General features: G+C 45.5%; 50 protein-coding genes and 1 other annotated feature (2 of these 51 running past the window's edge). Of the genes, 4 read left to right on the top strand and 46 right to left on the bottom strand.

Annotation, left to right across the window (positions count from 1 at the left end):
• From AB4Z50_RS24445 to lspA, 14 genes are all read right to left on the bottom strand, one after another.
• Positions 1-2016, bottom strand: the 5' portion of a protein-coding gene (locus AB4Z50_RS24445; protein WP_441883034.1) for an ABC transporter permease. It extends 915 nt beyond the left edge of the window; the window shows 2016 of its 2931 coding nt (coding positions 1-2016); it begins with the start codon at positions 2014-2016; its stop codon lies off the left edge, out of view.
• Positions 2017-2019: 3 nt separating this feature from the next.
• The gene (locus AB4Z50_RS24440; protein WP_339209586.1) at positions 2020-3084 is read right to left on the bottom strand and encodes an efflux RND transporter periplasmic adaptor subunit; all 1065 of its coding nucleotides are present in this window, start codon (positions 3082-3084) and stop codon (positions 2020-2022) included.
• Positions 3056-3787 (bottom strand): ABC transporter ATP-binding protein, encoded by a 732-nt coding sequence (locus tag AB4Z50_RS24435; RefSeq protein ID WP_441883032.1) that lies wholly within the window; start codon positions 3785-3787, stop codon positions 3056-3058. The genes AB4Z50_RS24440 and AB4Z50_RS24435 overlap by 29 nt, the downstream gene beginning before the upstream one ends.
• A gap of 177 nt (positions 3788-3964) precedes the next feature.
• Positions 3965-5692: a methyl-accepting chemotaxis protein gene (locus AB4Z50_RS24430; protein ID WP_441883030.1), complete on the bottom strand. Its 1728-nt coding sequence runs from the start codon at positions 5690-5692 to the stop codon at positions 3965-3967.
• A 175-nt stretch (positions 5693-5867) separates the two neighbouring features.
• Positions 5868-6515, bottom strand: a complete 648-nt coding sequence (pyrE, locus tag AB4Z50_RS24425) for an orotate phosphoribosyltransferase (protein ID WP_076268188.1) — start codon at positions 6513-6515, stop codon at positions 5868-5870.
• Entirely contained in the window at positions 6508-7245 is a 738-nt protein-coding gene (pyrF, locus tag AB4Z50_RS24420; RefSeq protein ID WP_441883028.1) for an orotidine-5'-phosphate decarboxylase, read from the bottom strand. Before pyrF ends, pyrE begins: the two co-directional genes overlap by 8 nt.
• Positions 7246-7382: 137 nt before the next feature.
• A complete protein-coding gene (gene carB / locus AB4Z50_RS24415; protein ID WP_441883026.1) occupies positions 7383-10607 on the bottom strand; it encodes a carbamoyl-phosphate synthase large subunit in 3225 nt (1074 codons plus the stop codon).
• Entirely contained in the window at positions 10594-11739 is a 1146-nt protein-coding gene (gene carA / locus AB4Z50_RS24410; RefSeq protein ID WP_339208742.1) for a glutamine-hydrolyzing carbamoyl-phosphate synthase small subunit, read from the bottom strand. The genes carB and carA overlap by 14 nt, the downstream gene beginning before the upstream one ends.
• Positions 11740-11799: 60 nt before the next feature.
• Positions 11800-13086, bottom strand: a complete 1287-nt coding sequence (locus AB4Z50_RS24405; RefSeq protein WP_076268184.1) for a dihydroorotase — start codon at positions 13084-13086, stop codon at positions 11800-11802.
• A 40-nt stretch (positions 13087-13126) separates the two neighbouring features.
• Positions 13127-14026: an aspartate carbamoyltransferase catalytic subunit gene (locus AB4Z50_RS24400; protein ID WP_441883023.1), complete on the bottom strand. Its 900-nt coding sequence runs from the start codon at positions 14024-14026 to the stop codon at positions 13127-13129.
• A complete protein-coding gene (gene pyrR, locus AB4Z50_RS24395) occupies positions 14023-14598 on the bottom strand; it encodes a bifunctional pyr operon transcriptional regulator/uracil phosphoribosyltransferase PyrR (RefSeq protein ID WP_076268182.1) in 576 nt (191 codons plus the stop codon). The genes AB4Z50_RS24400 and pyrR overlap by 4 nt, the downstream gene beginning before the upstream one ends.
• A gap of 339 nt (positions 14599-14937) precedes the next feature.
• Positions 14938-16173: an LL-diaminopimelate aminotransferase gene (locus tag AB4Z50_RS24390; protein ID WP_441883021.1), complete on the bottom strand. Its 1236-nt coding sequence runs from the start codon at positions 16171-16173 to the stop codon at positions 14938-14940.
• A gap of 112 nt (positions 16174-16285) precedes the next feature.
• Positions 16286-17224, bottom strand: coding sequence for an RluA family pseudouridine synthase (locus AB4Z50_RS24385; protein WP_441883019.1), 939 nt, complete (start codon positions 17222-17224; stop codon positions 16286-16288).
• Positions 17205-17726, bottom strand: a complete 522-nt coding sequence (lspA, locus tag AB4Z50_RS24380; RefSeq protein ID WP_441883017.1) for a signal peptidase II — start codon at positions 17724-17726, stop codon at positions 17205-17207. Before lspA ends, AB4Z50_RS24385 begins: the two co-directional genes overlap by 20 nt.
• A 228-nt stretch (positions 17727-17954) precedes the next feature.
• On the opposite strand from lspA, the gene AB4Z50_RS24375 reads away from it, so the two are divergent.
• Positions 17955-18686, top strand: coding sequence for a TraR/DksA C4-type zinc finger protein (locus AB4Z50_RS24375; protein WP_441883015.1), 732 nt, complete (start codon positions 17955-17957; stop codon positions 18684-18686).
• Here AB4Z50_RS24375 and AB4Z50_RS24370 read toward each other — a convergent pair whose 3' ends face one another.
• The 9 genes from AB4Z50_RS24370 to AB4Z50_RS24330 form a co-directional block, all read right to left on the bottom strand.
• Positions 18687-19025 carry a DUF5665 domain-containing protein gene (locus tag AB4Z50_RS24370; RefSeq protein ID WP_256710892.1) on the bottom strand — a complete coding sequence of 113 codons (339 nt, stop codon included), beginning with the start codon at positions 19023-19025 and terminating at the stop codon, positions 18687-18689.
• A gap of 145 nt (positions 19026-19170) precedes the next feature.
• Positions 19171-22269 carry an isoleucine--tRNA ligase gene (ileS, locus tag AB4Z50_RS24365; RefSeq protein WP_441883013.1) on the bottom strand — a complete coding sequence of 1033 codons (3099 nt, stop codon included), beginning with the start codon at positions 22267-22269 and terminating at the stop codon, positions 19171-19173.
• A 46-nt stretch (positions 22270-22315) separates the two neighbouring features.
• Positions 22316-22617 (bottom strand) — a binding site (T-box leader).
• Positions 22618-22696: 79 nt separating this feature from the next.
• Entirely contained in the window at positions 22697-23194 is a 498-nt protein-coding gene (locus AB4Z50_RS24360; RefSeq protein ID WP_076268175.1) for a DivIVA domain-containing protein, read from the bottom strand.
• Positions 23195-23290: 96 nt separating this feature from the next.
• Positions 23291-24073: an RNA-binding protein gene (locus AB4Z50_RS24355; RefSeq protein ID WP_441883010.1), complete on the bottom strand. Its 783-nt coding sequence runs from the start codon at positions 24071-24073 to the stop codon at positions 23291-23293.
• Positions 24074-24091: 18 nt separating this feature from the next.
• Entirely contained in the window at positions 24092-24358 is a 267-nt protein-coding gene (locus AB4Z50_RS24350; RefSeq protein ID WP_054027981.1) for a YggT family protein, read from the bottom strand.
• A gap of 10 nt (positions 24359-24368) precedes the next feature.
• A complete protein-coding gene (locus AB4Z50_RS24345) occupies positions 24369-24818 on the bottom strand; it encodes a cell division protein SepF (RefSeq protein WP_053375511.1) in 450 nt (149 codons plus the stop codon).
• Between the two features lie 2 nt (positions 24819-24820).
• The gene (locus AB4Z50_RS24340; protein ID WP_441883008.1) at positions 24821-25540 is read right to left on the bottom strand and encodes a YggS family pyridoxal phosphate-dependent enzyme; all 720 of its coding nucleotides are present in this window, start codon (positions 25538-25540) and stop codon (positions 24821-24823) included.
• 3 nt (positions 25541-25543) lie between these two features.
• Entirely contained in the window at positions 25544-26395 is an 852-nt protein-coding gene (gene pgeF, locus AB4Z50_RS24335) for a peptidoglycan editing factor PgeF (RefSeq protein ID WP_441883006.1), read from the bottom strand.
• 256 nt (positions 26396-26651) lie between these two features.
• Positions 26652-26933, bottom strand: coding sequence for a YlmC/YmxH family sporulation protein (locus AB4Z50_RS24330; RefSeq protein ID WP_076268170.1), 282 nt, complete (start codon positions 26931-26933; stop codon positions 26652-26654).
• Between the two features lie 178 nt (positions 26934-27111).
• On the opposite strand from AB4Z50_RS24330, the gene AB4Z50_RS24325 reads away from it, so the two are divergent.
• Positions 27112-27678 (top strand): TetR/AcrR family transcriptional regulator, encoded by a 567-nt coding sequence (locus AB4Z50_RS24325; RefSeq protein WP_441883003.1) that lies wholly within the window; start codon positions 27112-27114, stop codon positions 27676-27678.
• Positions 27679-27693: 15 nt separating this feature from the next.
• Positions 27694-28122: a DUF3995 domain-containing protein gene (locus tag AB4Z50_RS24320; RefSeq protein ID WP_441883001.1), complete on the top strand. Its 429-nt coding sequence runs from the start codon at positions 27694-27696 to the stop codon at positions 28120-28122.
• A 54-nt stretch (positions 28123-28176) separates the two neighbouring features.
• Here AB4Z50_RS24320 and sigG read toward each other — a convergent pair whose 3' ends face one another.
• The 3 genes from sigG to spoIIGA all read right to left on the bottom strand — a co-directional run bounded on the left by sigG (position 28177) and on the right by spoIIGA (position 30808).
• Positions 28177-28959 (bottom strand): RNA polymerase sporulation sigma factor SigG, encoded by a 783-nt coding sequence (gene sigG, locus AB4Z50_RS24315; protein ID WP_054027974.1) that lies wholly within the window; start codon positions 28957-28959, stop codon positions 28177-28179.
• A gap of 104 nt (positions 28960-29063) precedes the next feature.
• Positions 29064-29786 (bottom strand): RNA polymerase sporulation sigma factor SigE, encoded by a 723-nt coding sequence (gene sigE, locus AB4Z50_RS24310; RefSeq protein ID WP_054027973.1) that lies wholly within the window; start codon positions 29784-29786, stop codon positions 29064-29066.
• Between the two features lie 38 nt (positions 29787-29824).
• Entirely contained in the window at positions 29825-30808 is a 984-nt protein-coding gene (gene spoIIGA / locus AB4Z50_RS24305) for a sigma-E processing peptidase SpoIIGA (RefSeq protein WP_339208726.1), read from the bottom strand.
• Positions 30809-31248: 440 nt separating this feature from the next.
• Here spoIIGA and AB4Z50_RS24300 point away from each other — a divergent pair, with 440 nt between their 5' ends.
• Positions 31249-31932, top strand: a complete 684-nt coding sequence (locus AB4Z50_RS24300) for a DNA-binding response regulator (RefSeq protein WP_441882998.1) — start codon at positions 31249-31251, stop codon at positions 31930-31932.
• A 1352-nt stretch (positions 31933-33284) separates the two neighbouring features.
• On the opposite strand, the gene ftsZ is transcribed toward AB4Z50_RS24300, so the two are convergent.
• From ftsZ to AB4Z50_RS24200, 20 genes are all read right to left on the bottom strand, one after another.
• Positions 33285-34400, bottom strand: a complete 1116-nt coding sequence (ftsZ, locus tag AB4Z50_RS24295; RefSeq protein ID WP_441882996.1) for a cell division protein FtsZ — start codon at positions 34398-34400, stop codon at positions 33285-33287.
• A gap of 119 nt (positions 34401-34519) precedes the next feature.
• On the bottom strand, positions 34520-35761 hold the full coding sequence (gene ftsA, locus AB4Z50_RS24290) for a cell division protein FtsA (protein ID WP_441882994.1): 1242 nt from the start codon (positions 35759-35761) through the stop codon (positions 34520-34522).
• 236 nt (positions 35762-35997) lie between these two features.
• Entirely contained in the window at positions 35998-36750 is a 753-nt protein-coding gene (locus AB4Z50_RS24285; protein ID WP_339208722.1) for a cell division protein FtsQ/DivIB, read from the bottom strand.
• A gap of 111 nt (positions 36751-36861) precedes the next feature.
• The gene (gene murA, locus AB4Z50_RS24280; protein WP_076268162.1) at positions 36862-38130 is read right to left on the bottom strand and encodes a UDP-N-acetylglucosamine 1-carboxyvinyltransferase; all 1269 of its coding nucleotides are present in this window, start codon (positions 38128-38130) and stop codon (positions 36862-36864) included.
• Between the two features lie 15 nt (positions 38131-38145).
• On the bottom strand, positions 38146-39051 hold the full coding sequence (gene murB, locus AB4Z50_RS24275; RefSeq protein ID WP_441882991.1) for a UDP-N-acetylmuramate dehydrogenase: 906 nt from the start codon (positions 39049-39051) through the stop codon (positions 38146-38148).
• Between the two features lie 499 nt (positions 39052-39550).
• Positions 39551-40648, bottom strand: a complete 1098-nt coding sequence (gene spoVE / locus AB4Z50_RS24270) for a stage V sporulation protein E (RefSeq protein WP_076268160.1) — start codon at positions 40646-40648, stop codon at positions 39551-39553.
• A 46-nt stretch (positions 40649-40694) separates the two neighbouring features.
• On the bottom strand, positions 40695-42134 hold the full coding sequence (gene murD, locus AB4Z50_RS24265) for a UDP-N-acetylmuramoyl-L-alanine--D-glutamate ligase (protein WP_441882989.1): 1440 nt from the start codon (positions 42132-42134) through the stop codon (positions 40695-40697).
• Between the two features lie 75 nt (positions 42135-42209).
• A complete protein-coding gene (mraY, locus tag AB4Z50_RS24260) occupies positions 42210-43169 on the bottom strand; it encodes a phospho-N-acetylmuramoyl-pentapeptide-transferase (protein ID WP_441883079.1) in 960 nt (319 codons plus the stop codon).
• A 4-nt stretch (positions 43170-43173) separates the two neighbouring features.
• The gene (locus AB4Z50_RS24255) at positions 43174-44589 is read right to left on the bottom strand and encodes a UDP-N-acetylmuramoyl-tripeptide--D-alanyl-D-alanine ligase (protein ID WP_441882987.1); all 1416 of its coding nucleotides are present in this window, start codon (positions 44587-44589) and stop codon (positions 43174-43176) included.
• Positions 44586-46073, bottom strand: a complete 1488-nt coding sequence (locus AB4Z50_RS24250) for a UDP-N-acetylmuramoyl-L-alanyl-D-glutamate--2,6-diaminopimelate ligase (RefSeq protein ID WP_441883077.1) — start codon at positions 46071-46073, stop codon at positions 44586-44588. Before AB4Z50_RS24250 ends, AB4Z50_RS24255 begins: the two co-directional genes overlap by 4 nt.
• Before the next feature lie 74 nt (positions 46074-46147).
• Entirely contained in the window at positions 46148-48088 is a 1941-nt protein-coding gene (locus AB4Z50_RS24245; protein WP_441883075.1) for a stage V sporulation protein D, read from the bottom strand.
• A 136-nt stretch (positions 48089-48224) separates the two neighbouring features.
• Complete coding sequence (locus AB4Z50_RS24240; RefSeq protein ID WP_441882985.1) at positions 48225-50561, bottom strand: penicillin-binding transpeptidase domain-containing protein; 2337 nt, start codon at positions 50559-50561, stop codon at positions 48225-48227.
• 11 nt (positions 50562-50572) lie between these two features.
• Positions 50573-50965 carry a cell division protein FtsL gene (gene ftsL, locus AB4Z50_RS24235; protein WP_256710903.1) on the bottom strand — a complete coding sequence of 131 codons (393 nt, stop codon included), beginning with the start codon at positions 50963-50965 and terminating at the stop codon, positions 50573-50575.
• Between the two features lie 23 nt (positions 50966-50988).
• Complete coding sequence (gene rsmH / locus AB4Z50_RS24230; RefSeq protein WP_179089802.1) at positions 50989-51939, bottom strand: 16S rRNA (cytosine(1402)-N(4))-methyltransferase RsmH; 951 nt, start codon at positions 51937-51939, stop codon at positions 50989-50991.
• 29 nt (positions 51940-51968) lie between these two features.
• On the bottom strand, positions 51969-52406 hold the full coding sequence (mraZ, locus tag AB4Z50_RS24225; RefSeq protein ID WP_076268151.1) for a division/cell wall cluster transcriptional repressor MraZ: 438 nt from the start codon (positions 52404-52406) through the stop codon (positions 51969-51971).
• 142 nt (positions 52407-52548) lie between these two features.
• Positions 52549-53559, bottom strand: coding sequence for a DUF4349 domain-containing protein (locus AB4Z50_RS24220; RefSeq protein WP_441882982.1), 1011 nt, complete (start codon positions 53557-53559; stop codon positions 52549-52551).
• Between the two features lie 176 nt (positions 53560-53735).
• Complete coding sequence (locus AB4Z50_RS24215) at positions 53736-55001, bottom strand: adenosylhomocysteinase (RefSeq protein ID WP_441882980.1); 1266 nt, start codon at positions 54999-55001, stop codon at positions 53736-53738.
• Between the two features lie 20 nt (positions 55002-55021).
• Positions 55022-56662 carry a bacillithiol biosynthesis cysteine-adding enzyme BshC gene (gene bshC, locus AB4Z50_RS24210; protein ID WP_441882978.1) on the bottom strand — a complete coding sequence of 547 codons (1641 nt, stop codon included), beginning with the start codon at positions 56660-56662 and terminating at the stop codon, positions 55022-55024.
• Positions 56663-56810: 148 nt separating this feature from the next.
• Positions 56811-57206, bottom strand: a complete 396-nt coding sequence (locus AB4Z50_RS24205; RefSeq protein WP_441882976.1) for a DUF3397 domain-containing protein — start codon at positions 57204-57206, stop codon at positions 56811-56813.
• A 6-nt stretch (positions 57207-57212) separates the two neighbouring features.
• Positions 57213-57671, bottom strand: partial view of a ketopantoate reductase family protein gene (locus tag AB4Z50_RS24200; protein WP_441882974.1) — the final stretch only. 543 nt of this gene lie beyond the right edge of the window; only the last 459 of its 1002 coding nucleotides appear in the window; the start codon falls outside the window, past its right edge; its stop codon occupies positions 57213-57215.

Raw genomic sequence — 57671 nt, 5'->3', positions numbered from 1 at the left:
GCCCTTCGTCTGTAGTACACGAGCAGCCGCTTCTACGCCTTCAAGGGAACGGAATAGCTCAAATGGAGGTTCACTGAACAACATCTTTGAAGGTATGGTTTGACCGCCACCGCCTCCGCCGCCTGAACCACCGCCGTTGCCTCCTCCACCATTTCCGCCGTTTCCACCGCCGCCAGAACCGCCGCCATTGCCTCCACTGCCGCCGTTACCACCATTTCCGCCGTTGTTGCCAGGCGTCGTGGTAATTTCCGGAGAGCCTTCCCATACCGTTTGAATGGTTACATCTGCTCCGTATTTATACAGCGTACGTTCCGTGGAGTTCAAATCAATCGTTCTAGCTGCCGATGCGTTATAAACACCAAGCCCCAACGTCAGCACCAATAGAATCATCAATGGGTAATATCCCTTGGATGAACGTGAAAGCTGAGTCAGCGTCAAATATAGCGGAACCGGTAAAAATTTGCGTCCTAACCATGTAAACACCTTCAAAAGCCATGGGAATAATCTTAAGAAAAACAACCCAAATGCAAAGATTGATAAGGCAGGAACAAAAAATAAAAATGGCTGTACGTTTAATTGATCCGTTGTCATGCCTGTTTTGAATGTCAACATTTGGCGCTCATTGAACATATACCAGCCATAACCAGCAGCGGCAATTAACAAGACATCAAGATACCAACGCTGCCAAACTGGCTTGCGATCAGAACGCGCCAGATCCTGCTTATAACTTACGATTGAAGATCTTGCATAAATAACAGCTGGAATAATGGTCGCCATAAGCGCTAGAAAGACTGCAGCTCCACCAGCAATAATGGCCTCTGTAGAGAAGCCAACCGGTATGGACTTCCGATTAACGAAAGAAAGGAAGCCATTGGCTGATCCGATACTCTTCGCCATGAACCAACCGATAAACGGACCGCTTCCAAGCGCGATCCCTCCAAGCAGTAGTCCTTCGAGCAAATAAATCCATATGATTTGCCGTGTGCCGGCCCCCCTGCTTCGAAGCACTGCAATGTCGCTTCGCTGCTTATCCAGTGACTGCCTTGCATTCATGGCAATAAAGAAAAACACCATCGCAAGCATTGGAGCAGCTAGCGTAAACAGCAATGTTTGCAGCTGCAGGCTTTGTTTCTTAAATTCGGTAAGCGTGGATGCAAAAGAAATTTCTACTCTTGTGTCCTTAAGACGCTGATAAAGCTCAATATTCAAGCGTTCTAGCGTTTTGCTTAAGGGTGTTAATTGACTCGTTTTTATTTCCGATAAATCAAATGCGTAGTACCAGCTTGCATTATGCAGCGGTATTTTTTTATTCGCTAACAGCGTCTTTTCGAATGCTGCTTTGCTTATTTGGAACGTGTTCAGCAAGCTTTCCATCCCTTGATACCAGTATGAACTCGTATCAGTAAGCGGTTTGACTGCTCCGACAATTTTCACTCGCAATGTCAGATCCAGTCCACCGTATATCGGATATTCAAAAACATCGCCGATATGTACATCATTTCTATACATTGCTTCCTCGAACATGACTGCTTCGAGTATATCTCCATCCCCTTCGGTATTTGAAAACCATTTACCTTGGGTCAGCTCTGTATTTTTTTCAAGTTCTGACAGATTCATAATCGTCAGTTGACGGTTTCGTCCTGCGTCTACTTTGCTTGAATCCTCAGGAACGACCTCTGCACCGCGAATGGAATAGCTGTTTACATACGTACCAAATGGAAATCCAATTTCCTTCGGTATTCCATCTTTAATATACTTTTCAAGCTCCGACAGCGCTGCTAAATCCGTTTTCCCGCCAGCAGGTGATTGATATCTCATGAGAAGCGAGCCCGCAGGTAATCCGGTACTCTTCTGCTGCAGTGATTCGGCTACTACTCTCTTGAGTGCGCCATCTGCATACATAGGGATACTCGTTGCAAATGCAACCGCCAGAGTTAGCCCAGCCAGCGTGCTTAAGGTTAGCCAGCGCGTGTTCCACATTTTGCGGAACAAAAAACGAAACAGCGGAATTCCCATTGGCTATCGACCTACAACTTTCTGCCCCGGTTTCAACCCTTTGAGGATCTCAATATTCGTCGAGGTTTGTTGGCCGACCTCTACGTCAACTTCGCGCTTAACTTCGCCTTCAATGACCTGCACGTACGTACGAGATCCAATAGAACGAAGCGTAGAAGGAGGAATAACAATAGCATTTTCAGTGCGCTTCGTAATGACTTTAATCGAAAGCGGCATACCGCGGTTCAAGTTTTTAGGCAAATCCTTAAGATCAACGATTAAGAAGTCTTCGGGTTTTTCTGGTTTCTCTACTCCAGAACCACCACCGCCGCCGCCGTTGTTCTGTTCCTCCGTTTTGTAAGGGAGCTGCTTGATCTTGCCTTTAAATTTACCAACGCTCGTAATATCAGCCGTTACTTCCATGCCAACGCCTAATTTTTCTAGCTCTGACTTAGAAATTTTGGCTGCAGCTGTAATCTTGCTCGTATCGGCTACAATTGCAATTGGAGCATAGGCTTTAATCAAATCGCCCTTCTGCACGTTAAGCGATACAATCGTTCCAGCAAATGGAGCTTTTAATGTCGCTTTCCCGATTTCCTCTTCCATATCGACTAGCTTCTGCTTCTGTTCTTCAAAAGCAATCAGCTTACCTTCGAATTCAATCGGATCCATTTCATCACGCTGGCGAAGCGTGTCTTTCATCTCATTTTCGATTTTCCTAAATGAAAGCCGCTCTTGCCGCAAGCTTTTGACCAGTACATCAACGTCCAGCTGACCAATCACTTGACCGGCTTTTACAGTTGTTCCTACTTTCACATTCAACTCCTTCAAATTCTTGCCGTCCAATGTGAAAAACATCGTCTCTTCTTCCAAAGAGATAAGCTTGCCGATCAGCGGTATCGACGTTTCTAATGTCGTCGTCGTTACCTCATACTCGGGTTTCTTGGATATTTGTGCAGGGGCAATCTCAGGTATAACCTCTTCTTCATCTTCTGCGGGAAGCAATGAGCACCCGCTTGAGAGCACCAATGAAGCACTTAATACAACAACCATTGAACGCTTAAATAAATTTTCCGTCCACCATTTCATAGACAATGTCAGCAACCTCCAAAATCGTAGGATCATGTGTAGTCATACAAATAGAAACTTGTTCAGTGCGAATAATATTTTGGAAAACCGCCATAATTTGAGCTGACATGCCAGTATCAAGCTCTGCCGTCGGTTCGTCAGCAAGCAGCAGCATTGGCTTATGGGCGATCGCCTTAGCAATTGCGACCCGCTGCTGCTCACCGCCGGAAAGCTCGAAGGGACGATGATTCATTCGGCGCTCCAAACCAACCAGTTCAAGACATTGCGTAACTCTATCCTTCCATTCCGCTCGTGGTACACCAGCCATCCGAAGAGACAGCTCCACATTCTCACGTGCGGACAATAGCGGCATAAGTGCGAAGGCTTGAAATATAAAGCCCATGTGCTTTCGCCTAACTAAAGTGCGTTGGTCATCGCTCATGCTGTGAAACTTCAAGCCGTTAAACAAAATCTCTCCTTTGCTCGGCGTATCAAGCCCGCCCAAGCAATTCAGCAGCGTCGTCTTGCCAGAGCCTGATCTGCCTCTGAGCATAACTAATTGACGCTCCTTAAGCTCCATATTGATGCCTTTCAGTACAGGCAGCGGAGTTCCTCCAACTTGGAACGTTCGCTCTACATCAATAACTTTAAGCAGATCGCGTCTTTCCTCAGTCGTTTCTAACTGCTCTTCTACCTTCTGTTCTTCTTCCTGCGGAATGGCCATTAGCGCTTCCGATCCCTCCTCAACCAACTTTCATAATTCTCATCTTACATGATAGACGTAGGACATGCTCAAAAAGTTACGTCAAATTTAAACAACTTTTTAAAACCTTTTTCGAACAAAAAAAGCTGCTTTTAGCGAAGGCTTAAACTCCGCATAAAAAACAGCTTTTACATTATCTTACTTCATCTTGAAATGAGAAATAGCAAGGTCCAAATCGCGTACAATTTCCTCTAAATGAACAGCTGCTGAAGAAATGTTATCCATCAAAGCAAGCTGCTCTTCCGTTGCGGCAGCAACATTTTCTGTCTTCTCCAGATTAACGGCAGCTGTAGCAGCCGTTTGCTGCATTGAGGCGCTTACTTGCTCCGAGCTGGCTGACATTTGCTGAGTAATTGCAGAATTTTCATGAATCTGCTCACTCATCTGTGTAATAGAAGCAACAATGACATCCAAGTTCTGACGAACCTCGCCTACCCGCGCGCTGCCTCGCTCCATTTCCAGAACCGTTTGCGACATATATGCCGAAGCTCCTGCAATTTCACTTCGGGTAATATCCACGAGTTGATGTATCCCGTCAGCAGATGCAAGGGATCCCGCTGCCAGCTTCCGAATCTCTCCTGCAACGACCGCAAAACCTCTGCCGTGTTCGCCTGCACGAGCTGCTTCTATTGATGCGTTCAGCGACAAAATATTCGTTTGGTTTGAAAAACTTGTTATATTCTCGGCAATTGCACCTATCTCCTTGGAACGATGCTCAAGCGTTTCAATTGTATTCGATAGTTTGCCAGTTACTGAGGTTACCTCGCTCATTTGATCAATTAACCGGAGCAGCGCTTCATGACCAAGTTCAGCCTGCTTAGAGGTTGAAGATGATTTATCGGCAATTGAGGCTGTGTTTTCTGCGATTCGTTGAATGCCTATCGTCATCTCTTCGATCGCTCTAGATGTTTCCTCCGCACCTCTAGCTTGTACTTCTGAGCCACTCGCTACTTCCTGAATATTTTGAGCGACATGCTCTGCTGCGTCTGCAGATTCCTTAGATGCAGTCGTTAACTGATCAGTTGAATTGGTCACTTCAGCTGCGTTGCTAGCAATACCGCTAATCAGCTGCTTTGTAGCTTCAATCATATGATCCACCGATTGCGAAATACGGCCAAGCTCATCCTTGCTGTATTTCTGATCCGGAAGAACCGTTAAATCCCCTTCTGCTACTCGCTGTGTCTTAAATACAACACTCCTGATTGTCTTCATTATATGACGCACTGTAAAGTACATAGCAATTAATATAACTAATGTAACTGCAATGATGCAGATTAAGAGAGTAAGCTGCGTTTTTCTAAGCTCATTTGTAATATCAGTAATCGTGGTTTGTGCATAAATTTTAATATTTTGACCGATTTCATCAATCCCTGTACGGCTTGTTAAGAAGCTATTATCGATCTGTTTATTTTGAAAATTGTTCTTTCCATCCGCTGCTGCTTTTACCGCTGCAACTGACCAGAAATTAAAATTAGCCTTAAACTCAATTAAAATTTGGTTTATGCTGCGCTCAGTTTCCCCTTCTGCTAAGTTCTGAAGTCCTTTCTCATATAAAATGGCTTGCGCTTCTCCTACCCTGTCTTCAACTTGTTTTATATTTTCGGCTAACTCCGCTCGAGCAGCGTCTGCATTTACTTGATCCAAAGTACCGGATTCCACTCTCAAGTAAGCTTGATAGGCCTGATACATATCCCTATCCGCGTTTAATACTAATGTGTCTACTTGATTAGAAGTTTCATAAATACGATCTGTCATGTCATTCAACACACGCCATTGCTCATTGAGCAAATAAAGCCCAGTAAATGCATAAAACATAAGTGGAACCAAAGACAACAAGACTAGCCTAACACGTAAAGACAATTTCATTAAAACCCCGCCCCTCAATTCATGACTATACTCTATAATTATTTATCGGAGACAAATAGCTATTAAGAAGAGTCCCTTTCAAAAAAAATTAAATTTTAGTGTCGAATTATGAACAATTTTGTCACAAAAAAAGCGAGCTCTCATGGAAAGAGCACGCTTTTTTTAATTTAAGCAATTATTTTCCAAACGATTGAGGATCTTGTCTCCAAGCTTGCAAAGCAGCTACATCTTCAGGAGCAACTTTTCCAAGCTCTACAGCTGTTTGAATAAGTGCGCTATAGCTAGACAATGTAACAAGAGGCATTTGCTCTGATGCAAAGGCTTGAATCGCTGAATCAAATTCGTAAGTGAATATAGCAAGCACCGCCAACACTTCTGCGCCTGCTTCTCTGACTGCAAGACCAGCTTTAAGCGAGCTGCCGCCAGTCGAGATCAAATCCTCGATCACAACGACCTTTTGTCCAGGTAGAACACGGCCCTCGATTTGATTCTGCTTGCCATGACCTTTCGCTTTATCGCGAATATAAGCCATCGGTAGATTAAGCTTCTGTGCTACCCAAGCTGCATGTGGAATACCGGCAGTTGAAGTGCCCGCAATAACCTCAGCATCAGGATAACGCTCACGAATGATCGTTGCGAAACCTTCTGCAACAAGATCGCGAATCGCTGGGTATGTCATCGTAAGGCGGTTATCACAATAGATTGGTGATTTAATGCCTGATGTCCATGTGAATGGCTCATTAGGGCGAAGTGCCACGGCTTCGATTTCTAGCAGGCTTTTAGCAATTTGATTTGGCAATTCAGATAAAGTAATTTTACTCATAGGAAATCAGCTCCTCAATAATAGATTCTAATGCTGCACGCGGATTTGGTGCCGCTGTAATCGGGCGACCGATAACCATATAATCAGTTCCTTTGCGCAGCGCCTCACTTGGCGTCATGATGCGTGATTGATCATTAACATCCGCTCCAATGGGACGAATGCCTGGCGTTACGGTTTTGAAAGAGCTGCCGCATAGCGACTTAATAGCCTCAACCTCGGAAGGTGATGCGACAACACCGTCCAAACCCGCTTTTTTGGTAAGCTCTGCATAACGAAGCACTGCCGCTTCTACGGTTCCGCTAATACCAATCTGCTCATTGAGCATCGACTGACTCGTACTTGTCAAATGAGTTACCGCGATTACCGTTGGCTTACGAAGGCTGCTGCCTGTTAATGCAATATCTACGCCCTCAAGCGCAGCCTCCATCATATCACTGCCCCCTGCTGCATGGACGTTAAACATGTCAACTCCCAATTTCGTTACGCTATTAGAGCCGCCTTTGACAGTGTTCGGAATATCATGCATTTTCACATCAAGAAATACGTAGTAACCACGCTCTTTCAAGCTTTGCACGAAGGAAGGACCGGCAGCATAAAACAACTGCATGCCCACCTTCATAAAACAGGGAATGCCTTGCAGTTCGGCAATTAAACGTTCAGCCGCTGCTGCATCTGGATAATCAAGGGCTACCATAATCCGTCCTGCTGCTTGCTCTTTAGTCAATTTCATCCGAAATCGCTCCATTTCTCTGTTCATTTGCAAAATAAACGGCCATACGTTTGCTTCAAGCTATCCACCTTAAGACTAACTTCTTAAGGTAGATAACGAAGCAATAAACGCTGGCCGTACTTTTAAGCTCATTGAGCTTATTTGTTTTGTAGCGCTACTGGCATTGAACGGGAGGAGAAGTTCAACGTTTCGAGCATAACAAGCAATGCACGAACTGTATCAAGCGATGTCATACAAACGACGCCATTCTCAACCGCTTCACGACGAATTCTGAATCCATCACGTTCAGGAGCTTTGCCTTTAGTCAACGTATTGACTACAAATTGCGCTTGCCCTTCACGTACTAGATCAAGAATATTCGGTGAGCCTTCGCTAAGCTTATTAACAGTCGTAACGATAAGGCCGGCTTCTTCGAGTGCTTTCGCCGTTCCGCCTGTAGCAATAATTTTGTAGCCTAGGTTAAAGAATCCGCGAAGCAACTCTGTTGCTTCCTCTTTATCTTTATCCGCAACTGTAGCAATGATAGCGCCTGATGTTGGAATTTTCATGCCTGCGCCAATGAGACCTTTATAAAGAGCTTTCGCATATTGAACGTCGCGGCCCATTACTTCACCTGTTGATTTCATTTCCGGCGTTAGCGTTGGGTCAACCCGGCGCAGCTTCGCGAAGGAGAAGACAGGAACTTTAACCGAAACATATTCATCCTCAGGCCACAAGCCTTCAACATAACCAAGATCAGCAAGCTTCGTACCGAGAATTGCTTTAGTAGCTAAGTTTGCCATCGGAATATTCGTAACTTTGCTTAGGAAAGGTACGGTACGCGATGAACGCGGATTAACTTCAATCACGTATACTTTTTCTTGGTGAATGACGAACTGGATGTTAACAAGTCCAATTACGTTAAGAGCTTTAGTAATGCTAATCGTGATGTCAACGATTTGCTGTTTAATTTCTTCCGAAAGTGATTGTGGTGGATATACCGCAATGGAATCGCCTGAGTGAACGCCTGCGCGCTCAACATGCTCCATAATCCCTGGAATAACAACAGTATCGCCATCACAAATTGCGTCTACTTCAGCTTCTTTACCTAGCATATAACGGTCGATTAGAACCGGGTGCTCAGGGTTAATTTTCACTGCAACTTCCATATAGTTAAGCAGTTCTTCGTCTGAGTACACAATTTCCATTGCGCGTCCGCCAAGTACATAGGAAGGGCGAACAAGTACCGGATAACCAAGACCTTGTGCCGTAACTACCGCTTCATCAACAGAGATAACCGTTTTTCCGTCTGGCTGTGCGATGTTCAGGCTGCGAAGCAATGCTTCGAATTTCTTGCGATCCTCTGCTGCATCGATGCTCTCAAGGCTGGATCCTAGAATGCGTACGCCAGCTTTGGAAAGCGGAGCTGCAAGGTTGATTGCCGTTTGACCGCCGAATTGTACGATTACGCCAATCGGATTTTCTTGCTCAATAACATTCATTACATCTTCAAAGAACAATGGCTCAAAGTAGAGTCTGTCCGATGTGCTAAAGTCTGTTGAAACCGTCTCTGGGTTATTATTGATAATAACCGCTTCATAACCTGCATTTTGAATTGCCCATACCGCATGAACCGTCGAGTAATCGAACTCGATGCCTTGACCGATACGAATTGGTCCAGAGCCAAGGACTAGAACCTTCTGTTTGTCTGTTACAGTTACTTCATTTTCTACTTCATAAGTGGAGTAGTAATATGGTGTCGAAGCTTCGAATTCAGCTGCGCATGTATCAACCATTTTGTATACCGGCTTTAAGTTAAGCTGTTCGCGAAGTGCACGCACGTCAGCTTCCGTTGTGTGACTGCCATTCGGGAAACCTTCTTGACGAATTTCAGCAATAGAACGATCTGAGAAACCTTTGCGTTTAGCTTCATACAACGTTTGTTGATTCAACGTTGATTCGCTGCGCATACGATCCTCGAATGCTACGATAGACTGAATTTTATCAAGGAACCACCAGTCGATGTTTGTAATGTCTTGGATTTCTTGAAGCTGATAGCCCCGGCGGAACGCTTCTGCTACGAGGAACATACGCTCATCATCCGGCTTCTCTAGACGTGCGCGAAGCACTGCATCTTCTAAAGATGAAGCTTCTTTCAAGTGAATGCGGTGAGCGCCAATTTCCAATGAACGAACCGCTTTATGAATGGATTCCTCAAACGTACGGCCGATAGCCATAACTTCGCCAGTTGCTTTCATTTGCGTACCAAGTTTACGGTTCGCGTTAACGAATTTATCAAACGGCCAGCGTGGAATTTTCGATACGATATAATCAAGTGTTGGCTCGAAGCAAGCATACGTTTGTCCTGTAACAGGGTTTACAAGCTCATCGAGTGTGTAGCCGACAGCGATTTTTGCTGCCATTTTGGCAATTGGGTATCCTGTTGCTTTCGACGCTAGTGCCGATGAACGGCTTACGCGCGGATTTACTTCAATGACATAATATTGATAGCTTTGTGGATCAAGTGCGAACTGTACGTTACAGCCGCCCTCGATGTTCAGCGCACGAATGATTTTTAGGGAAGCTGAACGAAGCATTTGATACTCGCGATCAGACAAGGTTTGGCTTGGCGCTACGACGATGCTATCGCCTGTATGTACGCCAACCGGGTCAAAGTTTTCCATGTTGCAGACAACGATACAGTTATCGTTCGCATCACGCATAACTTCATATTCGACTTCCTTCATGCCTGCGATCGATTTCTCGATCAAGCACTGGCTAATCGGGCTATAACGGATTCCAGAAGCAACCGTTTCGCGCAGTTCTTCTTCATTCGCACAAATACCGCCACCTGTTCCGCCCAATGTATAAGCAGGACGAACGATGATTGGGTAACCAATTGTGTTAGCGAAGTTAACTGCATCTTCTACTGTAGTTACGATGTCGCTGTCTGGTACTGGCTGTTCCAGCTCACGCATAAGGTCACGGAACAAGTCGCGATCCTCTGCTTTCTCAATAGCTGTCAGCTGTGTTCCAAGCAATTTTACATTCTCGCGTTCAAGAACGCCTGCGCGTGCAAGCTCAACCGCCATATTAAGGCCTGTCTGGCCGCCAAGCGTCGGAAGAAGTCCATCTGGACGTTCTTGACGAATGATTTGTGATACAAAATCTAAAGTAATTGGCTCGATGTATACTTTGTCAGCCATGTTCGTGTCTGTCATGATTGTTGCTGGGTTACTGTTTATAAGAACAACCTCATAGCCCTCTTCTTTGAGCGCTTGGCAGGCTTGAGTACCGGCATAGTCGAATTCCGCCGCTTGTCCGATGACAATTGGACCGGAACCGATCACGAGAATTTTTTTGAGTTCATTATTTTTGGGCATATTGAAGCTCTCCTTTCAACGTCTCCGACAACACAGCTTGACGAGGTTTTTGTGGGTTATTTTTCTTGTGCGTACGGATCATTTCTAGGAACTCATCAAACAAATAGCTGGAATCATACGGTCCAGGCGCAGCTTCTGGGTGATATTGAACCGAGAAAGCTGGGAATGTATTGTGTTTAAGTCCTTCGATCGTGCGGTCATTGTTATTGATATGTGTTACTACAAGCGGCGTGTTAGCTACTGATTCTTCAAGCACCGTATAACCATGGTTTTGTGAAGTAATGTAGCAACGGTTAGTTGCCAATTCTTTAACCGGGTGGTTTCCGCCGCGATGTCCGAATTTAAGCTTCGTTGTTTCTGCTCCGCAAGCTAATGCGAACAGCTGGTGGCCTAAGCAAATTCCGAAGATCGGGTATTCGCCGAGCAGTTCAGAAATCATTTTTACAGCATAAGGTGCATCTTGCGGGTCCCCAGGGCCATTGGACAATTGAATGCCGTCTGGAGCTAGGCGACGAATTTGGTCTGCAGTTGTATCGTGAGGAACAACAACTACATCACAGCCGCGCTTAGTAAGCTCGCGCAAAATACCGCTTTTTGCACCGAAGTCAACAAGTACGATACGCTCGCCTTGACCCGGGCTTGAGAATACATGAGATGTAGAAGTGCGTGCGACTTGATCCGTCATTAGCTTCGAGATGTTAAGACGTTCTGCAAGTTCTTCTACACGCTCGTTGCCTGTTGTAATTAGGCCTTTCATTGTACCGTAGTTACGAAGCTTGCGAGTAAGCATACGTGTATCGATATCGCTGATGCCCGGGATGCCGTATTCTTTAAGAAGTTGTCCTAGTGAATATTGAGCGCGCCAGTTGCTTGGCACTTCTTCATGACGACGAACGACAAAGCCATGAATAAATGGACGCATCGACTCAAAATCATCACGTGTAATGCCGTAGTTGCCGATTAGCGGATAGGTCATCGTTACGATTTGTCCGCAGTAGGACGGATCGGATAAAACTTCTTGATAACCAGTAATTCCAGTATTAAATACAACCTCGCCCATCATTTGTGCTTCTGCACCGAACGAAAGTCCTGTGAACAATGTACCGTCTTCCAATAATAATCTTGCTTGCATCCGTATCACTCCTCAGGTGTTGATTGTCCCCATATATTGGCTTTAGTTAGTAAAAGTTATTTATTCTGACCAAACAACTGCGCCGTCAACGATCGTTGTCACAGGCCAGCCGCTAAGCTTCCAGCCGCCGAATGGCGTGTTGTTGCTTTTGGATGCGAATGTGCTCGGATCAACCGAACGCTCGTTATCCAAATCAACGATTGTAATATCAGCAGGAGCGCCTTGCTCTAAACGCCCCGTTGGAAGCCGGAAAACACGTGCCGGATCCGCAGTCATGCGCTGAAGTAGGAAGCCAAGCGTCCACTTGCCGGTTTGAACAAATTTTGTGTACAAGAGCGGGAAAGCTGTCTCGAAGCCAACGATGCCAAAAGGTGCAAGTTGAACGCCGCGAGCTTTCTCTTCCGCGCTATGCGGTGCATGATCCGTAACGACCATATCGATCGTTCCGTCTTCAATCGCTTCGATAACCGCTTGAACGTCACGCGGCGTACGAAGTGGAGGATTCATTTTCCAATTCGCATCATCAAGGCCCGGAATATCCTCATCAGACAGCAGCAAGTGATGCGGGCAAACCTCAGCAGTAACGCGAACTCCGATTTGCTTAGCTAGGCGAATTAACCGTACCGATTGTTCAGTGCTAACGTGGCATACATGATAATGAACGCCCGTCGCTTCCGCCAATAGAACGTCTCTGCCTACATGAATCGCTTCGGATTCATTTGGGATAGCTTTCAAGCCGTGCTTTCGGGAAAACTCACCTTCCGATGCCCAAGCGCCTTCTACCAATGAATCATCTTCGCAGTGAGCGATGATCGGCATATCCATGGAATGAGCAAGCGCCATCGCGTTTTTCATCATTTGCGCGTTCTGGACACCTACACCGTCATCCGTAAAGCCAATTGCACCCGCTTCTTTTAATGAAGCAAAATCTGTCAACTCGCGGCCAAGCTCGTTTTTAGTGATGGATGCGTATGGCAATACTTTGACTACGCCGACTTGAGCCGCCTTGTTCGTAATGTAGCGTACCGTTTCAGCAGTATCCGTTACAGGACGAGTGTTGGGCATACATGCAATCGTTGTGAATCCGCCTTTTGCAGCAGAGCGTGTGCCTGTTGCGATATCTTCTTTATATTCAAAGCCCGGATCGCGCAAATGAACGTGCATATCGATAAAGCCTGGCGATACCAGCTTGCCCTTTGCATCAATGACTTCTGCGCTTCCTGTATCTACTGACTCGGAACCGTCTATAATAGCTTCGATCTTGTTATTTTCGATCCGAATATGCTTACTTTCTAAGCTGCCCGAAGTTTCATTCCATACGTTACCGTTTATAATCCATAATGACATTGTCGTTTCACCCTCCGGATTTAGATCTATGTTGCTAAAGTTAGCTGAGCGCACGCTCTACTACCGCCATGCGGATAGGAACCCCGTTTTCCATTTGCGGGAAAATGCGAGATTGTGGATGCTCAACCAGTTCATCGTCTATTTCTACGTTGCGGTTGATTGGAGCAGGATGCATAATGATCGCGTGATTAGCCAGCTTGCTGGCTCTATCTACCGTCAAGCCGTAATGCTCGCGGTAACTTTCAGCAGAGTTCAACATTCCGCTTTCATGGCGTTCCAGCTGGACGCGCAGCATCATAACAACATCTGATTTTAATGCTTCATCTATAGAGACATAAGAGACGTCAAGTTCAGAGGCTTGCATATTTGGCGGTGAGCAAAAGTTCACATTAACTCCGAATTTTTGCAAAGCCCATAGATTCGATCTTGCAACGCGGCTATGCAGCACATCTCCAACGATCGAGACCGTTAAGCCTTTGAGTTGTCCAAAATGCTTGCGCATCGTGTACATATCCAGCAGCGCTTGTGTCGGGTGCTCGTTATTGCCATCGCCGGCATTAATGAGTGGTACCTTGATCTTCGTTGCTAGTTCTGCAAGAACGCCGATCGGCTTTAAGCGAATGATGCCAACGTCAATTCCCATTGATTCAAGTGTGCGTACAGTATCGTAGATTGACTCGCCCTTTTGTACACTTGAAACCGCAGCGGAGAAATTCAGCACTTCTGTACCTAGTCGTTTCTCTGCTACTTCGAATGAAAAGCGAGTACGCGTGCTGTTCTCGAAAAACATATTGGCTGCAAATCTGCCTTGCATCGTCGTGTGCACTTTGTTTGAATGATTCTCCCAATAAGCAGCACGATCTAGTATCGATTCAATCTCTTCTTGGCTTAAATCTTTTAATCCGAGCAAACTCCGTTGTTTAAGCTGTGTGATGGTCATCCGGCTTGCCCCCTCTGATTAATAATGGTCACTTGGTCGATTTGATCGATTTCGGTAAGAGCCACATCGATTTGCTCTTGCTTAGAGCTTGGGACGTTCTTGCCTACAAAATCTGGTCGAATCGGCAGTTCGCGATGTCCTCTGTCTACTAGGACGGCGAGCTGAATGCTTTGCGGCCGTCCGCAATCCATAAGCGCGTCCATTGCAGCGCGAATCGTGCGGCCCGTGTACAATACGTCATCGAACAAAATAATACGTTTGTCTTGAACCGTAAAGGGTACGCCATCGGTATCGCCAATTGCTGCTGCTATTTCCATGTCTGCAGATATGATTGCTTTGCGATCATCACGGTATTGAGTAATATCAAGCTCGCTCACTGGAACAGGCTTTCCTTCAATTTCACCGATACGCTCTGCAATACGCCGAGCAAGGTAGATCCCTCTTGTGCGAATGCCTACAATCACACAGTTGTCGATTCCCTTGTTCTTCTCCACAATTTCATGAGCAATTCGCGTTAATGCGCGGCGAATCGCCGTTTCATCCATGATGACTAAATGCTCTTCTTCCGTCATTTCCGCTGACTCCTTCCATAACCGTCCAAAACTGCCAGGTTGCGACAAAAAGCTCCTTGCAAATTTCGCAAGGAGCTTGTGATAAGGCTTAAAGAGATAGGTGCAAGCAAGCAGAGCTCTCGTCACAGAAAGCAGTGCATAAAGCTGTCCTATTCCTCTCTTCTATAGACCTGTTATTCACGCTACCTTGCCAGCCTCTCTGGACTGAGTTAAAGGTACTGATGTATATCATAGGAATTATCCCACGTTCGACAAAAGATGTCAAGTAAAAACGATTATTTCCGCTTCAACTTAGTGTGGACCAATCCTGATAAACTATGCAAGGATAGCGAGTATTTGTTACAGGCTTAATTTGCGTATTCTTTCAACTGCTTTTTGAGTATTCTCAAGGCTTCCGAATGCTGTAAGGCGGAAATAGCCTTGACCGCTTTGACCGAAGCCTACACCTGGCGTTCCAACGATGTTTGCTTCTGTAAGAAGCTTATCGAAGAATGACCATGAATCCATGCCGTTCGGTGTTTTCAGCCAAATATAAGGTGCGTTTACTCCGCCAAATACCTCAAGTCCGATGGACGCAAGGCCGTCACGGATAATTGCTGCATTTTTCATATAGTAGTCAACCAAAGATTTGATTTGCGCTTTGCCCTCTTCAGAATAGATAGCTGCTGCTCCACGTTGTGTAACGTATGATACGCCGTTAAACTTCGTCGTATGGCGGCGATTCCACAAATCATTGATCAACACTTCATTGCCTGAAGCGTCAAGACCTTTCAGATCACGCGGCACAACTGTGTAGGCACAGCGAACACCAGTAAAACCTGCTGTTTTGGAGAAGCTGCGGAATTCGATGGCTACTTCACGCGCGCCTTCGATTTCGTAAATGCTATGCGGAACATCTTCTTCCTGAATAAATGCTTCGTATGCGGAGTCATAAAGAATGATGCAGTTGTTTGCTTTCGCATAGTCAACCCATACTTTAAGCTCTTCTTTCGTAAGCGTCATGCCAGTTGGATTGTTCGGATAGCACAAGTAAATAATGTCTACTTTACGATCAGGAAGGCTAGGCTTGAAATCATTTTCAGCTGTACACTCCAAATACGCAATGTTCTCATAACGCTTTGTATCTTGATTGTATTTGCCTGAGCGGCCAGCCATAACGTTCGTATCGACATAGACTGGATAAACCGGATCTTGTACCGCAACGATACTGTTCTCACTGAAAATTTCTTGAATATTGCCGACATCGCATTTGGAACCATCACTTACAAACACTTCATTTGTTGCAATGTCAATGCCGCGTGCTTTATAGTCATTTTCGATAATTGCATTTATTAGAAAATCGTAGCCTTGCTCAGGTCCGTATCCACGGAATGAACCTGGAGCTGCAAGCTCGTCCACTGCACTGTGCATAGCATTCAGAACCGAATCCGGCAAACCGCGCGTAACATCACCAATCCCTAAGCTGATAATTTCAGCATTTGGATTTTCTTGAATGAATTTAGTACGGCGTTTTGCAATTTCAGAAAACAAGTAGCTGCCTTGCAGCTCCAAGTAATTTTGGTTAATGGAAGTCATTTCACGTCACCTATCCTTATATTCATTTACTTCAGTTGTTATTGATTAGAATAACGTACTTATGTGCTTGAAATAATGAATAATGTGGTGAAAAGTTTGCACTATTGCACTATTACCTTGAACGCAAGCTGCTTAATACATATTCGAAGTCTGCCGGCAAAGGCATTTCGAACTCCAGCCGCTCGCCGCTGCGCGGATGTGTAAAGCCAAGCAGCGTAGCATGCAAAGCTTGTCCTTTTAAGGCTACAGTCTTGTTGCGGCCGTAAACCGGATCTCCCGCAAGCGGGTGACCGATATATTTCATATGCACACGAATTTGATGGGTACGTCCCGTCTCTAGCTGAAGCTCTACAATCGTGTAATCGCCTAAGCGCTCCAATACGTGAAAATGGGTTACTGCATGTCTGCTATTGTGCTCGGTTACCGTAAACAGCTTCCTGTCATTCAGGTCACGTCCGATAGGCGCATCTATTGTACCTTGGTCATGCGGCAAATTGCCGTGCACAAGTGCGATATATTTTCGCGTTACCGTATGCTCCTTAAGCTGCTCAGCAAGCGAGATATGCGCCAGATCGTTTTTCGCAGCCATCAACAAACCTGTTGTGTCCTTATCTATGCGGTGAACAATGCCTGGACGGATCATGCCGTTAATACCGGACAAGTCCTTGCAGTGATACATCAGCGCATTAACAAGCGTGCCTGAAGAATGACCAGGTGCAGGATGAACGACCATTCCACGCTTTTTATTAATAACAATCAAATCTGAATCCTCATAGATAACTTCAAGCGGGATGTTCTCAGGGACAATGGCCGCCTCTTCAGGCTCTGGGATAATCAGAACGACACGATTGCCCTCTGCTACCTTCAGATTCGCTTTTGCCACTTTGTCTTCGACCTGTACGGCCCCTGATTTGATCCATTCCTGAACCTGCGTTCGGGATACGCCTTGATCATCAATACTGTCTGTTACAAACTTATCTACTCGTTCGCCGGATTGCTCCGCCTCTACGATCCATTCCAACGGTTCTTCATTATACAGGCTGCTGCTCATGATTGTTTTGATCCTTGTCCTCTCCATTTTGCAAACGTTTCTTGTCATCTTTAGCCGATAACAAGGTGTCAATAAGAATTAATGCTACACCACAGACAATCGCTGAATCCGCTACGTTGAATATCGGGAAGCCATAGCTGCCGAAGTTAAACTGCAGAAAGTCGACAACCTCACCATAACGCGCGCGATCGAGAAAGTTGCCAATTGCGCCGCCAAGAACTAGTCCGAGTCCTACTAGCAGCCAAGGCTTAGCTGATTTTCTCGATGCCTGTATGTACCAAATGATACCCAAAACAATGATAACGGTAATAATGATGAAAAATAGTCTTTGCTCTTGCAAGATGCCAAATGCAGCACCGCGATTTCGATGCGAAGTGATGAGAAAAAAATTACCGATAACGCTAATTTGATCCCCGATCTCCAATTTTGTTTCAATTAATTTTTTTGTTACAAAATCAAGGACTAACACTAATACCGCTACCCAGTAATAATAAAAACGCATCGAATCACTCCTAATTTTTTGTAAAGCAGCGTTTCCATTCAAAAGCACTTCAGGCCAAATGTGAATAGCCAGCGCATTTCTGAAAGTTTGCTAATCAATTGTAGCATACGGAGCTAAATAAGAGCCAGCACCCGCCTGCTGTTCTTCCATTGAAGACCATACTGAAAAACCGTATTTCAGCAAAAGCTAATACTGCAATTATGTTCCCTGCTAAGGAGGGTGCTCAAAATGACAAAGCCAAACACTGCTCATATTCAGCTGCTGCAAGCCAGATTATTGGACGAGCAGCGCGAAATTGAAAAACGTTTCTCAGAAAACGATCATTATGGCTTAGCGAATTCGTTGCGTGACACTACCGGAGAACTATCCACAATCGATAATCATCCAGGTGATGTCGCTACTGAGCTTTATGAACGCGAGAAAGATGTAGCCCTTCATGAACAAGAGGAATTGCATCTGAATCGCATTGAGGCAGCGCTAACCGCGATTGCTGATGGAACATACGGCATTTGTAAAACATGCAATGAACCTATCCCGCTTGAGCGTTTGGATGCCGTGCCCGATACGCTTTACTGCATTGAACATGCGCCAAGACAGCATTTATCCCTGCGCAGGCCGGTTGAAGAATTATTTCTCGAACCTCCATTTGGTCGAACCAGCATGGATGAGCATGATTCCTACAACGGTTTTGATGGCGAGGATGCTTGGCAAATTGTTGAGCAATGGGGCAATGCGGATTCACCTGCCACATCCGAGAATCGAGATGTTGCCGATTATGAGCATGTAGGCATTGAAGCTTTCGAGAATGACGGCTTCGTTGAATCCATTGAAAGCTTTCTTGCGACCGACATTACAGGGCGTCATGTGTCCGTCATCCGCAACCGAGAGTATAAAAACTACTTGGAGTCGGATGAAGGCGATCATGGATTAGAAGCTGATCTTGAGGATCAACACTTATAATCAATAAACTTTTCCTTCGAGCTGGATTTGGACAATTCGGACAATGTCTGCAATATAGTCGCCGATTATCGGTAAGTTTAACGCTCCTAATATACGCAGAACATAAAGAATGGTCGCAGCAAAAAAGGTAAAGCCAATCGCGATTCCTACACCTCTGGCTGTACCAGCCAGCAGGTTTTTCCAAATCATTGTCCATGGTCTGTTTAACAGATCAATGTAGTCCGCGATTTGGGTATGTTCCATTTCGGTAGCAATAGTTTGCAGTCGTTTATCAAGCTTGCTTAACGAAGTTTGTAACTCGTTCAAATTTTTCGGCTGTTCCGGGTTATTTGTATTCATACGAGGCATCCCCTTTGTCAAACAATAAAACGAGGCCTGACCTGCCGGACATTGCAAGCATCGCGACCATTCAGTCGTTTGCTGCAGCTGTCGGAAGGCGACGGCCTCGTTTTTTTCGCTTGTTAATTTCCTTTATACTATAACCTTATCCGCGGATGAAAATCCCTATTTCTTTTTCGCCAAGCACAACTTTCTCCATCCCCGGCTCATCACCATAAGTGACGGTTTGAACAAGCACGTTGTCTTGAAGCACTTGTGCGAACGCATCCAGCGCCGCTTTGAGCTCTGCGTCAACATCAAGTACAAGATCGATGCGCTTCTCAATTGGCAGATCGAGCTTTTTGCGTGTATCCTGAACGGCGCGAATCACTTCACGAACCCAGCCCTCTTGCTCAAGCTCAGCTGTAATATCCGTATTCAGCGCTACAGTAACACCGTTGCCAGATGCAGATGCGAAACCTGACTTCGCTTGCTTCTCAACCAACAGCTCATCAACAGTGATCGACAGCTGCTCGCCTTCTCCACTTGTGAAGTCGAAGCTTCCGCCATTTACGATGCTTCGAGTCTGTTCTGCAGATAGTCCTTTCAGCTGACCTTGGATAGGTCCAACGTTTTTACCGTATTTTTTACCGGCAACTTTAAGATTCAGCTTAAGGGTGAAATCAACAAAACCACTGTCTGAATTTTGTACGGTAATAGCTTTTACATTTATTTCATCCTTCACGATATCCTCGTAATCTGCTACGTTGAAATCACGATCAAGCGATACGATTAGCTCCGACAAAGGTTGGCGCGTTTTGATTCCCGTTTCGTTCCGAACGTTGCGAGCAAGCTCAACGATTTGTTTTGCACTTTCCATATCGCGCTCCAACGTCTCATCAATAAGCGTTTCATCCGCTTTCGGATAATCAGCCAAATGAACGCTGCCTGCTCCGCCAAGGTTTCCGAATACATCCTCTGCAAGCAAAGGTGCATAAGGAGCGATCAGACGCGAGAGGGTAAGCAGTACGCTGCGCAAGGTTTGATAAGCAGCTAATTTATCAGCTGTAAGCCCGCTTCCCCAGAAACGATCACGTGAACGGCGGATATACCAGTTGCTCAGCTCGTCAACGAAAACCTCAATCGATTTAGCTGGGTTTAGGAAATCATTTACTTCAAGACCCTTGTTCACTGTATTAATCAAGCTGTTCAGACGTGAGATGATCCAGCGATCCAGCTTGTTGTCTGATTTGATCTCTTCATGCGCTGTGTAGTCAAAGCCATCGATTGAAGCATATAACGCGAAAAACGCATGTGTATTTACGATGGTATCAATGACTTTCGATTTCGCTTCGCCAACAATGCCGCGTGAGAAGCGTTTGCTGTTCCATGGCGCGCTGTCTGCAAGCAATGCCCAGCGGAACGCGTCCGTTCCATATTCGTTGATGATTTCCCAAGGGTCGATTACATTGCCCTTCGATTTGGACATCTTTTGCCCGTTCTCATCCAAAATATGGCCAGTCGAGATAACCGCTTTATATGGCGCTTTGCCATTATACAGCGTAGAAACTGCAAGCAAGCTGTAGAACCAGCCGCGCGTTTGGTCAATACCCTCACAGATAATGTCTGCTGGATATTGCTCTGCGAATTGCTGCTCGTTCTCAAACGGATGATGATGCTGAGCGAACGGCATCGAACCGCTGTCGAACCATACATCGATAACTTCAGGTGTACGCGTCATTTCAGCACCCTCAGCGAAAGGTGATTTCAGCTTAATATCATCCACATACGGTTTATGAAGCTCAATGTCTTCTGGCACATCGCCAATCGCCATCGCACGCAGATCAGCAATACTGCTTGGTGAATACTCCTTGCCTGTTACATCGCAGACCCAAACGTTAAGCGGCGTACCCCAGTAACGGTTGCGGCTGATGTTCCAATCCACCAAATCCTCCAAAAACTTACCAAAGCGTCCTTCACGGATGTGGCCAGGATACCAATCAACGCTGTTGTTGTTGGCGATCAACTGATCCTTAACCGCTGTTGTTTTAATAAACCAGCTTTCCATCGCATAGTAGATGAGCGGCGTTTTGCAGCGCCAGCAGAATGGATAGCTATGCTCGTAGCGCTCCTTCGAGTAAAGAAGACCGCGTTCACTAAGGTTCTTGACGATGTCAATATCAAGCTCAGCGTCTTTCACGAAACGTCCTGCAAAGTCAGTAACCTCTGACGTATAGCGACCAGCCAAATCAACAACACTCAGCATGCTGATTCCGTTGTCGCGTGAAACTCGGTAGTCATCCTCACCATGTGCTGGTGCGATATGCACGATACCCGTACCGCTAGTGTCGCTAACGAAATCGCCTGCAATAACGATGTGGCCTTTTTCTAGAGCAACGTATTGGAATGGCGGCTCGTAGCTAAGACCAACAAGCTCAGCGCCTTTCAATACAGATAGAACTTCATAATCTTCTTTAAGAACGCTCTCCGCTAGATTTTGAGCAACGATATACACTTCACCGTTTTTGGAAGCACGGATATAATCAAGCTCAGGATTTACGGCTAACGCCACATTTGCAGGAAGCGTCCATGGCGTAGTTGTCCAAGCAAGAACAAATTCTCCCGACTCCACTAGCTTAAACTTCGCTGTTGCGCTTAGATCCTTAACATCCTCATAACCTTGAGCAACCTCGTGTGAGCTAAGCGTCGTTTGACAATCCGGGCAATAAGGACTTACACGATGACCGCGGTACAGCAGTCCTTTTCCGTGGATTGACGATAAAATATGCCATACGCTCTCGATGTACTCGTTTTTAAGCGTGATATATGGATTGTCTAAATCCGTCCAATACGCGATGCCTTCTGTCAGCTCACGCCATTGCTTCTCATATTCAAATACGCTGTCTTTGCATTTTTTCACAAATTTCTCTACGCCGTATTCTTCGATTTCCTGCTTGCCGGAGATGCCCAGCTGCTTCTCAACTCCAAGCTCAACCGGTAGACCATGCGTATCCCATCCTGCTTTACGGATAACACGGTATCCTGCCATCGTCTTGTAGCGGCAAATAAAATCTTTAATTACGCGGCCAAGTACATGACCGATATGTGGTGCTCCATTAGCGGTAGGTGGCCCTTCATAAAATACAAAATTCGGCTTGCCTTCCCGGTTTGCTATTGATTTTTTAAACGTTTCATCTGTTTTCCATTGCTCCAGCACTCGCAGCTCACGGGTGCGGGCACGTTCCTTAACATCTACGCGTTGCATCGCTTCAGCCTCCTAATTTAAACAAAAATAAAGCCTCATCCCTATGAGAAGGGACGAGGCTTAGTCGCGTTACCACCCTTGTTCCGCACTGCTGCTGAAAACCAGCAACAAGTTAATGAGAGCAGACAGCTACGTTCAGCTGTGCTTCATGCGGCACCTTAGTCGCGAACATATTATTCGCGTTCCCTGTAACGGGGGACAGCCGTCAGCACTTACTGCTGCTTACGCAGGTTCAGCACCGCTTCTCAGAGAGGATATTCCGCAATAGCTCACACACCGGGCTTTCAGCTGCCGCCGGCTCTCTGAGGAGTGAACTCAAAACGTACTTGTTCTCATCAACGAAGTTTAGATCATGAATTAATTACTATTAGTTATAGCGTAACAACAGGCCAAATGTCAAATGGCATTTCGCCTGTTTATAAAAAAACTAGCCGCGAGTCAATTCATGCTCGGTTTGTCTTACATGCGGCTCCAGCGTATCCCAACCATCAACGGAAAGCAGTTCAAGCTGTGCTTCTACAAGTGTACGGAAACGAGCACGGTATACGGAAGCTTGTTTTTTAAGCTCTTCCACCTCAAGAGAAACCTTGCGAGACTTGGCAAGTGAATCATTGATAATTCGATCAGCATTTTTCTCTGATTCCTTAATGATCAACTGTGCTTCTTTCTTCGCGTTGTTTCTTACTTCGTCGGCTGCTTCTTGTGCAACTATAATCGTTTTGCTAAGCGTTTCTTCGATATTCGTAAAATGATTCAATCTTTCCTGCAAGCCTAATACTTGGTTTTGCATTTCTTTATTTTCACGAATGAGCGATTCATAGTCTTTGATGACCTGATCTAGAAATTCATTAACTTCATCCTCATCATAGCCACGTAATCTCCGACCAAACTCTTTGTTATGTATGTCCAATGGCGATAACGGCATTGGGGCACCTCCTTATGGTATTTGGAACATTCGTAACCGAAAATACACTATTTGATGAGAATAATTCGACAACTACAGGAAAATTCCTGCAATCATTCAAATAAATTTGCCGATCTTTACTCGAATTCTGCCTTTTTTTGTCACGCCATCCACCTCTAGTACTTTAAATCGGCCAAGTCCTTTGAATGACACAACGTCACCCGCTCGAAGCTGCTCGGATGGGTCTTCTTCCGATTTCCAATTCACCCTGCATCTTCCTGCCCGAATCGGATCAACGATTTTGGATCTGCTTATGCGATAAACATCGCTCGCAATCCCATCCAATCGCATAGAAGCAACTGACAAACTCATTTCCTCCAGCTTAACCAAAGCCGTCTGAAGCTCAGATAGTGGAATTACGTCTGTCAGCACATTAATCCGATGAACCTGTCTCAGATGGATATTCAAGTAATCCGCAATTTCATCCATAACAATGATATGACAAAAATGCTCATGCACATGTATGTCACCAATTCGGTCACGTTTTATACCAAGTCCAAGCAGTGCTCCTAAAAAATCACCATGATCTAATTCCATCTGGGCTTGTCCCGGTCCATTAACTACCAGAACAGATATGCCAGCATTTTCGTCATCCAAATTTCGATAATCTGGACCTATAATGGCTCGTCTACGCTCAGCTTGATCATAACCGCCGTCAAACCGGACATTAACATCAGGGTTGCGATTTGCCAAAATAGTCAATATTTGTGCTTGTCTTGGGTCTAAAAAATCGGTCCGCTTCAGCTCATGCTGCTGTGCGGACCGCTCTATCCATTCCTCCGCCCGATCTACGAAAGGTTTCTCATCGGGATGGAAATGATCGTATATTCCTTGTTTCATATAAACTCATTCCTTTAATCAAATAAAAAATCCGATTACTGCAATCAGGCCATACGCTACAAATTGCAAAGCGAACACGGCAAGGATTGGCGAAAGATCCAGCATGCCTCCGATTGGCGGAATAAACTTTCTGAAAATACCTAAGTATGGCTCAACCAGCTTACCTAGAAATACGCCGATAAAGCTTTCACGAGCGTTAGGCAACCAAGATAGCAGCACATAACCAATGATCATAAACGTGTAAATTTTTTGTACCAGCATCACAATACTATAAACTTCATCCATTAACTCAAGGTCACCTCATTTTGTTGTAGTCGTTCTCCTCCGCCAGCATTTCCGTTATAGCACCTTGAATTTCGACTGAATCCGGCGTACAAAGAAAAATATTGGGTCCTAGCTTAGAGATGCTTCCGCCTAAAGCGTACACGGTACCGCTTAGAAAATCAACAATTCGAACAGCAAGATCGTTGCGAACACGTTGAAGATTCACGATTACTGCACGGCGTGAACGTAGATGATCAGCAATTTCTTGTGCTTCATCATAAGACCTTGGCTCGCTAAGCACTACCCGGACATTCTTCTGTGAATGAATGCTGACGACATTATTGCTCTTCGTGTTTTTACGTGCCTCGAAGGGAGAAGTTTCAGCTTCTTGTTCTTCCTGCTGTACAACACGTTCTCTCTCTACAACTTCTTCTTCATCTTGCAAGCCAAGAAAACTCATAAAGCGGTTCATGACGCTCATCCCTATTCCTCCTCTTTCCCTACTAATATCGTACCAAGGCGAATCCATGTCGCTCCTTCTTCGATGGCAACCTCAAAATCATTCGACATGCCCATTGATAACTGGGTGATGGTGTTTGGATGTTCCGAGCGCCGCTCTAATTCATCCCTCAGCTCTCGCAATGCTCTAAAGACAGGTCTCGTTTGCTCTGGTTCGGCTTCATAAGGAGCCATTGTCATCAAACCAATTGGCTTGATCGAATTAAACTTAGCAAGCTGCTCCACAAAGGGAAAGAGCTCGTCTGGATTAATGCCTTGCTTGGAATCTTCCCCAGATACATTTACTTGAATAAAGCAAGGAACGATAATCCCTAGCTGGGAAGCACGCTTATTTATGGCTTCAGCAAGCGATAGCCTGTCCAACGAATGCATGTATGTAAACTTCCCAATGACGTCCTTCACCTTATTCGTTTGCAATGAACCGATAAAATGCCAGATAGGCTGATCCTCTGCTGCTAGATCGTCACTGCCGCTTATCGCTTCCCACTTCGCCTGCGCGTCCTGCCAACGATTTTCACCCAAATGAAGCAAGCCTTGCCCTAGGGCAGCCTCCGTAGTATCTAAAGAAACATATTTCGTAACAGCAATAATTTGAACTTCATCTCTGCTGCGCCCGGCACGCTCGCAAGCTTTCTTAATTCGCTCTTCCACAAGCTCAATTCTATTTTCTAATGTGAATGACATGTTTCACCTCTCCCGAATGCCGATCCAACTGGCCATTCGGCCGGTTAAGCCACCTTCTTTGCGATGAGAAAAAAATAAATCCCGTCTGCATCCAGTGCACCACTCTGTTAATTCGATACGTATCGGCAAAATTCCTGCTTTTATCATAATCTGTCGGTTTATTTCTTTCAAGTCTAAGTTCGCTTTGCCATCCTCGCTTTGCTTAAGCATTGATTCCGCTTCTTCTGGCGTCAAGCTCAGATCAGTCAAAAGCGCCTGTACTTGCTCTATGACTGGACCATCCACCTCATAGCAGCAGCCTCCTATAGAAGGCCCTATCGCTGCCACAAGCGCTTTAGGGTCGGTTCCATATGCTTGCTCCATTGCTCTTACCGTTTCAATAGCGATCTGCTGGACAGTTCCCTTCCAACCGGCATGGGCAAGCGCCACCGCATCATGCTCTGGATCATAGAAATACAATGGGACACAATCTGCGTAAAAAGAAGTCAGCAGCACCCCAGGGACGTTAGTCATGATAGCATCACAATCCTTGAGCACATCGTCCAGACTATTTCTACCCTTGCCTTTATCTGCTTCAGTCACTTGCCATACCTGGTTCCCATGCACCTGTTCAGCACATGTCCACGCTTCAAAAGGCCAGCCGATAGCATCGGTCAGCAATCGCCTGTTCGATATAACTGCGGCATCTTGATCCTTGACGTGCAAGCCCATGTTTAATGATGAAAAGTGGCCTTCGCTAGCCCCGCCTTGACGTCCTGTAAACCCCGCGTTCAAACGATCATAATGTGATTCCCATTCAGACAATAAAAAAAGCGAAGGTCCCTTCGCTGATTGATTATGTTTAAAAGCTTCCATTTGTTCACCTCTATTAAAGGTTTACAGAGTAAACCTACTTCGTAAGCATAAGCTTAGGTTTGCAGAGCAAACCTACTTCGTAAGCATAAGCTTAGGTTTGCAGAGCAAACCTACTTCGTAAGCATAAGCTTAGGTTTGCAGAGCAAACCTACTTCGTAAGCATAAGCTTAGGTTTGCGAAGCAAACCTACTTCGTAAGCATTTGCTAAGGTTTGCAAAACAAATCTGCTTTGCTGGTATAGTCACAGTTTAGCGTTTTATGAGCGAGCGTGCAAATCTTCTTCCTCGGAACGAAGCTGTTTCGTGTCATCCATTCGAACGAGCACAACATCTGCCCCAATTTTCACAATATTGCGCCACGGAATAACGACTTCCGTGCCGCCACCGCCAAACATCCCCAAAAACTTAGTATACTGCGGCACCACAATAGAATCGATCCGACCTTGCCGTAGATCAAGCTCCAAATCCGTTATTTGACCTAGCTTTTTTCCGTCCACAATATTAATAACGTCCTTTGTTTGAAAATCAGATATTTTCATTTCCGCTCACCACTTTTCAAGTAGAGTGATCACCCGTTTGTCTCTCCTATAACTATATGTGGAAATCGCCCAAAATGTCCTTCTTATCAAGAAAAGGAGCCTCTTATTTCAAAATTTGATTTTTATGTACGATAGCGTACAATAAAAGAATATCAAAGGATCGAATAAGGAGCATATCATGCCAAAAATCGTCGCAACGGAACTCGATTGGATCAAGCTTGGACTGCAAAAATTTGCTGAAGGGGGTGTCGAAGCTCTCGTTATCGAACAGCTCGCTAAGCAGTTAAACAGCAGTAAAACCAGCTTTTATTGGTATTTTAAAAATCGTATTTTGTATGTGGATCGTATTATTCATTACTGGCATGAACAAACAACCACATCAATCATCGCTCATATTCAGCAGCATGATTCATTAGAACCGAAGCAAAAGGCACACCAGCTGCTCAGCGTCATGTTCAGCACGATAGAAGGAAAAGATTTTATTTATCACTTCCGAAAATTAGGAACGACATCGCCTGTGTATGCCGAGCTGCTTCAGCAAATTGAGCAGCAGCGCTTGGATTATATGAGCGACTTGCTCATAGCGTGCGAATTATTAGAAGATGAGGCAAAGAATACATCTGAACTCTTATACAGTTATTACTTGGGATGGTACGAACGAAATAAACATCGTACTCTCAATCCGGAAGAAACCCAGAAGCAGATTGACCTGCTCATGCTGTTTATTGAAAAAAACCATACATGACACGGAGGATATGTGATGCAATCGTTATTAGCAGCGCTCATTAGTGCGGTGTTGTTCGTCATCGGCGTAATACATATATATTGGGTGTTTGGCGGTCGGCATGGAATCTCCATTGCTGTCCCGACAAAAAATTACACATCTCAGCCTCTTTTTAAACCTCGTCCGATTGGAACTGCAGCTGTTGCAGTACTTTTCTTTGCGGGCGCCGCATTCATTCTGATGTTTGTTGATATTATCCCTGTCATCGGACCAGCATCGCTGCCCTCCATTGCAGCCTGGGCACTTGCTATTGTTTTTTTGGCTAGAGCAGTTGGTGAGTTTCGTGCAGTCGGGTTATTCAAAACGATTCGAAACACGCATTTTGCACGAATGGATACGTATGTTTACTCTCCGCTTTGTCTGATCATCAGTTTCTTATCTTTTTGGTTGATGATCATTGGTTAGTCCCCTTCAATAAATCACATAAACAAAAAAACGGTGCCTCTCGGCACCGTTTTTTTATGTTTTTACATGCTTTTGCATTTGCTGAATAGCCGACTTTTCCAAACGAGATACCTGTGCCTGTGAGATGCCGATTTCATCGGCTACCTCCATTTGCGTCTTGCCTTCGAAAAAGCGCATCGACAAAATCATTTTTTCACGGTCGTTCAGCTTATGCATAGCTTCCCGAAGCGCGATTTCCTCGATCCACGATACGTCTTTGTTTCGTTCGTCACTAATTTGGTCCATAACATAAATAGGATCGCCGCCGTCATGGTAGATCGGTTCAAACAATGAAACTGGATCTTGAATGGCGTCCAGTGCGAATACGACATCTTCCTTCGGAACGTTTAAAGCTTCCGATATTTCAAAAATCGTCGGTTCGCGTGAATTTTTGTTCGTCAAGCTATCCCTAACTTGAAGCGCCTTGTAGGCAATGTCTCTCAAGCTGCGTGATACGCGTATAGGGTTGTTGTCACGCAAGTAACGGCGTATTTCCCCGATAATCATCGGTACGGCATAGGTGGAAAATTTGACATTTTGGCTAAGGTCGAAATTATCTATCGCCTTCATAAGTCCAATGCATCCGACCTGGAATAAGTCGTCTACAAACTCTCCCCTATTGTTAAACCGTTGTATAACGCTAAGCACTAGCCGCAGATTACCGTTAACTAATTTCTCTCTTGCTGCCCACTCATTACGGGTTTGTAATGCCGTAAACAATTCTCTCATTTCGACATTATTAAGGACAGGCAGTTTCGCGGTATCCACTCCACAGATCTCGACTTTATTTCGGGTCAACGTGATTACCTCCCAAGGAGAAACATTAATGTACATTATCTCCTCAGGAGTCCTTTTTATTCCTATTGCGACATCGTTCGACAACTGCAAGCAGGATGCGGGATCTAAACCATTTTGTTAAATTCTTTACGAAGCCTTTTAATAATTCGCTTCTCAAGGCGTGAAATATAGGACTGTGAAATGCCAAGAAGATCAGCAACATCCTTTTGTGTTTTTTCCTCGCCGTCGGCAAGACCGAAGCGAAGCTCCATAATAATCCGTTCACGCTCTGACAATTTATCAAGCGCTTTGTGAAGCAGCTTGCGATCTACCTGCTCTTCAATGTTACGGTAAATCGTATCATTCTCCGTTCCGAGAACATCCGATAGAAGCAGTTCATTTCCATCCCAGTCGATGTTAAGCGGTTCATCAAAGGACACTTCGGTGCGCGTCTTACTATTGCGGCGCAGGTACATCAATATTTCATTTTCAATACAACGCGAGGCGTAGGTGGCCAGCTTAATCTTTTTCTCAGGATCAAACGTGTTAACCGCCTTAATTAGACCGATCGCGCCGATTGATACGAGATCTTCAATATGAATGCCGGTATTCTCAAACTTACGAGCGATGTATACGACTAGCCTTAAATTACGTTCAATTAGCATTGCGCGAATAGCCGTATCGCCGGTAGGCAGTTTTTCCAGCAAATATTCTTCCTCTTCACGTGTTAGGGGAGGCGGTAATGCCTCACTGCCACCAATGTAATAAATTTCTTCACTTTTTAATCCGAATAAAAACATGACACGATAATAATATAACTGAAGGATCAGTTTGTACTTGACGAGCATCTGGCCCATCCCTCCTCGTTTGTATGAGCATACGTTCGTTACTGTTGTACCATAGACGGATGGATAATGGCTCGATATGCTCCATCAGACGTTAACTTACCGCCGTCAAGCCCGATAAGCACCTTCCGCGTTTCAAAAACTTGTCCTTCCCTAGTAATTTCAACCGCATCCGGCTTTATCGCTAGCATGAACTGTGACCCTCGATTGACACCTCTGAATGGTACTAGACGAAGTCGATCTTGCCAAACAAAGGTGTGCTCATCCATTCCCGCTACAAGACGATCCACTTGTGCATCTCGTATGCTATTCAACCACGATTCAGGTAAATCATCTTGCCACAAGGATGCCTCCATTACCATGACCGGTGTCCGTGTAAGTGGATCATAAAGCTGATTGCCGGTGTCGATCAGGCCTATGCAGGTTTGTATACGTTCTCCAATCATAATTTTCACTTCTGCCAAATGAGTTTGCACCAGCTCCCTTTCTCTTTTTTGCGTCAATACGGCACGGTATATATACAATCCGATACATAACGCAGCAATCAAATAAAACAATCCCATCTTAAGCTCCACACGCATGTTTCCGTTTACGAACATCATCGTTTTCCAAACCTCACGGGACCCTTGCATGAACAAATAATAAAGTCCAAGCACAGCTCCAGCAGCCACAAAGTTAACCGCATAAAACGCTGCAACATTCCTCATATAGTGCTGAATCGAGGCAAAGCCAAAAGCAATCCATAAAATCAATAACGACGTAGCAACCTTAACTGCAAATGTGAATAAAAAAGATAATTGTGGAAAAAGCATTAAAACGACATAACAAGCTCCGACAGCAGAAGCCAATAATACTCGCCAAGGCTTCGGTTTAAGATGACGTGCCCAAGCAGTAGTTAATAGAATAGCACCGTCAACGAGCAGCTCTCGCAAAAACATAACATCAACATAAACAGCCACTTCGGTCACCTTCCTGCAACTGGCGGTAAACGGCCTGCAGCCGGCACCCGGGAGAACGATTGACACTAGTATATTAAAATCCTATTTCAAAGTCTGTCTATTCATGACGGCATGACGTATCTTTTTTTGTCGAGTAGGAGTATAAAAAACGGCAAGTCTTTTACGTTTAATTTTGCAGAGGCTTATATCTTTAGCTCGTCCTATTTTGCTAACCGTTCATTAACCTAGGGCTGCTCCTGTGAGGGATCACTCCTATGTCAGGCTGAATCTACCTTTTTGTTTCTTTTTGAGGTTCCCGCCATCACTTGTCATTGCTAAAATAATTTTCGACTAATTAATCTGGCCGTTTTTTTTAAAAACACAAAAAATTTGGAATGGATACTTGTTCCACATTGACAATTAGATTATCATTCTAAATAGATAGAAGCAGTGAAGCACACCGCTTACTCGGGAGATCTCTCCCGCAGTATGCGGTTTTTTTTATTTTCCGGAGGAGGATGATAAATTTGTCGTTTCAATCGGTATATGAATGTTGGCTGGAACTTCATCTAAAAAAGAGTAGTGGAGAAAATAGACGGAGGCTGGAGCAAGGACATGGACATGCTGAAAAATTTTTTTTAGAAAAGGTATGGTATCCTGCCTTCCATCAACTTGAGGGACTTATTCCAGAGTTTGAGATTGCTGATTTTCGAGACGGCACTCGTTTTTTAGACTTTGCTTATTTAAAATCAGGCTTGCGGCTAGCGATCGAAATTGATGGATTTCGCACTCATTCCTCAGAAATCACTCGCTGGCAGTTTTCAGATTCATTAATGCGTCAAAACCACCTTGTGCTCGACGGTTGGAAAATATTGCGTTTCTCCTATGATGACCTAAAAGAAAAACCGCGAATGTGCCAACAACTTCTCCAACAATTTATGGGTAGGAGCTTAATTGGCAATAAAAAAGATACAAGCGCTGATGCATTCTTGGAGTTGGAAGTATTACGTTATGCTTCTCAACTACAGCATCCTATCCGGCCCACTGATGTAATCGATCTTCTAAAAATCAAAAAACGCGAAGCTCAAAAACTGCTTCACCGTATGGTTCTCAATCAAGCCTTGTTGCCCGCAGGAAATGGCACCCAGAGAATTCGATGCTACAAAGTAAACCAAGAGCAGCTGCATACTCTTTTATTCACCTCACTTTAACTGGTACATTAGAGGGTTGTTTGCATTTACGATATGCAGCTTCTCACCCTTGCTCATTCGCAAATAGTAGGCTGTAAGAACGTATAGGCGCTTATTGGCAGCAAACTAAGGCTTCTTTCATGCTGTAAGAACCTATGTGTTCTTACAGCGGCTTATCTACCTTGCTCATTCACCAAGCATTGTTTGTAAGAACATTTATGTGCTTATTGGCAGCTAACCATGGTTTCTTTCATGCTGTAAGAACCTATACGTGCTTACAGAGGCTTATCTACCTTGCTCATTCGCAAATAGTAGGCTGTAAGAACGTATAGGTGCTTATTGGCAGCTAACCATGGTTTCTTTCATGCTGTAAGAACCTATACGTGCTTACAGAGGCTTGTCTACCTTGCTCATTCGCAAATAGTAGGCTGTAAGAACGTATAGGCGCTTATTGGCAGCTAACCATGGTTTCTTTCATGCTGTAAGAACCTATACGTGCTTACAGAGGCTTCTCTACCTTGCTCATTCGCAAATAGTAGGCTGTAAGAACGTATAGGTGCTTATTGGCAGCTAACTATGGTTTCTTTCTTGCTGTAAGAACCTATACGTGCTTACAGAGGCTTCTCTACCTTGCTCATTCACCAAGCATCAGTTGTAAGAACATATAGGTGCTTATTGGCTAGCTAACCATGGTTTCTTTCATGCTGTAAGAACCTATACGTGTTTACAGAGGCTTACCTACCTTGATCATTCGCAAACAGTAGGCTGTAAGAACGTATAGGCGCTTATTGGCAGCTAACCATAGTTTCTTTCATGCTGTAGAACCCATGTGTTCTTACAGCGGCTTCTCTAGCTTGCTCATTCGCAAATAGTAGGCTGTAAGAACGTATAGGTGCTTATTGGCAGCTAACCATGGTTTCTTTCATGCTGTAAGAACCTATACGTGCTTACAGAGGCTTATCTACCTTGCTCATTCGCAAATAGTAGGGGTAAAAACGTATAGGCGCTTATTGGCAGCTAACCATGGTTTCTTTCATGCTGTAAGAACCTATACGTGCTTACAGAGGCTTATCTACCTTGCTCATTCGCAAATAGTAGGCTGTAAGAACGTATAGGTGCTTATTCGCAGCAAACTAAGGCTTCTTTCATGCTGTAAGAACCTATACGTGCTTACAGAGGCTTATCTACCTTGCTCACTCGCAAATAGTAGGCTGTAAGAACGTATAGGTGCTTATTGGCAGCTAACCATGGTTTCTTTCATGCTGTAAATGTATATGCGTGCTTACAGCTGCTTTTCCCCTTTTCTCGATCAACTTACAATCAAACAAATAAAAAAAGCCTCACCATAATGGCGAGGCTTAGTACAAAAAGTTTTAGCGATCGTTGCGAGGGCGATTGCGCAAAAATGCTGGAATTTCAAGCTGGTCGCTTGAAGTGTTGTTAGCTCCAAAAGGCTTAACTGCATTGGAGCTGCCCTGTTGCCTTGTATCAACCGCTTCTGGCTGCTGTTGTGGAACACGACGAGCAGCTGGTGACTTGTGCTCGAAGCCCGTTGCTATAACGGTTACTTTAATTTCGTCCTTCAGATCTTCATCGATGATCGCACCAAAGATCATGTTCACATCTGGATCAGATGCTGAAATGACAATTTCAGCTGCTTCATTCACTTCATAGAGTGAAAGGTTGCTGCCGCCAGTAATGTTCATAATAACGCCGCGAGCGCCGTCAATTGACGTTTCAAGCAGCGGGCTCATAATCGCTTTTCTCGCTGCTTCAGCAGCACGGTTCTCGCCAGTAGCAATACCGATACCCATCAAAGCGGAGCCGCGTTCTGTCATAATCGTTTTTACGTCTGCAAAGTCAAGGTTGATTAGGCCTGGTACTTGAATAAGGTCTGAGATGCCTTGAACGGCTTGACGGAGCACGTTATCCGCTTCACGGAAAGCTTCCAGCATTGGTGTCTTTTTGTCTACAATCTCAAGCAAACGGTCATTAGGAATGACGATAAGCGTATCTACTTTTTCTTTGAGCGCTTCAATCCCAAGCTCAGCTTGTCCAGCACGCTTGCGTCCTTCAAAGGTAAAAGGCCGAGTAACAACCCCTACAGTGAGTGCGCCGCATTCGCGAGCGATTTCGGCAATAACCGGAGCTGCTCCCGTTCCCGTACCGCCGCCCATTCCTGCTGTCACGAATACCATGTCCGAGCCTTTAAGCTGGTTCATAATAATTTCGCGAGATTCCTCTGCAGCCTTGCTGCCTACATCAGGATTGGCACCCGCACCAAGTCCACGCGTCAGCTTATCGCCGATTTGCAGCTTATGCTCGGATTTAGCCAAATGCAGCGCCTGAGCGTCGGTGTTTACCGTAATAAACTCCACGCCTTTAACACCATTTTCTATCATTCGGTTAACGGCATTGCTACCGCCACCGCCAACACCTATTACTTTTATTTGAGCAAGCTGCTCAAGCTCAAAGTCGAATTCCAACATCTTTCATTTTCCCCCAGTCAAGCGTAAACTGCTGATAACATCTATGAGACGGCACAGCAACGTTTCGCAGTAAAATATAAGTATCGTATATAAGGTGAAACTTATATTATCTTAAATCCTCAAATAAATTCATTAAACATACTTTTAATCCGCTCGAACATACCGGGTTTAGTAGAAGGTGTTGGACTTGCTTTGCGGCTTGCCGTTTTCTTCACTGCTCCAGTTCCGCGAGCTCCCATATATTTTGACACATATTGAATCATGCCAACGCCGCTGCTATACGCCGGGTCTCTTACACCAATATAATCAGGGAGTGCAATTCGGACGGAAGACTCAAGCTCTGCCTGGGCCAAAGCGAGTGTTCCTGGCATCGATACAGTGCCACCGGTCAACACATAACCGTTAACCTTGTCGCCATAACCAAGTCGACGTACCTCTTGACGAACTAAATGGAAAATCTCTTGCATGCGAGGCTCAATAATACTAGCAAGATCAACCTGTGAAAACTCTTTTTCCACATTGCTGCCCATTCGTGCTACTTTAAACTTCACATCTTCAGCTGCATCCAATACATTAGAACAGCCATATTTAAGTTTGATTTTCTCAGCTTGCTCACTTTGTGTGCGCAAGCCATAAGCTATATCATTTGTTACATATTCGMCACCAATTGGAAGCGTTGACGTAGCAGCTAAGCCGCCTTGATCATAAATGGCAATCGTACATGATCCCGCCCCTATGTCAGTAAGAACAGTCCCTATCGATTTCTCATCTTTGGTGAGCGAAACCACGCCTGAAGCGAGTGATAACAAAATGACACCAGAAATACGAAGGCCTGCTTTCTCTACACAACGCATAAGGTTATGTATAGCAGTCTTCGTCCCCGTGACGATCGTCGCCTCAACCTCAAGGCGAACGCCAATCATACCTCGCGGATCGGAAATACCTTCCAAGCCGTCTACTAGATACTGCTTTGGAACCAAGTTAATGATTTCACGCTCTGGAGGGAGCGCCACTACTTTAGCAGCTTGTAATACTCGTTCAATATCTTCTTCACCAATTTCACGGTCCTCATTGGATACTGCAACGACGCCTCTATTGGTTTGCAAAGCAATATGATTGCCTTGAATACCAACATATACGTCTGATATTTGAATGCCTACCATGCGCTCCGCATGCTCTACGGCATTACGGATCGATTGCACAGTCTGGTCAATATCTACTATTGCTCCTTTGCGAATACCCTCTGAGTCGGCTGATCCAACTCCAATAATATTAATGGCTCCATTATTCACTTCACCAATAATAGCACGAACTTTGGATGTACCGATGTCCAAACTGACGATGATGTCGTTGCTGCTCATCTTGCGGCACCTCCGTTTCAAATAATTAATTATTTTACCACATGTTAAGGTCTTCCTACATATTCAACGCTTTTATTATTTTCCCTCTTTTTTCAACAAATTTTTCGATGTTTCTCGCTTTGTGTCGAGCACCGCCCCTTGCGATTCTCTATATTTCCTATGTTTATCCAGCTTCATCGAGTATTAATGCATAAATAAAATTCTACCATTCTTTCAGACTATTGAGTAGTATAATTTTACTCAGAATCTATATTTTCTGGACTCTCACTTACGAAAGGCACATATGTATCCGCCAGAAGCATCGTGATCTTACCTGGCTCTTGGGTCTCGATTACTGCATTCAACGCTTCAATCTTCTCTGGAAGAACCGACACCGCTGTTACCACTTCAAATTTTGTGCGAGTGTACATCAGAATTCGATCGGGATAAGCGGTTGACGGAAATGGTAAAATCTCAGACAGGTCGGAGAGCTGCTTCGTCGATATTTTTGCAAGCTGCTTCGTGAGCTGTGCTTTTACGGGATCTCCATCTGCCCAGCCTGACAATACAGGCTTGTCCACAAGCTGCATTTCATCGCTGTCAGCCTCAACTGTCGTTCCATTTGTCAATAACGCTGTCATTTCCCCTTGCTTGGAAAGCTCGAATGCAACAACAGGAAACTCCTCTACATGAATCTTCACCACACCTGGAAATACCTTCGTAACCTTAGCCCCTTTAATTTGTGGCAATGTGACAATTCTATCTTCTATAGTAGAAGACGAAGTTCGAAAAAAAGCATCGCCAACCAAAATAGCAGCTGCCTTGCCTATTTCTTCTCTCGTTACGAATCTAGTTCCTTCAATTTGGATTTCTGATATTTTGCTAATAGAGGAATTAAAAAATAATACAGCCAAAAGCGCCACAAACAATAATATAAGTATGGTTAACAGCTTCCGACTGCCCATTCTTTTTTTCGGTGGTTCCTTAAGTACTGGCATCTGTGCACTCATAACTTGTCCCTTCTTTCCCCAAAAAACATCCGGTTAACCTCTCCGCGTCAGCCTTCGCTTAGCATCAAAAGGGTACCGGCTGTTTCTATCTTGCAGCTCATGCGCATAGTATTAGTTATTAGGCACTGGCGAATAACGCGAAATCCGCGCACCCAGCCTAGACAGCATCGTTTCGATTTTTTCGTAGCCTCGATCGATGTGATGAATTTGCTCAACGACCGTCCTTCCTTGCGCTGCTAAACCAGCTATGACAAGGGCGGCACCCGCTCTCAAATCCGTTGCTTCCACCGTCGCTCCATAAAGCCTTGGCACGCCGCGAATGAATGCCGCATTCATGTCTACGCGAATGTCTGCACCCATACGTGACAGTTCATCCACATGCTTTAATCTGCCTTCAAAAATCGTTTCTTTCAATACGCTCACACCATCTGCAAGCGTAAGCAGCACCATAACCTGAGACTGCAAATCGGTAGGAAAAGCCGGGTATGGAGAGGTTACGATTCTTTCAACCGCTCTAGGCCTTGTTGCACTGCCAACTTTAATTATATCATCGTCGACAACAATTTGAACACCTGCCCGGCGCAGAACATGAATCAAGGAAGATAAATGGGCTGGCTGCGTATTTTGGAGCGTGACTTGACCGCGTGTTGCAGCGGCGGCTACCATGATGGTCCCTGCTACAATACGATCCGGAATCACTTTATAACGACAAGGTGTTAGCGACTGTACCCCATCTATCGTTATCGTGTCGGTTCCGGCTCCCATTATTTTAGCGCCCATTGCATTTAAAAAGCCTTGCAAGTCTTGAATTTCCGGTTCCCTTGCAGCATTGCTTATTGTGGTTCGGCCTTCTGCCAAAGCAGCGGCCATCATAATATTTTCTGTTGCGCCGACACTTGGAAAGCTTAAGTGAATATCCGCTCCCCTTAGTTTCTCGGCACGGCATATGATCCGGTTACCCAATTCTTCTATTTCTGCACCCAGAGCCTGAAGACCTTCTAAATGAAGATCAATTTTCCGCTCACCGATTGCACATCCACCTGGTTGATAAACCTGAGTTTCCCCAAATCTAGCAAGCAAAGGCCCCATTAAAAAAATAGAAGATCGCATCTGTCTCATTAACGATTCCGGCACGTGGGATGTATGTGCAGTCTCAGTGTCCAGCACCACAGTTCCTCCCGTATGCTCGGCGCGGCATCCTAATTCGCGCAAAATGTTCAGCATGACATCGATATCTAGCAAATCAGGCACATGATCTATCGTTGTTGTGCCTTCGGCCAATAGACTGGCAGCCAGAATCGGCAAAGCGGCATTTTTCGCTCCTTGGATAACTATGGTTCCTGAGAGAGGTTTCCCACCTTCAATCACCAATTTGTCCAATGTATCACCTCCGAATTACCGCTCACCCACCACCAATACTTCCGGCACCAACAGGATGCCATAGCGGTCCTGAACAGTGCTTTTTATATGAGTCATGAGGGCGAGAACGTCTTCAGCTGTTGCTTGCCCGGTATTCACAATAAAATTGGCGTGCTGCTTCGATACTTGCGCTCCTCCGAGGCTTTCACCCTTTAATCCAGCCTCTTGAATGAGTCTAGCGGCATAATCATTAGGCGGATTGCGAAATACGCTGCCTGCACAGGCAAGCTGCAAAGGCTGCGTTCTCAATCTTCTCTCTTTGTAGGAGGCCATCCTAGCGAGTACTTCCTGCCTATCCCCTTCTGCCAGCTCAAAGGCGGCTTCAATGACAATGCCCTTTTGCTCGTGAAGCATGGAATGGCGGTAAGCGAAGTTCATAGCCTCACGATCGTAGCGAACCAATTCTCCTGTTTCCAGTACAATATCAGCTGACTTAAAAATACGTGACACATCTGATCCATGCGCGCCAGCATTCATATAAACGGCTCCGCCTACCGTACCTGGGATTCCCCCCGCGAATTCAAGTCCGGTCAGACCTTGTTTTCCAGCCATGACTGATAGCTTAATTAAAGAATATGAAGCACCGGCTATTGCTGTCGATCCTTCAAAACGCAAGTAATCGAGCCCTCTGTGCGGTTTTATTACAACGCCGCGAATCCCTTTATCACTTACCAGCATGTTCGAGCCTCTGCCTAAATTAGTCCAGGGTATTTGATGTTTTTGCACCAAACGTACCGCCGATACCAATTCATCTTTGCTACTAGGGAGGATTAAGATATCAGCGAGACCGCCGATTTTCCAAGTTGTATAGTTCGATAGCGGTTCGTTGTACAAAACTTCGCCAAGATTAGCTTGTTCCAATTCCGCTTTAAAAGCTTCCATTCGTTGAACCTCCCTAAGGTTTTGCGTAGCAAAACCTACTTCGTAAGCAAATGCTTAGGTTTTGCGCAGCAAAACCTACTCCGCAAGCACATGCCTGGCTGTGTAAGAAGAAAAAGAAATTCCCCTTCAGCAGTCTGAATCGCTGCTGCCGGTTTTTCTGTTGTAATCACCGCTCCTTTCGGGTGACGGTCACGAATATAGTGTATCTTATGCCCATATAGGCTCTTGTGTGACAATGGCCTATATCGAGCCAACTGGCTCACTGATTGGTCTGTGCAGCAGACCAGAACTCAAAGCTGGTTGCCGCTTTAGCGAATTGACTGTTTCTTTCAAATAAAAGTGTATTCAATATCTCATCATATTAAAGGAGCAAATTTTCCTGTAAACAACAATATCCGGCTTGGATAGCTGCTGTTATGCAACCTGCAGCTATCCAAGCCGGACGTTTATTGTTTTTTTCTACTAAACAGCTGCTGGTTAATGCCCTAGGCATGAAGCCTCACCTCGAATAACGAGATATGTTCAACAAAATCCCCAGTGCAGTTAAGAGAAGCGTTAGGGATGAACCCCCATAGCTAACAAGCGGCAGCGTAATTCCCGTAACGGGCATCATGCCAATGACGACACCAATATTAATCAATACTTGTACACCGATAATGCCTGTGATGCCGACTGCCAGCAAGCTCCCGAATGTATCCGTAGCTGCAATAGCAGCGCGTATCCCCCGCCAGATGACAACTAGAAATAATAGTATAAGAGTAACTCCGCCAATGAAGCCAAGCTCTTCCGCTAAAATCGAGAATATAAAATCGGTTTGCGGCTCAGGCAAATAACTGAACTTCTGTCGGCTCATACCTAGACCGAGCCCAACGAGTCCACCTGGTCCGATCGCATATAAGGATTGAATAATTTGATAGCCGCCTCCGAGCGGGTCTGCCCATGGATCAAGAAAATTCGTTATTCGCTTTAATCGGTATGGCGCAGCGATGATAAGGCCAACAAAACCTGCGACACCGATGAGCGCCAAGCCGCCTAAATGAGATAATCTAGCTCCAGCTGTAAAAATCAGAATTAAAGAGGCGCCAACCATCACCGCTCCAGTACCTAGATCAGGCTGCAGCATAATGAGTCCGAAGGCTAGTCCAACAAGCCCTAGCGGCGGCATAAGCCCTTTTGTGAACTGCGTAATCGTTTGCTGCTTCTCAGAGAGCCATTTGGCTAAAAATAATATCATCGCCAGCTTCATAAATTCAGAAGGCTGAATACCGAAGGAGCTAATGCCAAGCCAGCTGCGTGCGCCGCCGCGAACGACGCCGACACCAGGGATCAGCACGAGCAGAAGAAGTCCGAAGCAAACCAATAAAGCCATTGGCGCCCACTTTTTCCAAACCGTATAATGCGTATTCATTGTAAACAACAACGCGCCTATACCGAGTCCAGCAAATAGCACCTGACGCTTTACATAGTAAAAACGATCACCGAATTCATGAAAAGCAAGCACTGCGCTAGCGCTGTACACCATAATCAACCCGATAGCGAGAATGAGCCCAATTGCAGTCAGCATCCAAATATCCGGGGCAGAACGCGCTTTGGCCATAGCGAACACACCTCTTAGCATGGGAAAGTAGGGACATGCCCCCTACTTACAAGGTATGCGCCGAATCTTTAAAAATGCGCCCTCTTTGCTCATACGATGTAAACATATCCCAGCTTGCGCATGCAGGCGACAATAAAACAATATCACCTGGCTCTGCAATAGCTGCAGCTTGTTTCACCGCCTGCTGAAGGACGGACTCGGCGTCCTCACTAGGTTCGACGATTTCCACCTTAGCTAAACCTGCCAGCTCTGCTACACGGGAGAGCTTTTCTCTCGTTTCTCCTAATGCAACAAGCCCCTTTAAGCGATCGCGGAATAAAGGAACAAGCTCCATATAGTCAGAGCCGCGGTCAAGTCCTCCAGCCACTAGAACGATCGGTGCGGATAACGAGCGAACGGACATCATCGTTGCAACCGGGTTTGTCGCTTTCGAATCATTATAATATTTGACACCATTCACTTCACGGACGAACTCCAGGCGGTGCTCCACGCCTCTAAACAACTGCAGCGGTTCTACAAGACGCTCTGGCGCAACTCCAGCAGCCAAACACGCCGCAATGGCAGCAAGCGCGTTAGCGGCGTTGTGGCGGCCTGGTATGCCTAGCTCTGAAACTGGTAAAATGTTAATTTTCGAGTCCTCAGACTGGCGGAATACAATTTGTCTATCCACAGCGGCTTCATCATTTTGTGCGTCACCGTTGTCCCGCTCATATGGCGGATCAATGTAAATGCCCGCATCCAGTCGCTCATATATAGAGAAAGGCAGCAGCTGTGCGATAAGAAACTCCGAAAGCGCGCGGCATTCCGGGTCATCCCAGTTGACGACAGCAACATCATCTTCCGTTTGGTTATCAAAAAGTTTTGCTTTTGAATTGACGTAGTCATCCATATCGCCGTGATAATCCAAATGCGTCTCTGCAATGTTAAGCAATAGCGCAATATGCGGACGGAACTCGCTTGTTCCTTTCAATTGAAAGCTGCTTAGCTCAGCAACGATCCATTGATCGGGCGTCGCTTCCAAGGCTGCTTCGCATAGAGGACGACCGATATTGCCTGCCACGATGGGATTCAAGCCAGCTGCGCTTAATATTTCGCCGATCCAAGTCGTCGTTGTTGTTTTGCCGTTTGAGCCTGTAATGCCTATTATCGGTGCAGGAGAAAGCCAATAAGCAGCTTCTACCTCCGTAATGACCTCAACGCCAAGCTCCTCCGCCCTCTGCACTGGAGGAGACGTATATGGGATACCAGGGTTTTTGATAAGGAGCGCTGTTTCTTCTGTAATTAGGTCATCTGGATGATAACCGCATAGCACAGAAATGCCCAAAGCAGTCAATTCGTCCGCTTCGGGGCATAATTCACGTTCCTTCATGTCGTTCACTACAACTTCTGCGCCTAATTGATGAAATACTTTTGCGACGCTTACCCCGCTTCTAGCCAAGCCTAAGACGACAACTCGGCGGCCTTCATAAGATGCCGGATGATTCATAACTGACAGTCCCTTCTATGTATGCATAAAGCGGCTCTTAATCAAATAAAAGCCGCTTTTTTGTAAGCTTTATCTCTATAGTATAACAAAAAGTAAACCAATTGCTGCAAACACGATGCCTACAAACCAAAACACAGTAACAACCTTCCATTCGGACCAACCAACGAGCTCAAAATGATGGTGAATGGGACTCATTTTGAAAATACGCTTCCCTCTAAGCTTGAAGGAGCCTACCTGTAATATAACAGAAAGCATCTCAAGTACAAAAACACCGCCGATTACGATAAGGAGCAGCTCCGTTTTGGTCAAAATAGCGACTGCTGCAATACCGCCTCCTATGCCTAGCGAGCCCATATCTCCCATAAACACTTTTGCTGGATGTGCGTTGAATACTAGAAAACCTAGAACAGCGCCTACCATAGCTGCAGAGAATACTGCTGATTCATGAGCTGACGTTTGTAGAGCAACTACAGTAAAGGCACCAAATGCGATGGCACTCGTCCCAGCCAGCAGACCGTCAAGACCATCGGTGAAATTAACTGAATTGCTTGCTGCAAAAAGAATGATGACGACAAGCGGATAATAAAACCAGCCTAAATCAATTCCCCAGCCTGTACCAGGCACGGATATTTCGGTGCTGTGCCCCATATTATAGAGCATTGCACACACGATTATTGAAAATAAAAGTTGACCAAAAAGCTTTTGTCTTGCCGTTAGTCCCAAAGAACGTTTAAATACAATTTTGATGTAATCATCCAAAAAGCCGACAAGACCAAATCCAAGCGATGCGGTCAGCAGCACCCAAAATTCAGCCGTTTTATCAGAAAACTTCAGGAACGTGATCATTAGAGCAACCATAATGATAATGCCGCCCATCGTTGGCGTACCGCTTTTTTTCAGATGGCTTTGCGGACCTTCCATACGAATCTGCTGCCCAAACTTTAAGCGGCGGAGCACTGGAATGAACAATGGTCCGAGTAGAACCGCTAGCAGGAATGAAGCGCCAATCGAAAATAAAATGACCATCATATCCATTTCCTCACCCCACTTCCAATGCTTGGACAATCTGTTCCATCTGCATGCCGCGTGAACCTTTTATGAGCACGATGTCCGTTGGCTGCATTTGCTCCCTCAGCCACAGCGTCAGCTCATTTTTATCTTCGAAATGTTTAATCACATCATTCGCGCCTGCGTTAGGAAATTGCGATTTCACGCCCTCAGCAATATGTTTTGCCAAAGGTCCGAAGGTAAGAACCGCATCCGCCTTGCTTGGCGTTATATATGCACCTACTTCAAAATGAAGCGTCTGCTCCTCTGGCCCGAGCTCAAGCATATCGCCAAGCACGATCCATTTGCGGCTATAGCCGTCCAGTTGCTCTACCAGATCAATCGCCGCACGAACGGCAGTCGGATTGGCATTATAAGCATCGTTCAATAACATAGTGCCATTAAACGCGCGAACAGGCTGAATGCGCATGCCCGTCAGCTTAAGATGGCTTAGACCTTCAACAATTTTTGCAGCTGGAACTCCGAAGAAGCGGCCAATCGCTATTGCAGCGAGCGCATTGCTGACATTATGCTGCCCTGGAACAGGAATTCGAACAGTTCCGAGGCCACTGGCAGTTCCATTATAAATAGCAGTAAAGGTCGTCGCTTCCGATTCAATGCTGATGTCAGATGCTGACCATTCATTCTGCTTCGATAACCCAAATGTACGGCGAACGATGCCTGCTGGAAGTATTGAACGCTCAAGCTCTGCTTCAAGAAGTGGTTCATCGCCATTGTATAGCAGTAAACCATCCTCGCTGAGCCCGAGCGCTATTTCAAGCTTCGCCTTCGCAATACCGGCTCTTGAGCCAAGCTGGAGCATATGCGCGTCGCCGATATTTGTAATAATAGCGGCATCAGGCTGTGCGATCTTCGTCAGCAGCTCGATCTCGCCGAAGCCGCTCATTCCCATCTCGAGCACGGCTACTTCCGTGTCCTCTTCAAGCCTCAGCACCGTCAGAGGCAAGCCGATGTGATTGTTCAAATTGCCTTCAGTCTTATGCACTTTATAAGTTGTGCCAAGAATAGCAGCTGCCATATCCTTTGTCGTTGTTTTGCCATTGCTGCCTGTAATGYCAACAACACGAGTGACAAGTTCACTGCGATAAGCTGTTGCAAGGCGCTGCAATGCAACCAGCGTATCCCCAACAATAAGAAGCGGCACTCCCTCAAGAGATGCTGGAACCTCGCGGCCTTTCTGCCAAAGCGCAGCAACCGCTCCATTTGCAATAGCTTGCTCCAAATAGGCATGCCCGTCAAAATGCTCGCCTACGATCGGAACGAACAACTGGCCCGCAGCAGCTTGCCGCGAGTCAGTTGTTACTCCTGTTATGTTAAGCTCTGCATGATTTCCATTCCATCTAGCGCCACTCATTTCGGCAATTTGTTTAATAGTACGTTTAATCACTGTATGATTCCCCTTATCGCTGCTTTCGCTACTTTTCGATCGTCAAATGGATATTTGACTCCGTTAATATCTTGGTAGGTTTCATGACCTTTCCCCGCAATCAATACTACATCGCCGAGGCTTGCCATTTCAACCGCTTTTTCAATTGCTTCCTTGCGATCAACGATTAATTTATAAAATGAAGGATCAATTCTGCTGCTTATTAATCCAGCTTCAATATCCTTTAATATGGACTCAGGCGGCTCCGATCGTGGGTTATCCGATGTTATGATAGCGTAATCCGCGTATTTCACTGCAATATTCCCCATTAGCGGCCGCTTGGAGCGATCACGGTCACCGCCGCAGCCAAATACACATATAATTCGATTTTCTGCAAATTGTTGAATAGCTCTGAGTACATTTTCAAGCCCATCCGGCGTGTGGGCATAATCTACAATTACGGCAAAATCTTGACCCGCATTAACCGCTTCAACCCGTCCGGGTACGCCGGGAATTTTGCTTAGACTGTGTGCAATCGCCTCTAGTTCCACGCCTTCAAGAAGCACAGCGCCTATAGCGGCAAGCGCGTTGTATACGTTGAACTTCCCAGCCATTTGCAATGTTATGTCCTGCTCGCCTCTGAATGTGTCAACATGAAAGGTCGTACCCTGTGCAGTTATTCGAATATTCGTTGCCCGAACGTCTGCCTCTTTATCAATTGCATAAGTGATGACTTCTGCCGCTGTGAGCTCGGCATATTCTGCGGATAAAGCATCGTCTGCATTAAGAACCGCATAAGATCTTTCGTTTTCCGCAGATGCATACACATTGCCAAGTCGCGAGAAGAACAATCCCTTTACCGCAGCGTATCGACTCATCGTTTCATGATAATCCAAGTGGTCCTGCGTCAAATTAGTAAATACTGCCGTTCGGAATCTGCAGCCCTTCACCCGGCCTTGCTCGAGAGCATGGGAGGACACTTCAATTGCACAATATTGCGTGCCCGCATCACGCATCTCCCCGAGATAGCTTTGAAGCTGCAGCGTTTGAGGCGTCGTACTGATCATAGGGAACGATTTTCCCGCATAACGACGTTCAATCGTACCGATCACACCGGTAGGCTTACTCTGGTCATTTAGGATTTGCTCAATTAAATAAGTTGTTGTCGTCTTGCCATTCGTCCCCGTTACACCGATAAGCTTCAAGGTTTGACTAGGCTGTCTATAATAATAATTAGCAATTACAGCCATGGCAAGGCGGCAATCTCTTACAATAATTTGCGGCACCAACAGGTCCAGCTTTCGTTCTGCTATTAGCGCTGCTGCTCCGGCGGCAACCGCCTCCGAAGCAAACGCGTGACCATCAACGGTATGGCCTCTCAAGCAAATAAACAATTGCCCTTCAATTACGCTTCGTGAATCCGTCTCAATGCCAGTCAGTTCCGTTTCCCCATCGCCTATCAGCCGTGAGGCTATAAGCAATTCCGCAACATCCTTTAATCGCATCTGCCCAGCTCCTCCCTTAAGCGCCGGCGGACAAACTTCCCCGCCTGCTGCACCCTCGTTAACTACCATTATAGTCAATGCGAGTGGGATATATTATCTTCTTCGCCCAAATAGATCCGAATCGTTGATCCGCGATCTACACGGGTTCCAGCAGCTGGAGCTTGGCGTATGACCGTTTTCCCAGAACCTGCGGAAGTCAGATTGAAATTCATATTCATATCCTCATACAAATCCGACACCGTCTTGCCAATCAAGTTCGGAACTGTAACAATAGGTGTTTCTCCATACTTATAAATACGGTCGATCTGCTTCTCACGAGCCGGAACTTCCAGAATGGTGAGCGCGTCCTCCAGCATATTGCGAACGATTGGCGCTGCAACGACTCCGCCGAACTGAATCCCTTGCGGATTATCAACCGCTACATAAATGACGATCTTCGGATCATCTGCCGGAGCAAAGCCAACAAAAGATACAATATGCTCATTAGGGGAATAACGTCCGTTAATAACCTTTTGAGCAGTACCCGTCTTGCCGCCTACACGATACCCGTCAATAAAGGCATTGCGGCCTGTTCCTTTGGCTACGACGCTCTCAAGCGCTTCACGCACCTGCTTGGACGTTTCCTCCGAAATAACCTTCCTAACCGCAACCGATTCTACCGTTTCTACGGTCGCTCCCGTCTCCGGGTTTATCCATGCTTTTGCTACATGGGGTTTATACAGCGTTCCGCCGTTAATTGCTGCGGAAACAGCCGTTATTTGCTGAATTGGTGTAACGGAGACCCCTTGACCAAAGGCCGTAGTGGCTAGTTCCACCGGACCGACCTGACTAAGCTTGAATAAGATCCCATTTTCTTCGCCGCCAATATCGATGCCCGTCTTCGTCCCGAAGCCAAAGTTCTTAATGTAATCAAATAGTTTGTCCTTGCCCAGCCTCTGACCAAGCGTTACAAACCCGGGGTTACATGAGTTTTCAACCACTTCAAGGAAGGTCTGACTGCCATGTCCGCCCTTTTTCCAGCAGCGAAGTCTAGCACCGCCCACCTCAATAGCGCCTGGATCAAAAAAACGTTCATTTTTCAAATCAACCTTTTTTTCCTCAAGAGCTGCAGCAAGCGTAATTATTTTAAAGGTAGAGCCTGGCTCGTATGTCATCCAAATAGGAAGATTTCGATTATAAACCTCAGTTGGAACCTCTCGATACTTGTCTGGCTCGTAAGTAGGTCTGCTCGCCATGCCTAAAATTTCACCGTTATTCGGATCCATCGCAATCGCGATTATACCATTTGGCTGTAAATTCGTCATCGCTTGATCAAGCTCACGTTCCATAACCGTCTGAATTTGCTTATCGATTGTAAGCTGCATCGTAAGCCCGTCCTTAGGTTCCACATAGGTGTCCGAAGAATTAGGCATTTGTCTGCCCGCTGCATCTGACAAGAAGGATACGCTGCCTCCGATACCGCTTAATTCTGTATTATATTTTGCTTCTACACCGGTTAAGCCTTGATTGTCGATCCCAGTAAAACCTAGCACATGCGCCGCTAAACTGCCGAAGGGATAAAATCGTTTGTTGTCTTCAGCTACAACGATGCCATCAAGACCCAGCTCTCGTATTTGTTCAGCTTTATCGATCGTAATTTTTCGCCCGCCTGGGCCAAGCTTAACGATCAGCGCTCGTGTTTTAATTTTTTTATAGAGTGTTTCTTGCGACATGTCGAGCAAAGGGGCAAGCGCTGCTGCTGCTGCCTGTTGATTCTTGATTTGGACAGGAATCGCATATACGGTAGGTGAGCTTACGTTGTAGGCGAGCTGAATACCGTTGCGATCAACGATTTCACCTCGCTTGGCTACGTATGGGATGTTGCGCCTCCATGAATCCTCTGCTTTATCCGCCAGCTGCTCACCTTGCCATAGTTGTACAAAGCTAAGTCTCACACATAATGCTAAGAATGACACCCCAGCAAGTATGAGCACGATAAATAAACGTCGCCTAACCGTTACATTAGATACCTTCACCGCTTGTTCCCCCTCCGCTTGACTGTTTCGAAAGGAGCGCTCAATTGCGCTCATTCCCAGATTATTCGGGACAAGCGGACGATAGAACAAGCTTTAAGCAACATCATATTAGTTCCTTGAAAATTCGGTATATGGATCACTCAGGAACAGCATTCCCATTACTGCTTGTATTGGAATTAGCAGCTTGATCCCCATTTGAAGTTGTCTGACCATCGGAGGTTCCACCGTTCGTGCCAGCTTCACCTTCTTTACCGGTCTCACTACCCTTATCGCCGCCTTCTTTCGCATCAGGGTTTGTTTCCGCATTGCCGGATTGACCTTCTTTGCCTGTCGGAGGGGCAAGTACAACTTTGAGCACTCTTACTTTATTCAATGTCTCTTCCTTCTGAGACACAACAAACCCTTGCCCCTCCGGAATGAGTCGAATGCCGATAAGAGAGGTTAATTCAAGAGCATCCCGCAGCGAAACCCCAGTCAGATCAGGGATAGCCAGCTTTTCACGCTGCTCCGTTATTAAATATATGCGCTGCGTCGGGTGTACGGCTGAACCTGGAGCAGGTATTTGCTGCAGCACCGTTTTACCATTTCCGATTAAATCAAATGTCATGGCCTTCGCTGTTAATTCTGCTTTCGCTTGTTGAACTTTAAGCTCTGTTAAATCTGGAACCGTTATTGTCGCTTCTTTTTTCAAATTTGCGGAACCAGCCGGATAGTTAGGAGCTACCCCCATTTTACGCAAGCTTTTGAGCACGATTTGTTTAAATGCCGGAGCCGCTATCTTTCCCCCGGAAGCAAAAGTAGTATTTGGCTCATCTACGACGACATAAACGACGATTTTCGGATTATCAACCGGCGCATAGCCAATGAATGAAACAACATATTTGGAGTCGGAATAGCCGCTTTTACCATTTACCGTAGTAACCTTTTGAGCGGTTCCTGTTTTGCCTGCTACACGGTAACCCTCGATATAAGCGTTTTTACCGGACCCCTTATCCTGATCCGATACAACCTGCTCCAAATACTCACCGACTTTTTTAGAGGTTTCCTCTGAGATCACTTGGCGAACCATCTTCGGCTCGAAAGTCGTCGTCGTTTTGGTCGACGGATCTGTCATGCTTTTTACGATTTGTGGTTGAAACAGCTTTCCGCCGTTAGCTACTGCCGCGACAGCTGCAACCTGTTGTATAGGCGTAACCGTCACTACCCCTTGACCAAAGGTAGCATTCGCAATCTCACTCGGGTATTTAAAGTTAATCGTACCGCTTAGCTCATTCCCAAGCTTAATGCCTGTTTTTTGCCCAAATCCAAAATTCGTGTAATATTCTCTCAGCTTCTGTTCCCCTAGTCTCTCATAACCAAGCTTGACGAAGGCAACGTTACTTGAATATTTCAAGCCATCCAAAAATGAAATGGTTCCCCATCCCTCTCGCTTAATATCACGGATTGGATTAGGTACACCTTTCAGTTTGATTTGACCTGATTTGTATAATTCATCTGGATTAAACAAACCTTCTTCAACCGCTGAAGCCAGCGTTACAATTTTGAAGGTTGAGCCGGGCTCATATAAAGATTTAATCGCATGATTGTAAGAGTTCGAGTTGTTTTTCCAATATTCATTCGGATTATATTGCGGCATGTTTGCCATCGCCAAAATTTCCATCGTATTTGGATCAGCCGCAATCGCTGTAGCGCTCTTAGGAGAATAGGTTTTCATAATTTCCTGCAGCGCTTCCTCCACATAATGCTGAATTTCGTTATCGATCGTCAGCTGTACATATTGACCGTCTTTGGCAGGCTTGTAGTCTACTTCACCTTCCGTGAGCTGAACGCGTTTTCCGTCCTTCTCATACTTGATATAGCCATCCTCACCTGAAAGCTGCTCATTAAATGAGGCTTCAACGCCAGTCATGGCGACTCCCTCTTTATCCAAATAACCGACAAGCTGCGCGGCTAGAGATTTTTTAGGATAATACCGTTTTAAATTTTCTTGCAAATCGATGCCGACGCTATATAGCTCCTTTTCTTTGGCTAAATCTTCACGAAACTTTTTAATTTTATCGGCATGCTCTTTGTCAATTTGCCAGCCTCCGCTTCGCACCTCCCGGTATACATAGAAATTCCCGTCCTCTTTTTTGGCAGTTACATTTTTCCGGAGCTCTTCCTTAGAAGTGCCAAGGATGTCATGCAAACCATTTATAATTTCTTCTGTAAGTTTCTCATCGTTAATCAGCTTCGGATTTAACGTCACATTATAAGCGATCGTATCCATTGCCAGAACACTCCCGTTACGATCGGCGATCGTGCCACGCTTGGCCAGCATCTTTTCTTCTGTTGACCATCTTTCTTTTGCAAGTCCATACCATTTGGCGCCTTCTACTACTTGCACAATATAAATTCGGCTTATTAAAACAAGAAAAAGGAGGGTCATTACCCCTCCAAACAATAGTGTCCGCAATCTAATTCTTTTTTTCATCATCGCTCACCCTATTCACTCATTGCTGATTTTATCGCGTCGTCACCTGTATTTACGGTAATTCCACTCTCAATAGAGCTAACCATCCCTTGGGTCTCTGCAAGCTTGCGTATACGTTCTGAATCACTGAGCATCTCTACTTGTTTCTTCAAGTCTTCCATCTCTACATTCATCGTCTGGTATTCGCTATTCAACTTTTTAATTTCGAGGCTCATGTCATAGATTTGCGCGTAGCGTAAAATAATGACACCAGCAACTACAACGCACATTAATACAGTAAACATATACAACAACTTCTCCTGAACCGGTAAGGATTTACGAGTTTTAACAAGCCGCTTCGTTTCCTTGATAACCGGTTGCTGATCCTGCTTTCGCTTAGGCTGCAGCGCTAAATTGCCATTCACATACGCCAATTCAAATCCCCCTCTTACAATTTTTCTGCAACTCTAAGCTTGGCCGACCTTGCACGCGGGTTGAGCTCTAGCTCTCTCTCTGAAGGTACGATCGGCTTACGATTGACTAATTTCACTTTCCCAGCATTGCCGCATACACATAACGGAAAATCGGGCGGGCATGTACATTTCTCCACAAACTTTGCAAACAATTGCTTGCAAATACGATCCTCAAGCGAATGAAAAGTGATCACCGATGCTCTGCCGCCAGGGGCTAAACAGCGAATCGTTTGTTCCAAAGCTTCTTCTTCTGCTCCCAGCTCATCGTTTACTGCGATACGAAGCGCTTGGAAGGAGCGTTTGGCGGGATGTCCGCCTGTGCGCCTAGTTGCAGCAGGAATCGATATTTTTATCAATTCAGCTAATTCACCAGTCTTCTCAATTGGCGCCTTTTCTCTTGCCTTCACAATATTTCTAGCGATGGACCGAGCGAATTTCTCTTCACCATAACGATCCAAAATGCGGGATATATCACGTTCGTCCCAAGTATTGACGATTTCATGAGCGGTTAGATCACCCTCGCGATCCATGCGCATGTCGAGCGGGGCATCATGGTTATAGCTGAAGCCGCGCTCAGCTTCGTCTAGCTGCGGACTGGATACGCCAAGGTCGAACAATATGCCATCGACCTGCGGAACGCCATCCAGCATAGGAACGTTGCAATTTCTAAGCTCCTGCTCCAAATCGCGGAAGTTGCTTCTTACGAGTGTAACCTTATCTAAATAAGGAGCAAGCCTAACACGAGCATTTTCCAGCGCCCAGTCATCCTGATCGAAAGCGATTAACCGTCCTCCTTCGCCTAACCGGGAGGCTATTAATTCGCTGTGACCTGCACCCCCAAGCGTACAATCGACGTAGATGCCATCTGGCTTTATAGCCAAACCGTCAACCGCTTCTTCTAAAAGTACTGTAATATGCTGAAACACGCCTAAGCCCTCCATTCTTGTTGTCTATTCTAGAAGTTGAAATCGAAATCAACGAGCTTTTCGGCGATTTCGTTAAAGGTTTGTTCGGATTGTTCGTAATAACCGTCCCAAGTCTGCTTGCTCCAAATTTCCACGCGACTAGAAACGCCGAGCACCATGCAATCCTTGTCCAGCTTCGCATATTCACGAAGATGGCTAGGTATATTTACCCTTCCCTGTTTATCCAGCTCACATTCGGTTGCTCCGGAAAAGAAAAACCGGGTAAATGCTCGCGCATCTGATTTCATAAGAGGCAATGTTTTCAGCTTTTGCTCCAAAACGGTCCACTCACTCATGGGATATACGAATAAGCAATTATCTAATCCACGGGTTGCAATAAACGAGGCTCCAAGCGATTCGCGGAATTTTGAAGGTATGATGATTCGGCCTTTCTCATCAATGCTATGTTGATATTCACCCATAAACATGACTTTGAACCACCCCTTCCCCTATTTCCACCACTTTGCCCCACTTTTCCCCACCTAGTAACAGTAGTTCGCCACCTAAAATAAAAATCCTGCTCAGTGAGCAGGATTTTCTAAAATATTTCACACTATTAAAGATTATTAATCATTCCAGCGTTGGCGGCTGCTCTTCTTCAGGCTTGGATGGCTTCGGCGCCGTCTCTTTCCTTCTTCGATAAAACCAAATGATTGGGATTGAAATAACAGCCAATATAGCTAATACAGGCAATGCACCTGCTAAAATAACTAACAATAGATTGATGGCATCCCAAACTACTTTTGTGCTGTTAACTAGCGCGTCCGACATCCTGCCACCTAAATGTGGTTTTTCCATACTTTTATTTTTTAGCGTTTGATTCGTTTGGTACATACGCAGCTCCACCGTCGAGAAAGCTACATTATTATCCAGATAGCGAACTCTTCCTTTGATTCGTTCAATTTCCTCCTGCACCCCTGAGAGCTGCTGTGAAAACTTTAACAGATCATCAGCCTTTGTCGCTTTATCCATCATGGTGAGCAGTCTAGCTTCAACAAGCTGCTTCGCTTTCAGCCTGGATTCAAGATCCACATATTCCTCAGATACGTCCTTGCCGCCGATATTGCGTTCAAATTCATTATGTTTAATTTGCTCAATCCGATCAATGAACGACATAAACCCAGCAGCAGGAACTTTAATCGTATAGCTTGATCCGATTTCTCCCTCGTGCTTCGTATCTTGAAATTGCAAAAGATAACCGCCGCTTTGATGAATGGCATTGCGCAGCGAGGTTGCTGCAGAAGCTAAATCGTCCACCTGCATACTTAAATTAGCGGTATAAATAATTTTCTGGTTGAATCCATCCGTGCCGATGGCCAGCTGAGCATCAATTCCCCCGCCAGATGCTTTGCTCTCGCCCGATCCCTCAGCTGGAGCCTCTTCCGCTTTAGCAGCATTGTCATTCAAGGTATAGCTCATCTCAGTTTCTACGTTTCTAGAAGCTGTTGTTGATAACAACTGTTCAGAAGCCGAGTTTTTAGAGCTGCTCGTATCCCCATCTGAGGAAGCGCATCCAACAAGCAGAACAACCAGAGAAACAATTGAAATAATTGCAAATATCCCTTTTTTATGTCTATACAAGAAAATACCCCCTTGCTTTTATTTACCTCTAGACGCAATCTGGGAATAAAAGGTTACAACATTGTCCATCCAAACCCGAACATCCGCGGATCTAATCATCGGTGTAAACGAATCAATTGCTTCTTTTATCTCCACATAAAAAAGAAGCCGCGATTGCTCGCGGCTTCTTCAATGCTTTATTCTGTTTCTTTCCAGCTGTCCAAATATGCCGATTGCTCCGCAGTCAGTTGATCAATGCCAAAGCCTATAGATTGCAGCTTCAGTCTCGCTACCTGCTCATCAAGCTCATAAGGAACATTGACTACTTTGCTGCCAATCGCTTTGTACTGCTCATTTACATATTTCAGTGCAACAGCTTGCAGTGCAAACGTCATATCCATAATTTCTGCAGGATGACCATCGCCAGCAGCCAAATTAACAAGGCGGCCTTCTGCCAGCAAGTAAATGCTGCGTCCATCCTCCAGCTTATATTCTTCGATGTTGCGGCGAACGGTTCTTACACTTGAAGATAATGCTGCAAGTTCTGGTTTGTTTGCTTCGACGTCAAAGTGACCTGCGTTGGAAATGATCGCCCCGTCCTTCATCACCTTGTAGTGCTCTCCGCGAATAACATCGCGATTCCCGGTAACCGTTACGAAAAACTCGCCAACCTTAGCCGCTTCGATCATCGGCATTACCGCGAAACCGTCCATATAAGCTTCGACCGCTTTAATCGCATCGATCTCAGTTACGACAACATTTGCGCCAAGACCTTTCGCACGCATGGCTACACCTTTTCCGCACCAGCCATAACCGACAACAACGACGGTCTTGCCCGCAACCATCAAATTCGTTGTGCGATTAATACCGTCCCATACGGATTGCCCTGTACCATAGCGGTTATCAAAAAGATGCTTGCAATATGCATCGTTAACAGCGACCATAGGGAATTTTAGTGAACCGTCTTTCTCCATCGCTTTCAATCGAATGATGCCTGTCGTAGTTTCTTCCGCACCGCCGCGCAGATTCTCGCCAAACTCCGGATGCTCCGAATTTAGAATCGTTGCAAGATCGCCGCCATCATCAATGATAAGATCAGGCTTCCACTCCAGCGCTTTAATATTAAGTGCTTTAAATTCTTCAGCACTTGGATTATATTTGGCAAATACAGTAATGCCATCCTCAACGAGAGCGGCACAAACATCATCTTGTGTTGATAGCGGGTTGCTGCCTGTTATAGTAACATCTGCACCGCCCGCCTTAACAACCTTAGCCAAATAAGCGGTTTTCGCTTCCAAATGAAGAGCAATTGTAACTTTCAGTCCTTTAAAAGGCTGTTCCTTTTCGAATTGCTCGCGAATCGTATTCAATACCGGCATATGCGCAGCTACCCAATCAATTTTCAAACGGCCTTCAGGTGCCAATGATAGATCGGCTACGATGCTTTTATTTGCTGTACTCATTCCATTTGCCTCCTCATATTTCATAAATAAACGATTTCATGTCCACCAGTACGGCTAAATGGCGCTTCAAGCAGCTTATCGAGCCAAATCAGGCTGTAACGATTCCAATAGGCTGCCATATTAAGCACTCGCTCTTGCGGCTTGTTCTGCGGGTTAATCGACAGATGGATACGATCAAGCTGACGTGTGGATGCTTCAAATTGTTTGTTAAAGGCATCTACCGTTTTTGAGCCCATATAGTTGATTTGCTCTACTATTTTTTGCAAATTCGTATCCCCAAGCTTAGAGAGCGACGGTTGAACGGAAGTTGCAAGCTCAAGAAGCGGTTTATATAGCTGCTCAAACGTATCTCTTGCTTCGGCAAACTGCTGTTCAATGGACAAGCCATCTTGTGCCTTCAGCCATTTCCCTTTGCTCTCTTCGAAATGTTCCATAACATCCTCAAAGGAAAGCTCATACTTATCCATGTGCTTGGCAACTGTTCCTTCAATTAAAGTATAAGACATACGCGGCACGATAATGGGCATTTCCATATTCAGCGTGCGGAATGCTTCTCCAGTTAAAGCCCAATAGGCAATTTCCCCAGGACCAAGCACAGTCGCAATAACAGGGAATAAATAATCCTGCATAAGCGGCCGCGTCAGAACGTTATTGCTGAGCTGCTGCGGCTGCTCGTCAGCGATCCGAAGGAGCTGTTCCTCCGTTAGCGACACTTGCTCTTTACGGTCTTGGAATTTTCCATCCTTCTTGTGAAGAAGCGTTCTTTCTTCGCTGTTATCCGAATTAAAGAGAAAAAGATTCGAGCTGCCAGCCGTTACATCTGCCTGAAGGCTGTAACCAAGCTCTCTCACCTTATCTGCAGCAGCAGCATAAGAATGCTCTAATTCATCGTTCTTCTCAATCAGCTTCCTGAACATAGGCGCTTCTATACGACGAATATCCTCATGATCGCCATCCATTAATACTAAGCCGTGTTTCCCGAATAAATGACTCAAAATCATTGCAAAAAAATCAGATAATGATTTCGCTTGTTTCGACATTTGGCGCAGTTCCTCTAACATCACAGGTTTGAACTCCGAATGCGGAAGCGATTGTTCAAGCTCAACAAGCAGCTCTTCCCATGTTTCTGCTGCAATCATCGTGCGGCTTACAGCTGTACGCGCACCTTCAGGACGCGCAACTGACAACTTGCGAAGCTCCTGCTCCGTTGTAATAACGTAGGCATGGTTCGCTTCATCCCAGTCATGATCTTCACCGGCTACCCAAAATACAGGAACAACCCTCCGCCCCAGCTGCTCACTTGCAGCTTTGGCCGCACCTATGATGGATACCGCTTTATGTATGACAAGCAGCGGACCCGTCCATAAACCAGCTTGCTGACCTCCAACCACGACCGGAGCCCCCTCCGCCATCGCAGAAATAGAAGCAAAAACTTCTGGATCAGCGTTAATCGCTTCATTGTAAGCACGAACCGCGCGAGCTACTTGAGCTGCATCAGCTCTAACCTCTCCGCTTTGCTCCAAACGATTAAAGCGTTTAACCCAATCTTGATCAACTCCCGCATGATAGCCATATAAAGCTTCAATGCGGTCATCGTTTTGATGTATATAAGCCTCTGTCAAAGGCTGTGCAATAGGCAATGCATAAGTATCTGTTCTCATAGCGCAGCCCGTAACCTCCCGCTTAATAGTCGTTTGTACGACTTCATATTTTAAAACTGAACATTTTAATTGTACACAATGGTGAAGCCGTCCGTCAAAACAAAAACACCTCTGCTCGGGAGAGGCGTTTAGCAATTTATTATTTGAGTTAAGCCATCAGAAACATTTTGCCGATGCCGATGCACATAAAAACGATGTACAGCACGCTCATCGTAAAAAAACTTAGCCGCCATATCGTTCGAAATATCTTTTTGGCATCCACTGCGCCGCGCTTGCGAAATTGGGCGTTTCCAAGCAAACCTCCGCCTAGCAGCATGAATAGCAATATGCCGTAAATCCCGAATCTGCTGTTAAACAGCTCATCAAACAATACAGCAACGCAGCCAATTAATAAGGCTGTCGTAACATCCATTGCCAATCGGAACGCTTTTTTTCGATCCTGAATATATGCTCCATATCCAAACAAAATGATGGTGAAGGGTATGATTGGAATTACAGCCAAATAAGCGTATGCATGTTTGATGCTTTCCCAAATCATTTCCATCGGCCTTCACTCCTTCATAGTCGACTTAAGATTCAGTGCTTTAATCATCGTAACTATTGCTTGGTTTAACGGCGCTTGCAGCCCATTCATCTCAGCCAGCTGCACGACCCCGCCATTAATGGCATCGATTTCTGTTGCTCTGCCAGCTCTTACGTCACTAAGCATGGAAGAAATATTGCTGCTGGTTTGCCTGCAAACCTTTATAATGAGCTCCCACCCATTCTCCGGCAAGCTCATTCCAGCTTTTACTAACACCAACTCGGTTTCCTCATATAGCGCTTGCATAAGCTTCACGCCGACAGGATGGAGCGGCAGCTGTCCATTCTCCACATCCAATATTGCCGTCAATGGATTAATGACTGCGTTAATAAGCAGCTTATTAAAAATTCGATTCTCCAAGTCTTTCGACAGAAAAGAGGTAAATCCTGCCGTTTCCAGCAAAGAAATCAACATTTTTTGCGAGTT

It is taken from the genome of Paenibacillus sp. 2TAB26, assembly GCF_052115145.1.
Lineage (GTDB): Bacteria > Bacillota > Bacilli > Paenibacillales > Paenibacillaceae > Pristimantibacillus.
This window is presented reverse-complemented; position numbering and strand designations above follow the sequence as displayed.

Excerpts from the sequence above, each read along its gene's own strand:
- AB4Z50_RS24440 (WP_339209586.1), bottom strand. The coding sequence starts at position 3,084 with ATGAAATGGTGGACGGAAAATTTATTTAAGCGTTCAATGGTTGTTGTA.
- AB4Z50_RS24435 (WP_441883032.1), bottom strand. The coding sequence starts at position 3,787 with ATGGCCATTCCGCAGGAAGAAGAACAGAAGGTAGAAGAGCAGTTAGAA.
- AB4Z50_RS24430 (WP_441883030.1), bottom strand. The coding sequence starts at position 5,692 with ATGAAATTGTCTTTACGTGTTAGGCTAGTCTTGTTGTCTTTGGTTCCA.
- pyrE (WP_076268188.1), bottom strand. The coding sequence starts at position 6,515 with ATGAGTAAAATTACTTTATCTGAATTGCCAAATCAAATTGCTAAAAGC.
- pyrF (WP_441883028.1), bottom strand. The coding sequence starts at position 7,245 with ATGAAATTGACTAAAGAGCAAGCAGCAGGACGGATTATGGTAGCCCTT.
- carB (WP_441883026.1), bottom strand. The coding sequence starts at position 10,607 with ATGCCCAAAAATAATGAACTCAAAAAAATTCTCGTGATCGGTTCCGGT.
- carA (WP_339208742.1), bottom strand. The coding sequence starts at position 11,739 with ATGCAAGCAAGATTATTATTGGAAGACGGTACATTGTTCACAGGACTT.
- AB4Z50_RS24405 (WP_076268184.1), bottom strand. The coding sequence starts at position 13,086 with ATGTCATTATGGATTATAAACGGTAACGTATGGAATGAAACTTCGGGC.
- AB4Z50_RS24400 (WP_441883023.1), bottom strand. The coding sequence starts at position 14,026 with ATGACCATCACACAGCTTAAACAACGGAGTTTGCTCGGATTAAAAGAT.
- pyrR (WP_076268182.1), bottom strand. The coding sequence starts at position 14,598 with ATGACGGAAGAAGAGCATTTAGTCATCATGGATGAAACGGCGATTCGC.
- AB4Z50_RS24390 (WP_441883021.1), bottom strand. The coding sequence starts at position 16,173 with ATGACTTCCATTAACCAAAATTACTTGGAGCTGCAAGGCAGCTACTTG.
- AB4Z50_RS24385 (WP_441883019.1), bottom strand. The coding sequence starts at position 17,224 with ATGAGCAGCAGCCTGTATAATGAAGAACCGTTGGAATGGATCGTAGAG.
- lspA (WP_441883017.1), bottom strand. The coding sequence starts at position 17,726 with ATGCGTTTTTATTATTACTGGGTAGCGGTATTAGTGTTAGTCCTTGAT.
- AB4Z50_RS24375 (WP_441883015.1), top strand. The coding sequence starts at position 17,955 with ATGACAAAGCCAAACACTGCTCATATTCAGCTGCTGCAAGCCAGATTA.
- AB4Z50_RS24370 (WP_256710892.1), bottom strand. The coding sequence starts at position 19,025 with ATGAATACAAATAACCCGGAACAGCCGAAAAATTTGAACGAGTTACAA.
- ileS (WP_441883013.1), bottom strand. The coding sequence starts at position 22,269 with ATGCAACGCGTAGATGTTAAGGAACGTGCCCGCACCCGTGAGCTGCGA.
- AB4Z50_RS24360 (WP_076268175.1), bottom strand. The coding sequence starts at position 23,194 with ATGCCGTTATCGCCATTGGACATACATAACAAAGAGTTTGGTCGGAGA.
- AB4Z50_RS24355 (WP_441883010.1), bottom strand. The coding sequence starts at position 24,073 with ATGAAACAAGGAATATACGATCATTTCCATCCCGATGAGAAACCTTTC.
- AB4Z50_RS24350 (WP_054027981.1), bottom strand. The coding sequence starts at position 24,358 with ATGGATGAAGTTTATAGTATTGTGATGCTGGTACAAAAAATTTACACG.
- AB4Z50_RS24345 (WP_053375511.1), bottom strand. The coding sequence starts at position 24,818 with ATGAGCGTCATGAACCGCTTTATGAGTTTTCTTGGCTTGCAAGATGAA.
- AB4Z50_RS24340 (WP_441883008.1), bottom strand. The coding sequence starts at position 25,540 with ATGTCATTCACATTAGAAAATAGAATTGAGCTTGTGGAAGAGCGAATT.
- pgeF (WP_441883006.1), bottom strand. The coding sequence starts at position 26,395 with ATGGAAGCTTTTAAACATAATCAATCAGCGAAGGGACCTTCGCTTTTT.
- AB4Z50_RS24330 (WP_076268170.1), bottom strand. The coding sequence starts at position 26,933 with ATGAAAATATCTGATTTTCAAACAAAGGACGTTATTAATATTGTGGAC.
- AB4Z50_RS24325 (WP_441883003.1), top strand. The coding sequence starts at position 27,112 with ATGCCAAAAATCGTCGCAACGGAACTCGATTGGATCAAGCTTGGACTG.
- AB4Z50_RS24320 (WP_441883001.1), top strand. The coding sequence starts at position 27,694 with ATGCAATCGTTATTAGCAGCGCTCATTAGTGCGGTGTTGTTCGTCATC.
- sigE (WP_054027973.1), bottom strand. The coding sequence starts at position 29,786 with ATGCTCGTCAAGTACAAACTGATCCTTCAGTTATATTATTATCGTGTC.
- ftsZ (WP_441882996.1), bottom strand. The coding sequence starts at position 34,400 with ATGTTGGAATTCGACTTTGAGCTTGAGCAGCTTGCTCAAATAAAAGTA.
- AB4Z50_RS24285 (WP_339208722.1), bottom strand. The coding sequence starts at position 36,750 with ATGAGTGCACAGATGCCAGTACTTAAGGAACCACCGAAAAAAAGAATG.
- murB (WP_441882991.1), bottom strand. The coding sequence starts at position 39,051 with ATGGAAGCTTTTAAAGCGGAATTGGAACAAGCTAATCTTGGCGAAGTT.
- spoVE (WP_076268160.1), bottom strand. The coding sequence starts at position 40,648 with ATGGCCAAAGCGCGTTCTGCCCCGGATATTTGGATGCTGACTGCAATT.
- murD (WP_441882989.1), bottom strand. The coding sequence starts at position 42,134 with ATGAATCATCCGGCATCTTATGAAGGCCGCCGAGTTGTCGTCTTAGGC.
- mraY (WP_441883079.1), bottom strand. The coding sequence starts at position 43,169 with ATGGATATGATGGTCATTTTATTTTCGATTGGCGCTTCATTCCTGCTA.
- AB4Z50_RS24250 (WP_441883077.1), bottom strand. The coding sequence starts at position 46,073 with ATGCGATTAAAGGATGTTGCGGAATTGCTTATAGCCTCACGGCTGATA.
- AB4Z50_RS24240 (WP_441882985.1), bottom strand. The coding sequence starts at position 50,561 with ATGAAAAAAAGAATTAGATTGCGGACACTATTGTTTGGAGGGGTAATG.
- mraZ (WP_076268151.1), bottom strand. The coding sequence starts at position 52,406 with ATGTTTATGGGTGAATATCAACATAGCATTGATGAGAAAGGCCGAATC.
- AB4Z50_RS24215 (WP_441882980.1), bottom strand. The coding sequence starts at position 55,001 with ATGAGTACAGCAAATAAAAGCATCGTAGCCGATCTATCATTGGCACCT.
- bshC (WP_441882978.1), bottom strand. The coding sequence starts at position 56,662 with ATGAGAACAGATACTTATGCATTGCCTATTGCACAGCCTTTGACAGAG.
- AB4Z50_RS24205 (WP_441882976.1), bottom strand. The coding sequence starts at position 57,206 with ATGGAAATGATTTGGGAAAGCATCAAACATGCATACGCTTATTTGGCT.